At 45.1% G+C, this 53961-nt stretch carries 70 protein-coding genes and 1 other RNA gene (2 of these 71 running past the window's edge); 25 read left to right on the top strand and 46 right to left on the bottom strand.

The genetic code is table 11. The annotated features are described in order from the left end of the window. From D3D03_RS16760 to D3D03_RS03215, 8 genes are all read right to left on the bottom strand, one after another. Window positions 1-61, bottom strand: the beginning of a protein-coding gene (locus tag D3D03_RS16760) for a hypothetical protein (RefSeq protein WP_199699989.1). It extends 110 nt beyond the left edge of the window; 61 of the gene's 171 nt are visible here — the first part of the coding sequence; its start codon is at window positions 59-61; its stop codon lies off the left edge, out of view. Then, a complete protein-coding gene (locus D3D03_RS03245) occupies window positions 58-744 on the bottom strand; it encodes a hypothetical protein (protein ID WP_119922722.1) in 687 nt (228 codons plus the stop codon). Before D3D03_RS03245 ends, D3D03_RS16760 begins: the two co-directional genes overlap by 4 nt. Window positions 745-770: 26 nt before the next feature. Next, complete coding sequence (locus tag D3D03_RS03240) at window positions 771-1337, bottom strand: hypothetical protein (RefSeq protein WP_119922721.1); 567 nt, start codon at window positions 1335-1337, stop codon at window positions 771-773. A gap of 29 nt (window positions 1338-1366) precedes the next feature. Further along, window positions 1367-1759, bottom strand: coding sequence for a DUF5412 family protein (locus D3D03_RS03235; protein ID WP_119922720.1), 393 nt, complete (start codon window positions 1757-1759; stop codon window positions 1367-1369). Between the two features lie 18 nt (window positions 1760-1777). Next, window positions 1778-2014, bottom strand: a complete 237-nt coding sequence (locus D3D03_RS03230) for a hypothetical protein (RefSeq protein ID WP_119922719.1) — start codon at window positions 2012-2014, stop codon at window positions 1778-1780. A 117-nt stretch (window positions 2015-2131) separates the two neighbouring features. Continuing rightward, on the bottom strand, window positions 2132-2854 hold the full coding sequence (locus D3D03_RS03225) for a DUF2750 domain-containing protein (protein ID WP_119922718.1): 723 nt from the start codon (window positions 2852-2854) through the stop codon (window positions 2132-2134). 172 nt (window positions 2855-3026) lie between these two features. Further along, window positions 3027-3608: a hypothetical protein gene (locus D3D03_RS03220; protein ID WP_119922717.1), complete on the bottom strand. Its 582-nt coding sequence runs from the start codon at window positions 3606-3608 to the stop codon at window positions 3027-3029. Window positions 3609-3667: 59 nt separating this feature from the next. Then, window positions 3668-4237: a suppressor of fused domain protein gene (locus tag D3D03_RS03215; RefSeq protein WP_119922716.1), complete on the bottom strand. Its 570-nt coding sequence runs from the start codon at window positions 4235-4237 to the stop codon at window positions 3668-3670. 203 nt (window positions 4238-4440) lie between these two features. On the opposite strand from D3D03_RS03215, the gene D3D03_RS03210 reads away from it, so the two are divergent. Beyond that, window positions 4441-4968, top strand: a complete 528-nt coding sequence (locus tag D3D03_RS03210) for a hypothetical protein (protein ID WP_119922715.1) — start codon at window positions 4441-4443, stop codon at window positions 4966-4968. Window positions 4969-5028: 60 nt separating this feature from the next. Here D3D03_RS03210 and D3D03_RS03205 read toward each other — a convergent pair whose 3' ends face one another. The 6 genes from D3D03_RS03205 to D3D03_RS03180 all read right to left on the bottom strand — a co-directional run bounded on the left by D3D03_RS03205 (window position 5029) and on the right by D3D03_RS03180 (window position 8563). Continuing rightward, window positions 5029-5616, bottom strand: a complete 588-nt coding sequence (locus tag D3D03_RS03205; protein WP_119922714.1) for a hypothetical protein — start codon at window positions 5614-5616, stop codon at window positions 5029-5031. Between the two features lie 13 nt (window positions 5617-5629). After that, complete coding sequence (locus D3D03_RS03200) at window positions 5630-6499, bottom strand: SMI1/KNR4 family protein (RefSeq protein WP_119922713.1); 870 nt, start codon at window positions 6497-6499, stop codon at window positions 5630-5632. A gap of 26 nt (window positions 6500-6525) precedes the next feature. Beyond that, on the bottom strand, window positions 6526-6801 hold the full coding sequence (locus D3D03_RS03195; protein WP_119922712.1) for a hypothetical protein: 276 nt from the start codon (window positions 6799-6801) through the stop codon (window positions 6526-6528). A gap of 46 nt (window positions 6802-6847) precedes the next feature. Further along, on the bottom strand, window positions 6848-7168 hold the full coding sequence (locus D3D03_RS03190; RefSeq protein WP_119922711.1) for a hypothetical protein: 321 nt from the start codon (window positions 7166-7168) through the stop codon (window positions 6848-6850). 48 nt (window positions 7169-7216) lie between these two features. Then, window positions 7217-7900 carry a hypothetical protein gene (locus tag D3D03_RS03185; protein ID WP_119922710.1) on the bottom strand — a complete coding sequence of 228 codons (684 nt, stop codon included), beginning with the start codon at window positions 7898-7900 and terminating at the stop codon, window positions 7217-7219. Window positions 7901-7966: 66 nt separating this feature from the next. Beyond that, on the bottom strand, window positions 7967-8563 hold the full coding sequence (locus D3D03_RS03180) for a hypothetical protein (protein WP_119922709.1): 597 nt from the start codon (window positions 8561-8563) through the stop codon (window positions 7967-7969). A 231-nt stretch (window positions 8564-8794) separates the two neighbouring features. Between D3D03_RS03180 and D3D03_RS03175 the strand changes: the two genes are divergently transcribed. Then, entirely contained in the window at window positions 8795-9016 is a 222-nt protein-coding gene (locus D3D03_RS03175) for a hypothetical protein (RefSeq protein WP_119922708.1), read from the top strand. 58 nt (window positions 9017-9074) lie between these two features. Here the strand turns inward: D3D03_RS03175 and D3D03_RS03170 are convergent, their stop codons facing one another. Both D3D03_RS03170 and D3D03_RS03165 read right to left on the bottom strand, forming a co-directional pair. Continuing rightward, window positions 9075-9278, bottom strand: a complete 204-nt coding sequence (locus D3D03_RS03170) for a His/Gly/Thr/Pro-type tRNA ligase C-terminal domain-containing protein (protein WP_119922707.1) — start codon at window positions 9276-9278, stop codon at window positions 9075-9077. A 34-nt stretch (window positions 9279-9312) separates the two neighbouring features. After that, window positions 9313-9672: a transposase gene (locus tag D3D03_RS03165; protein WP_119922706.1), complete on the bottom strand. Its 360-nt coding sequence runs from the start codon at window positions 9670-9672 to the stop codon at window positions 9313-9315. 858 nt (window positions 9673-10530) lie between these two features. On the opposite strand from D3D03_RS03165, the gene D3D03_RS03160 reads away from it, so the two are divergent. Both D3D03_RS03160 and D3D03_RS03155 read left to right on the top strand, forming a co-directional pair. Further along, the gene (locus tag D3D03_RS03160; protein ID WP_119922705.1) at window positions 10531-12408 is read left to right on the top strand and encodes a hypothetical protein; all 1878 of its coding nucleotides are present in this window, start codon (window positions 10531-10533) and stop codon (window positions 12406-12408) included. Window positions 12409-12427: 19 nt separating this feature from the next. Further along, on the top strand, window positions 12428-13054 hold the full coding sequence (locus D3D03_RS03155) for an ATP-binding cassette domain-containing protein (RefSeq protein WP_119922704.1): 627 nt from the start codon (window positions 12428-12430) through the stop codon (window positions 13052-13054). A gap of 228 nt (window positions 13055-13282) precedes the next feature. On the opposite strand, the gene D3D03_RS03150 is transcribed toward D3D03_RS03155, so the two are convergent. Next, window positions 13283-13504 (bottom strand): DUF2188 domain-containing protein, encoded by a 222-nt coding sequence (locus tag D3D03_RS03150; protein WP_026833220.1) that lies wholly within the window; start codon window positions 13502-13504, stop codon window positions 13283-13285. Between the two features lie 152 nt (window positions 13505-13656). Here D3D03_RS03150 and D3D03_RS03145 point away from each other — a divergent pair, with 152 nt between their 5' ends. Further along, entirely contained in the window at window positions 13657-14304 is a 648-nt protein-coding gene (locus D3D03_RS03145; RefSeq protein ID WP_119922703.1) for a DUF3885 domain-containing protein, read from the top strand. A gap of 369 nt (window positions 14305-14673) precedes the next feature. On the opposite strand, the gene D3D03_RS03135 is transcribed toward D3D03_RS03145, so the two are convergent. The 4 genes from D3D03_RS03135 to D3D03_RS03120 all read right to left on the bottom strand — a co-directional run bounded on the left by D3D03_RS03135 (window position 14674) and on the right by D3D03_RS03120 (window position 17369). Then, window positions 14674-14940 (bottom strand): hypothetical protein, encoded by a 267-nt coding sequence (locus D3D03_RS03135; RefSeq protein ID WP_119922701.1) that lies wholly within the window; start codon window positions 14938-14940, stop codon window positions 14674-14676. A 21-nt stretch (window positions 14941-14961) separates the two neighbouring features. Beyond that, window positions 14962-15378, bottom strand: coding sequence for a hypothetical protein (locus D3D03_RS03130; RefSeq protein ID WP_119922700.1), 417 nt, complete (start codon window positions 15376-15378; stop codon window positions 14962-14964). Between the two features lie 74 nt (window positions 15379-15452). Continuing rightward, complete coding sequence (locus tag D3D03_RS03125; protein WP_119922699.1) at window positions 15453-16409, bottom strand: SMI1/KNR4 family protein; 957 nt, start codon at window positions 16407-16409, stop codon at window positions 15453-15455. Between the two features lie 15 nt (window positions 16410-16424). After that, complete coding sequence (locus D3D03_RS03120) at window positions 16425-17369, bottom strand: SMI1/KNR4 family protein (protein ID WP_119922698.1); 945 nt, start codon at window positions 17367-17369, stop codon at window positions 16425-16427. Between the two features lie 171 nt (window positions 17370-17540). Here D3D03_RS03120 and D3D03_RS03115 point away from each other — a divergent pair, with 171 nt between their 5' ends. Then, window positions 17541-18446, top strand: a complete 906-nt coding sequence (locus tag D3D03_RS03115) for an EamA family transporter (protein WP_119922697.1) — start codon at window positions 17541-17543, stop codon at window positions 18444-18446. 14 nt (window positions 18447-18460) lie between these two features. Continuing rightward, window positions 18461-18925 (top strand): hypothetical protein, encoded by a 465-nt coding sequence (locus tag D3D03_RS03110; protein WP_119922696.1) that lies wholly within the window; start codon window positions 18461-18463, stop codon window positions 18923-18925. Between the two features lie 82 nt (window positions 18926-19007). Here the strand turns inward: D3D03_RS03110 and D3D03_RS03105 are convergent, their stop codons facing one another. The 3 genes from D3D03_RS03105 to D3D03_RS03095 form a co-directional block, all read right to left on the bottom strand. Then, window positions 19008-19484 carry a glutathione peroxidase gene (locus D3D03_RS03105; RefSeq protein WP_119922695.1) on the bottom strand — a complete coding sequence of 159 codons (477 nt, stop codon included), beginning with the start codon at window positions 19482-19484 and terminating at the stop codon, window positions 19008-19010. A gap of 74 nt (window positions 19485-19558) precedes the next feature. Next, window positions 19559-19777 (bottom strand): hypothetical protein, encoded by a 219-nt coding sequence (locus tag D3D03_RS03100; RefSeq protein WP_028106500.1) that lies wholly within the window; start codon window positions 19775-19777, stop codon window positions 19559-19561. A 91-nt stretch (window positions 19778-19868) separates the two neighbouring features. Continuing rightward, on the bottom strand, window positions 19869-20168 hold the full coding sequence (locus tag D3D03_RS03095; RefSeq protein ID WP_119922694.1) for a hypothetical protein: 300 nt from the start codon (window positions 20166-20168) through the stop codon (window positions 19869-19871). Between the two features lie 243 nt (window positions 20169-20411). On the opposite strand from D3D03_RS03095, the gene D3D03_RS03090 reads away from it, so the two are divergent. Continuing rightward, complete coding sequence (locus tag D3D03_RS03090; RefSeq protein WP_119922693.1) at window positions 20412-21380, top strand: DUF2268 domain-containing putative Zn-dependent protease; 969 nt, start codon at window positions 20412-20414, stop codon at window positions 21378-21380. 158 nt (window positions 21381-21538) lie between these two features. After that, window positions 21539-21727, top strand: coding sequence for a hypothetical protein (locus D3D03_RS03085; RefSeq protein ID WP_119922692.1), 189 nt, complete (start codon window positions 21539-21541; stop codon window positions 21725-21727). 261 nt (window positions 21728-21988) lie between these two features. On the opposite strand, the gene D3D03_RS03080 is transcribed toward D3D03_RS03085, so the two are convergent. Beyond that, window positions 21989-22273, bottom strand: a complete 285-nt coding sequence (locus D3D03_RS03080; protein WP_035414168.1) for a hypothetical protein — start codon at window positions 22271-22273, stop codon at window positions 21989-21991. Next, a complete protein-coding gene (locus D3D03_RS03075) occupies window positions 22273-22572 on the bottom strand; it encodes a DUF2089 family protein (RefSeq protein WP_026833232.1) in 300 nt (99 codons plus the stop codon). Before D3D03_RS03075 ends, D3D03_RS03080 begins: the two co-directional genes overlap by 1 nt. A 187-nt stretch (window positions 22573-22759) precedes the next feature. On the opposite strand from D3D03_RS03075, the gene D3D03_RS03070 reads away from it, so the two are divergent. The 5 genes from D3D03_RS03070 (at window position 22760) to D3D03_RS03050 (ending at window position 26076) form a co-directional block, all read left to right on the top strand. After that, window positions 22760-23173, top strand: a complete 414-nt coding sequence (locus D3D03_RS03070) for a DUF4064 domain-containing protein (RefSeq protein WP_158583673.1) — start codon at window positions 22760-22762, stop codon at window positions 23171-23173. A 27-nt stretch (window positions 23174-23200) separates the two neighbouring features. Beyond that, window positions 23201-23890 carry an ABC transporter permease gene (locus D3D03_RS03065; protein WP_119922690.1) on the top strand — a complete coding sequence of 230 codons (690 nt, stop codon included), beginning with the start codon at window positions 23201-23203 and terminating at the stop codon, window positions 23888-23890. After that, window positions 23890-24819 (top strand): ABC transporter ATP-binding protein, encoded by a 930-nt coding sequence (locus tag D3D03_RS03060; RefSeq protein ID WP_119922689.1) that lies wholly within the window; start codon window positions 23890-23892, stop codon window positions 24817-24819. The genes D3D03_RS03065 and D3D03_RS03060 overlap by 1 nt, the downstream gene beginning before the upstream one ends. A gap of 84 nt (window positions 24820-24903) precedes the next feature. Beyond that, window positions 24904-25143, top strand: coding sequence for a hypothetical protein (locus D3D03_RS03055; RefSeq protein ID WP_119922688.1), 240 nt, complete (start codon window positions 24904-24906; stop codon window positions 25141-25143). 15 nt (window positions 25144-25158) lie between these two features. Further along, window positions 25159-26076, top strand: coding sequence for a DMT family transporter (locus D3D03_RS03050; RefSeq protein WP_119922687.1), 918 nt, complete (start codon window positions 25159-25161; stop codon window positions 26074-26076). 171 nt (window positions 26077-26247) lie between these two features. On the opposite strand, the gene D3D03_RS03045 is transcribed toward D3D03_RS03050, so the two are convergent. Genes D3D03_RS03045 through D3D03_RS03035 form a run of 3 tightly spaced genes read right to left on the bottom strand, consistent with a single transcriptional unit; the run spans window position 26248 to window position 27443 of the window. After that, complete coding sequence (locus D3D03_RS03045; RefSeq protein ID WP_119922686.1) at window positions 26248-26646, bottom strand: cytidine deaminase; 399 nt, start codon at window positions 26644-26646, stop codon at window positions 26248-26250. Continuing rightward, window positions 26643-27116: a GNAT family N-acetyltransferase gene (locus D3D03_RS03040; RefSeq protein WP_119922685.1), complete on the bottom strand. Its 474-nt coding sequence runs from the start codon at window positions 27114-27116 to the stop codon at window positions 26643-26645. The genes D3D03_RS03045 and D3D03_RS03040 overlap by 4 nt, the downstream gene beginning before the upstream one ends. A gap of 45 nt (window positions 27117-27161) precedes the next feature. After that, window positions 27162-27443: a hypothetical protein gene (locus D3D03_RS03035; RefSeq protein ID WP_119922684.1), complete on the bottom strand. Its 282-nt coding sequence runs from the start codon at window positions 27441-27443 to the stop codon at window positions 27162-27164. Between the two features lie 327 nt (window positions 27444-27770). On the opposite strand from D3D03_RS03035, the gene D3D03_RS03030 reads away from it, so the two are divergent. Continuing rightward, complete coding sequence (locus D3D03_RS03030) at window positions 27771-28007, top strand: hypothetical protein (RefSeq protein WP_119922683.1); 237 nt, start codon at window positions 27771-27773, stop codon at window positions 28005-28007. A 61-nt stretch (window positions 28008-28068) separates the two neighbouring features. Here D3D03_RS03030 and D3D03_RS03025 read toward each other — a convergent pair whose 3' ends face one another. Beyond that, entirely contained in the window at window positions 28069-28353 is a 285-nt protein-coding gene (locus tag D3D03_RS03025; RefSeq protein WP_119922682.1) for a hypothetical protein, read from the bottom strand. A 365-nt stretch (window positions 28354-28718) separates the two neighbouring features. On the opposite strand from D3D03_RS03025, the gene D3D03_RS03020 reads away from it, so the two are divergent. Beyond that, window positions 28719-28964: a hypothetical protein gene (locus tag D3D03_RS03020; protein WP_014970583.1), complete on the top strand. Its 246-nt coding sequence runs from the start codon at window positions 28719-28721 to the stop codon at window positions 28962-28964. Between the two features lie 225 nt (window positions 28965-29189). On the opposite strand, the gene D3D03_RS03015 is transcribed toward D3D03_RS03020, so the two are convergent. The 3 genes from D3D03_RS03015 to rnpB all read right to left on the bottom strand — a co-directional run bounded on the left by D3D03_RS03015 (window position 29190) and on the right by rnpB (window position 31951). Further along, a complete protein-coding gene (locus D3D03_RS03015; protein WP_119922681.1) occupies window positions 29190-29930 on the bottom strand; it encodes a hypothetical protein in 741 nt (246 codons plus the stop codon). A gap of 391 nt (window positions 29931-30321) precedes the next feature. Further along, on the bottom strand, window positions 30322-31467 hold the full coding sequence (locus D3D03_RS03010; RefSeq protein WP_026833246.1) for a THUMP domain-containing class I SAM-dependent RNA methyltransferase: 1146 nt from the start codon (window positions 31465-31467) through the stop codon (window positions 30322-30324). Window positions 31468-31577: 110 nt separating this feature from the next. Beyond that, an RNA gene (rnpB, locus tag D3D03_RS03005) (RNase P RNA component class B) lies at window positions 31578-31951 on the bottom strand. A gap of 134 nt (window positions 31952-32085) precedes the next feature. Between rnpB and D3D03_RS03000 the strand changes: the two genes are divergently transcribed. Then, the gene (locus D3D03_RS03000; RefSeq protein WP_233550624.1) at window positions 32086-32529 is read left to right on the top strand and encodes a hypothetical protein; all 444 of its coding nucleotides are present in this window, start codon (window positions 32086-32088) and stop codon (window positions 32527-32529) included. Window positions 32530-32582: 53 nt separating this feature from the next. On the opposite strand, the gene D3D03_RS02995 is transcribed toward D3D03_RS03000, so the two are convergent. From D3D03_RS02995 to D3D03_RS02980, 4 genes are all read right to left on the bottom strand, one after another. Beyond that, window positions 32583-33926, bottom strand: coding sequence for a S8 family peptidase (locus tag D3D03_RS02995; protein ID WP_119922680.1), 1344 nt, complete (start codon window positions 33924-33926; stop codon window positions 32583-32585). A 60-nt stretch (window positions 33927-33986) separates the two neighbouring features. Beyond that, window positions 33987-34403 (bottom strand): hypothetical protein, encoded by a 417-nt coding sequence (locus D3D03_RS02990; RefSeq protein ID WP_026833248.1) that lies wholly within the window; start codon window positions 34401-34403, stop codon window positions 33987-33989. Window positions 34404-34462: 59 nt separating this feature from the next. Continuing rightward, complete coding sequence (locus D3D03_RS02985) at window positions 34463-35155, bottom strand: hypothetical protein (RefSeq protein ID WP_110418093.1); 693 nt, start codon at window positions 35153-35155, stop codon at window positions 34463-34465. A 68-nt stretch (window positions 35156-35223) separates the two neighbouring features. After that, entirely contained in the window at window positions 35224-36219 is a 996-nt protein-coding gene (locus tag D3D03_RS02980) for an ion channel (protein ID WP_233550623.1), read from the bottom strand. Between the two features lie 68 nt (window positions 36220-36287). Here D3D03_RS02980 and D3D03_RS02975 point away from each other — a divergent pair, with 68 nt between their 5' ends. From D3D03_RS02975 to D3D03_RS02965, 3 genes are all read left to right on the top strand, one after another. Further along, window positions 36288-36515 carry a DUF1659 domain-containing protein gene (locus tag D3D03_RS02975; RefSeq protein WP_026833250.1) on the top strand — a complete coding sequence of 76 codons (228 nt, stop codon included), beginning with the start codon at window positions 36288-36290 and terminating at the stop codon, window positions 36513-36515. Window positions 36516-36550: 35 nt separating this feature from the next. Continuing rightward, complete coding sequence (locus tag D3D03_RS02970; protein ID WP_119922678.1) at window positions 36551-36757, top strand: DUF2922 family protein; 207 nt, start codon at window positions 36551-36553, stop codon at window positions 36755-36757. Between the two features lie 98 nt (window positions 36758-36855). Then, window positions 36856-37755 carry a hypothetical protein gene (locus D3D03_RS02965; protein WP_028106518.1) on the top strand — a complete coding sequence of 300 codons (900 nt, stop codon included), beginning with the start codon at window positions 36856-36858 and terminating at the stop codon, window positions 37753-37755. Window positions 37756-37904: 149 nt separating this feature from the next. Here the strand turns inward: D3D03_RS02965 and D3D03_RS02960 are convergent, their stop codons facing one another. After that, window positions 37905-38327 carry a hypothetical protein gene (locus tag D3D03_RS02960; protein ID WP_014970193.1) on the bottom strand — a complete coding sequence of 141 codons (423 nt, stop codon included), beginning with the start codon at window positions 38325-38327 and terminating at the stop codon, window positions 37905-37907. A gap of 355 nt (window positions 38328-38682) precedes the next feature. Between D3D03_RS02960 and D3D03_RS02955 the strand changes: the two genes are divergently transcribed. From D3D03_RS02955 to D3D03_RS02945, 3 genes are all read left to right on the top strand, one after another. Continuing rightward, window positions 38683-39366, top strand: a complete 684-nt coding sequence (locus D3D03_RS02955) for a lytic transglycosylase domain-containing protein (protein ID WP_026833253.1) — start codon at window positions 38683-38685, stop codon at window positions 39364-39366. A gap of 15 nt (window positions 39367-39381) precedes the next feature. Next, window positions 39382-39963, top strand: a complete 582-nt coding sequence (locus tag D3D03_RS02950; RefSeq protein WP_014970191.1) for a DUF1643 domain-containing protein — start codon at window positions 39382-39384, stop codon at window positions 39961-39963. Window positions 39964-40087: 124 nt separating this feature from the next. Beyond that, window positions 40088-40885, top strand: a complete 798-nt coding sequence (locus D3D03_RS02945) for an SMI1/KNR4 family protein (protein WP_119922677.1) — start codon at window positions 40088-40090, stop codon at window positions 40883-40885. 273 nt (window positions 40886-41158) lie between these two features. Here D3D03_RS02945 and D3D03_RS02940 read toward each other — a convergent pair whose 3' ends face one another. From D3D03_RS02940 to D3D03_RS02910, 7 genes are all read right to left on the bottom strand, one after another. After that, a complete protein-coding gene (locus D3D03_RS02940) occupies window positions 41159-43534 on the bottom strand; it encodes a glycoside hydrolase family 31 protein (protein WP_119922676.1) in 2376 nt (791 codons plus the stop codon). Window positions 43535-43691: 157 nt separating this feature from the next. Next, the gene (locus tag D3D03_RS02935) at window positions 43692-45215 is read right to left on the bottom strand and encodes a cardiolipin synthase (protein ID WP_026833255.1); all 1524 of its coding nucleotides are present in this window, start codon (window positions 45213-45215) and stop codon (window positions 43692-43694) included. Between the two features lie 91 nt (window positions 45216-45306). Further along, a complete protein-coding gene (locus D3D03_RS02930) occupies window positions 45307-46443 on the bottom strand; it encodes a GTP-binding protein (RefSeq protein ID WP_119922675.1) in 1137 nt (378 codons plus the stop codon). Between the two features lie 164 nt (window positions 46444-46607). Further along, entirely contained in the window at window positions 46608-47477 is an 870-nt protein-coding gene (locus D3D03_RS02925; protein WP_119922674.1) for an alpha/beta fold hydrolase, read from the bottom strand. Between the two features lie 12 nt (window positions 47478-47489). Further along, window positions 47490-47936, bottom strand: a complete 447-nt coding sequence (locus tag D3D03_RS02920) for a DinB family protein (protein WP_119922673.1) — start codon at window positions 47934-47936, stop codon at window positions 47490-47492. Then, entirely contained in the window at window positions 47929-48444 is a 516-nt protein-coding gene (locus tag D3D03_RS02915; protein WP_119922672.1) for a GrpB family protein, read from the bottom strand. The genes D3D03_RS02920 and D3D03_RS02915 overlap by 8 nt, the downstream gene beginning before the upstream one ends. 83 nt (window positions 48445-48527) lie before the next feature. Further along, window positions 48528-51245, bottom strand: coding sequence for a bifunctional 2',3'-cyclic-nucleotide 2'-phosphodiesterase/3'-nucleotidase (locus D3D03_RS02910; RefSeq protein WP_119922671.1), 2718 nt, complete (start codon window positions 51243-51245; stop codon window positions 48528-48530). 300 nt (window positions 51246-51545) lie between these two features. Between D3D03_RS02910 and D3D03_RS02905 the strand changes: the two genes are divergently transcribed. Then, window positions 51546-51971: a hypothetical protein gene (locus tag D3D03_RS02905; RefSeq protein ID WP_119922670.1), complete on the top strand. Its 426-nt coding sequence runs from the start codon at window positions 51546-51548 to the stop codon at window positions 51969-51971. Between the two features lie 81 nt (window positions 51972-52052). Here the strand turns inward: D3D03_RS02905 and D3D03_RS02900 are convergent, their stop codons facing one another. Beyond that, window positions 52053-53450 carry a hypothetical protein gene (locus D3D03_RS02900; protein ID WP_119922669.1) on the bottom strand — a complete coding sequence of 466 codons (1398 nt, stop codon included), beginning with the start codon at window positions 53448-53450 and terminating at the stop codon, window positions 52053-52055. A 163-nt stretch (window positions 53451-53613) separates the two neighbouring features. Between D3D03_RS02900 and D3D03_RS02895 the strand changes: the two genes are divergently transcribed. Then, window positions 53614-53961, top strand: partial view of a phosphotransferase gene (locus D3D03_RS02895; protein ID WP_158583672.1) — the 5' portion only. The gene runs 693 nt beyond the window's last position; the window shows 348 of its 1041 coding nt (coding positions 1-348); it begins with the start codon at window positions 53614-53616; the stop codon falls past the right edge of the window.

Raw genomic sequence — 53961 nt, 5'->3', positions numbered from 1 at the left:
TCGCTTCCGAAATGACATTCCACAGTTCCGTATTCTTGTATGGATCGTAAGGAGTTTTCATTGCTTATTCTCTCCCTGCTTTTCTTGTCGTTCCCGCCACTCCATGAACCCTTCCGTCTCTTCTTTTAAAAAGCGCAACCAAAGTTCATACGTCCGGGCGTGTTCCTGCCATTCCTCCATGAACTCGGTCTTTTGAACCGAATCATCGAGTTGATCAATCAACAAACGGGTTTCCTTAAGCGTCTCCGCATCGTCTTCCGTCTCACTTAAATACAAATCTTCATTGAGATGATGGAAGGCGTACCACAGCCAATTCAACAGATGACGAATCATCGTCTCGATTGCCAGTTGTTCCTGCCGACCGCCGCGGTCAATCGCCGTCTGAAGATATTCAAGACTGTTGTCTTCTTCAAAAGAGAAGATGCCAAACCACCGATACGGTCGTACGTCTTCCGGCAGATCATTCATCCACTGCTTGAGGACAGGTTTCAATAACCGCTCATTCAAGGGATGAATCAGCAGTTCATGCACATCTTCTTCTCGTTCACATGCGGTCAGCAACCAGTCCGTGAACTGCCGTTGTCGCTGAATGTCCCATACGAGTGCTTCCGCTATGAATTTGTTCATCTGCTGTAAAAACACGTTTCGCAATCCCTGTTGTTTCGCAAGATAAGCGGAACGTAATGATGAGAAGTCTGAACTCTCTTTTTCTTGCAACAACTGCTTTAAAAATGTTGTCGGCATGCCTGACCCTCCCGTTCCTTGTCAGCTTACGTGTTAAAACGTTTTTTGCTTTTATTCATGTAGCCCCACAGTAACACGCCCGTTGCGAGTAACAGACCGGCGTCCAGATATTTTATGTCCGGTGCATGTCTGTAACTGATGTTAATCAGGACATAACTGATAAAGCACATCGTTTTGACCCAAAACGGCAGCATTTTTCCGCTCGTCGACATGATGAGGAAGGGTACTGCTAGGATGACTATCCCGTACGGAGATAAAGTCCAGGGTGTTACAAGCGGAATCAATCCCACTCCGAAAAGTACATACGCAAACCATGTCGCCCTCTTGTGAAACGTCAACTGTTCTTCTTGACTCGGCACCGGATCCGGTGTGATTTCCTGTTGATATCCGTCCGCCTGCTTCTCGGCAATCAGTTCCTTCACGCGACGACGGGCTTGAAAACGAAACGTAAACTGTTCTTCTGTTTTTTCATCAATGTCTTCATCCAGCATCCATGGTTCATTGACTCCAAAAAATGCCTGAACCGTCCGACCGTCGCGATAAATGGTCCAGGAATACATCAAGCTGCCGATGTGCTTTCTAAGTATGATCATCAGGATATTTCCTCTTCCCTTCATGAACTCTATTTTGCTGAATAAATCGGTTGATCCAATCTGAAATCATACACCTCAGTCCAGATGTTCAAACGGGTCTTGTTGATGATGACAACGTCCCGTCGCCATTTCACACTTACCTCTCTACATGGATATTCCCAGTAGACGCGGCGCTGTTCTTTTGTTTTTTGATCTTCCATGATGCCGAGCATCGCAAATCCAGTCGTCGCCCCACCGCTCGAACGGTAAAACCGTAACGTATACCGCTCGTCAGGAGAGGTGACCGTCTTGTATAAATCGCCTTGCGGTACATATTTGATATGTACGGCGAATAATAAAATGTAGATTTGCCAGGCCAAATATCCCGCCAGCAGTATGCCAAGTAGACTCGCGATGATTCTAATTTTTTTCCACACGTTCATTTCCTCTTCTCTTGCTTTTTACCATGATGCACTGACCCAGTACAGCAGAGGAAAGGCTCCGGCAAAGCACAGGTAACCGTACTGTTTAACGGATAAGGAACAAAGGAGAAACATCACGACCGATCCAATGATTGAATCGGTTCCGTTAGCCGCGTCCAAAAAAGGTGTCTCATCCGGGTGTTTGGATCGGACGCATTTCAGACCCAGTGCAAATAAAGCAAGGACGACTCCGATTCCAATCAATGATAGGATCATTTTTTCCCCTCGTTTCGTGAACTAATAGTTTCAAATACGTCTCGTTCCAAAAGTCGGTTTCATTAAAAAAACCACTTTTCCGCTCGTCCGGCCGGAAAAGTGGTGCTCACTCTGTCGTCAGCCTTCGAGTTCCTCGAGAACGTTCTCCGGGTTCAGCTCGAGCCCTTGCAGATTGGCATCCCAGTTTAGTCCACAGTACAAACCGTCCTGAATCATGTTCGGCAACCAGCCATCTGTAAAGACATCAAGATCGAGGCGAATCAGATGATACTTCTCCCATCCGTTTGTCTGGCAGGCACGCGCTCCTTCTTCCGTCGAGAAGAACAATAACACATCCGATTCATCTTGGTTCGACGGACAATAGGCCCAACCCGACTGTTTTAGTTTCGATAATCCGTAGACAGATCCTGTCTCGAGTACGGTTTCAAAGAATTCATCCGCTTGGATGGCACTCTCTAACAGCTGTTGCTCTTGTTCTAAAAAGTCTACGAGCGTCGGGGCGACCGGGAACAACTCCTGTTCTTCGTGATCCCACAGGACGATGGTTTCTGCGTCCGGCAAGAGATAGCCGAGCTCATCCCCGGAACCGTCCGCAGCAATCCGGAAGAACCCGTCCGGATAGTCTTCTGCATCCGTCGAGTTGACACGGACGATGTCTTCCCATGTCCGCTTGATATACTGTTCGTCCTTGATCGGATGGAATTGCCACTCACCGGCTTCAAACTTATTTTCCTTTTTAAAGTAAGTCCGCAACTCGGACGGCAACGAAAATCCGAGTTCTGTCTCGACTTCCTGCAACCGTTCTTCTGTAATGCCTGGTAATCCGATCTGGTGTTCCATTTTTACTACTCCTTTATGTATAATTTTGTTTCTTCTATTGAAGTGAGATTAACTTTTCATTTCCATCTATTCACACGAATTTTCTGCTTCGAATCCTGTATTCGCTTGACTAACCTTTTGAACTTTCGTCGATCACAATAAAATAGTTAACGATCATGCCGCCATTCTGCATCTATCTCTTTCGTACTTGCCGATACAGCGGAATAATCCGTTCCCTCGGTCCGATGACATCCACACCTTCTCCATCCGGTCCGACCGCAACGACGGCGTATGAGACATCGATTCCCGGAAAGTCTTCTGTCGCTGATAATACATCTGTTCCGTCCGTGATCACGGAATAGAGATAATTTTTCTGACCGTGACATCCGCATGCGTGCAGGAATGGAATCATTTCTCGCAACGTGTTTTCCTGATTAACGATGAGCCGTATGTTAGTCTCACGCGAAGCTTCTTCTCCATCAATGAGCTTTGTTACGTCATTGCTTGACGTCTGATACGGTATGTCAAAGGATTCGAGAACCGCAATTGTTTCATTTATCGAAAAATCAAATACATCAAAGACCATGCAGATCGGGAATGCATTCGTTTGCCCGAGCAACCACACCGCATCCTCGCTGGCAACTTCTTCGGTTGATTGGATGATTGCGAATCCCCACTCAAAATAAATATTGAGATGTTCATACTTTTGAAAACGCTCATCCTTCGGTATATCGACTTCTAGATGATGAACCTGTTTGTAGTGATCGACTAACATGTTGCTTCCGCCCTCTCTTCAGCAACGTATGATTGCTTTCCGCTCTATGAATATGATTCTTAAATCAATGGCTGACGTGTTAAGTCAAGCAGTTCATCCTCTGTTGCATCAATGATTTCGTCGAAAGCATCCATGCCCTGTTGCTCGAGATAGTCCGCTTCCGATTCGAAAATCGGAACAAACCAGACAGGCAAAACGTGTTCTGGCTCATCAAAACTGGCATCCCCATGATGGATGAAAAAGCTCTCGTCAAAATAAAACGGTGCTGTCACGTAGACTCCTGCAAAGCCGTATTGTCCGAACACCGTCTCAGGCATGCTGTAAAATTCGCCCAATTCAAATGCCTGTCCAGTTTCCAGAGCATGGGTCGTCAGACGCCATAGCAATTCGATGACATCTTCCTCCGCTTCCGGCTGCTTGACCGACATCATCAGTTCCTGATGATAAAATCGCTCCTCTTCAAACTGAAGCGGTCGCCACAGTAATCCGAGTGTTGTCGCTGTATAGGTATTATCGATGGGTGCGTTCTCAAACTTCAGGAATTGAATGTTTTCTTCCATCATATCTTCTAACTCTAAACTTCCTTTTATCTCACCACAGTGTTTTTCCAAATGCTCAATATAATTCATATGTCCTCCCGTTTACTTTCTTCGCCGGCCAAACAAGGCCTAAAAGAAATTCCATATATACTTTATATTATATAATCAGATAACATTATTGGGAATTTTTATTTTAATTGTTAACACCTATTTTTTCATTTCGATTTAGGTTCATCTTCCAAATAATTGGTATAATCACTGTGATATTAAAAGAACGCGAAAGGAACGTGTCCATGAAAAAATTATTAATGGGTTCACTGATTGCCGCGACCGCATTAGCAGGTTGTGGTGTAGACGCATCAACACAAGTTAAAGATACTTCCTATGATGGAACGTACTTAAAAATCGGTGTGATTGGAGAACAGCCTGATCTGCAAGAGAAAAATGTAAAGTTTTCAACACTCTCATTTGAAGAACTAGAAGACACGAACCAGATTTCTTCACAATTTGATGCGGTGTTCATCACAAAAGATAACCTAAAACAGGCAGATGAAGAAAAGTACGTGAAGGTGTACCGGAAACTTGATGTTCCGACCTTCTTCTTAGAGACAACAAAAGGATTTTTACCATTCGTATCTGAAGACCTGACGTATACCAATGCGAGCGAACTGGAGCATTCCTATGCATCCGGTTATCTGCAAGGGAAAAAAGATCGCTATCGCTACTGGGAATATGGATTAAACAACGATCAAAAGAACGATCAAATTATCAAAGATGTTTATTCACAGATTTTCAAGACGGTTGCAGAAGTGAAAGAATAACAAAAGGAGTGTAACCGGGTCTGTTCCATCGCCCGTTTGCACTCCTTTTAACATATCCGCTCATTCAACATCTTCGATTTCAATCGTCTCGTGTTGATAAGGATGATCTGAAAAATTCGCAACAAAGTCAAATCCATTGCCATCATGATTCACCCATAGGAAGAAACAATTCCGCTCGTCATCCGAAAAGTTCAACCTGAACTTTTTAAAATAAAAGTCATTTTTTGTCTCATCGATTTCAATCGTCTTCTCGCTTGAAAACAATACACTCTCGTTATTGTATGCATCTTGATAAGCTTTAGGGAAGTAATGAAAAAATGCTTCTTCTGAAGTGATGGTCAATCGATGATAAATATTCCCCCGGTCAAATCTTGTGCTGCTGTCAGCGTCGTGCGCAATGTTGATCTTGCCCGAACCACTCATACTGTGAACGTACAGTGGATAATGATTCAACTCCAGTAAAAATTCTCGAATGTTCTTGCTGTAAAGAGCCATCCCGTCCTGCCACGAATCTTGCAACAGCTGTTCCATGTCGACATCTGCGTATTCTTCATCATCCGTATAACAATGAAAACGCACTTTTCCTTTGTCCTCGGACGTAAAGATAAAAGCAGTTCCTTCACCGACCAACATACTATCCAATTCCATTATCCCAACTCCTTCATTCGTCATCTGCGAAGTCAATTCGTACGCCGACGATTTGCCTCGAGACATCATACTGTATGTCAACATCATACAGTCCGTCTCCAAAACCTGACGACGAGACAGCTCCAAATGAGACGATGCCGGCCTGGTCGTCGGACGAAACAATTGTCTCAAATTCCATTGCTTGATTCTGACGATAAGCTGTTCGATCGAAGATACCGGCCAGTGCCGAGTCCGTGCTGATTGGTTGATCCTGACGGCGCCATTTGCCGCTCCACTTTTTATCCCCTTCAAAAACAAGCAGTTGCTTGACCCACTCGTCTTCCGTGTAAATGGTGGCTGCCGTCCAGCTGCCTGACTTCACATTCGACAAAATCAGCTGTAAATCCGTGTCTTCCTCTAGTCCGTAATAAGGATCCGTCACGATTAACTCATTGCTCTCGACCATAAAACGGCCAAGTCGGTAGACCTGATTCATTTTTCGTTTCGGGACATGCCACTCGACGAACTGTTCCAAAGAAGACGACGGATATTTTGCAATTCCCGTCTTTTCGTTCCATCTAAAGACGAGTTCCTGCAGGAAACGTTTTCGAATCCGGTAACACAGCTTGTCACCCGTTAGATTTTCACCGATACAAATCAAGTCATCGGGCAAGCCAGCCGGACGCTTCTCATTGTGACGAACGATATCCTGTAAGACTGCTTGTCTGCTTGCTACAGGATACAGACTCCATTCACCAAACTGTGCACCATTCGTCTGCAAAAAAAGGTCTCTGTATTCATCTGGAAACAAAACACCTAAGGCACGTTCTGCTTTTCTCAGTTCAACGGCTGATACCCCGGGCATTTTTGAATCGGCATGGAGGCGTTTAGTGAGTTTGCTCACGATATCATCGCTCCTGTCCATGTTGTTTAGACGACTTCAGGCAACCAAATAATTAATACAAGTGCCAGCACCGTTTTCGAAAATTGTTTTTTCTCCAGAAACCACGGGAATAACACCAGTCCGATTAGCGTCATGGTAAGCAACACCAGTCCCAGATTAAAGTAATGCGCTCCCGCTGCTAACGGAATATTCATAATCCGAAAATCTGCATTCGGAAAATAACTGAGTCGGGTAAAAAGTATGTTTCCAAATACGCCGCCTCCCATCAACAGAATGGAGATGATCAACATTTTTTTCTTCAATATGAACAGCCCCTTTTTAACATCTATGTATGATTTCTATCATATGTCATCCTAGAATCGTTCCGAACATCACCACGACCAAGGCCAGCGTCAATGACCAGACGATTGTTCTCCTATTGTTCCCTTCAATTCGTACATACCAGAGCGGAAAGATATTCATAACTAAAAAACCAAATGACCGATACAGCTTTTCCTCTGCAGCATCCCACCCAAGCAACGCGGTTATACTCACCAGGACCAACAACAAAACGGTCACGCTGATACTGATTGTCCAGACACGATTACCGGGTTGCAACCGATTAAACAGAAAAGCCGCGACCGTTCCGATACATGTAGCTATACACAGATAATACAAAACGTGCTCCACTCTCATTCCTCCATGTTCAGTTTCAACCTTCTTTTACGTGTACCAGGATCAATCGGTTTCGTCATCCAGTAACCAGTCATCATTGATTTGCGAAATGACGGTCCCTTTCGGAAGCCGGGTCACCAGGTGTTCGATTGGTATATAGCTTTCATCGTTTGACAGCAAATAAAAACCGTTGCCATCGTGGGCAATTTTAAAACAGGTCATGTTCGGGTGCATGGTCAAAACACCAATCGGGCGAATCAGTTTCAATCGCCACCATTTTATCTCACCCAACTTAAATGACAGGTTATCCGAGTACGAGATCGTATAAAATAGATTTTCCGATGCCAGCCAGTAGGTTTTGTTCAGGACAAGACGCAGTTCTTCCGCATTTTGAACGGTAATCGTATAACACGGATGGTATTCCCTATAACGGACATTCACCTCTCCACTTCGAAACTGTGTATCTAAATCCAACACGACATACGAAAGCATATTTTGCTTGAAGAACGCGTCATGTTCTTCATGTAACTCGTACTCATCCACAAAACTGATATAGAGTGGAAACACCTGTTGATGGATTAAGAATTCGAGTAAAAATTCTTTACTTTCATCTGCTCCGTCTTTTTCAATTCGGCTTACATCAATAAAATAAGCTGTCTTCAACTCTCCACCCATTTCAAACGGGTATCCTAAGTTCATTGCATCCTTTTCGATAATCTCTTTTTCCATAATCATGATTTCTGCCATTTTGTTCTCCTTACTGAGACACAGTTTTTTTATTTTTTAAAGTACAAGTGATGTAAAAGACGAAATTTAAATGTCTTTTTCTTGATCCTCTGTATGTAATATCTCATCTTCTATTACTTCATCATTGATTTGCGTAACGACCATCTGATCCGGCAAACTGGCGATCAATCCAGCAAGAGAAGTGTACTGCGTATCCCGGCTGAGGATACAAAATCCTAATCCGTCATAATCAGTGGTGATGTAGGTCTTTGAAGCATTAAAATCAAACACAGCAATGGATTGTCTTCTTTTGACTCCCCGCTCCCAAAAGTCTCCCCATTCGAACGTTAAAGTATCCGCATGACTGATGCAGTAGAATACATTTTCAGATGCGAGCCAGTACGTTTTGTTTAATACAAGCAGTAAGTCAGCAATGTTTTGGATTTTCACCGTAATACAAGAGTAGTAGTTGTAACGTTTGTACCCGTAAGATTTCAAGTTGCCACCACAATCGTCGATCGTATAATCAATCTGATGTTTTTGAAAAAAGGTTGTAAAGTCTTCAGACAGTTCGTACTCATCTACAAAATGCACATACAACGGGAAGACCGCTTGATGTGTTAAGAATGCCATTAAAAAGTCTCGACCTTCTTCGACGTGTCCTTCTCCGCTTAAACGATGCACAACAGGTAAACCTCCGTCAAACCGATAGGGATGCACTAGGTCTTCTATAAAATGTTGAGTGACAGGCTCTTCTATAATCAGGATTTCAGTCATTTTATGCTCCTTACCGGAAAATAATGTTGTACTACCTATAAAGAATAACGGAACCTGTCTAAGGTTTCCATTTTTTCTAATATAAAGTCTATTTTTTGATATACTACATGATAGATTCACCTTGAAAGGATGAGCTTGATGTGGAAAGCGATGTTATTTTTTTCTGTCTGGAACGGTATCACCATTCCAATTCTTCTATCTGTCGTGTTCACTATCTTTAAACCGCTTGTTTTAGCAGATAAGACCGGTATCAGTATGATTGTCATCGCAGCTATCGTTTCAGTATGTAATCTTTATATCGCAACACGTATTTGGAATCGAATCGAAGAGAAAATGTACAACCGAAAGACTTTCATGTAAAAAACGCAAATACTCTTGTTCACGGAAGAACAGAGCATCTGCGTTTTTTTCGTTCTCATCACATAAGAGATCCGACGGGATACTTGACCCATTTCGTTGCCTTCGACGCCATGTCTTTGATTTCAAAGAATCGGTTCTCAATCTCATTTCCGCCGAGGACAATGACCTCCAGCATATTTTCCCGATCAGCCCGCTCCATCGCTTTATTGATCTTCTTCCCGGACAGTTCAACTTCAATCCGACGGTCTGCATCCTTCTGCATATAAGAAGCAAGCCGCCTAAGTTAGCTCTCTATACTATGGGTTCAGGTCCTCTTCTTCGATGTGTGCTAAAAACATTTCTTGTAACAATTCATCTGTTTCCTCAGAATCTAGTAGTAACTTAGGCTCAATGTCACAGTTTGTTAGTGTGGAAGTCCCGTCCATAATACCACATACATGTGACACGTCATCAATTATAGTTTGTTCGATAATCCTCATAAATACACTTTGATCATCTTTACTCAGGCTTCGAAACAATGTAACTGCCTGCCTTGAATAGTCATCCGTATCAGAACTTATCTCCATGTTGTTAAACATGTCTTTATAAGACTGGACACTCTCAGTTACAACCGTTTCGTAAATTGCTTTTGCAAACCGTTCGGTCTTACCGTCCATTTCTCTTCCTCATTTCTAAATATTTTTTTTAATTTAAGCTAATCATTTTTCTAAAAGTTGTATTGTAAATCCCCCTTATAAACTATTCTTAATTCTCTTATATCTTCACAATAGTTCCGTTGATAATTGAAGCATGTCCCATTTGTTTTTATTCTGACAAGGATAATGTCTTCGTTAAGTACTCAAAATTGACTTGAAAAGAACTGTTTTGCTTTGAGAATTCTCTTGAATTTTTTTTACTCATCTCTAAAAAAATATGTACAAAATGAGTTGCATAATATTGGAGTTCGAGAGATTAAAACGAACTATAGACACGATTCCCGCTTCAAAAGCTTTAATTTTCTACTCTTAAGTTTTTAGATAGAATAAGAAAGAAAAAGAATGTGCAAGTGGAACTCATCCATTTTGACCCTTAATCTATTCTGTAATATATGAAAAATCATTCTTGTAAAAAAAGTAAAAAATAGATCTGAAAATGTAAAAAAATGCATTGATCCGATTTACATTCATACTATAGGGTGCTACATTTTTTAAGACGTCGCTACATAAGAACAAAATCAGAAAAAACAGGCACGACTACAGGAAAAGGAGCTCCAGGACAAGTTAAAATTTCAGTTGGGGCGACTAACTCAAATCCATTCGTAGCTAACAGATCCGGATATAACGATTTTTCAGTTGTAAAATAATTAAGATCGTTACTTATTAGAAGCCCTTCTTCGATTCATTAGTAATTTAGCCCCATTAAAGCGTTCAATCGTCGCTTTTTGGGGCTTTACTCTTTAAACTTTAACAATTAAAACCTCTAAATTATTTTCTCAAAACAATTCGATCGTAAAACATTATAAATGGGGAAGTCTTATGAAAAAAATATTCTTAGGAATCGGATTATTAGTTGGTGCATTTTCAGTATTCTTCTTTTTATTAGTTGCTGACAAAGATGTATATTTCAATGATGATACTGTATATGATTTCTCGTTATCAAAAAACATCTCCGGCGAAAAACTTACTCAAATCGCAAGCGAAACGGATATGATGATTCGTTTAGTAAAATTCAACGATATCAGTTTCGGAAGAAATCATTTAGATGTCACGTTGTTGAATCCTACTTCCGATGTTAAATTGGGACGTCAGCCAAGTATTTTTCCGGGAAATCAAATTATTTATTCTTCATACTCGCCAAATGAAAAGAAGAAAATAAAGTACTTCACTATTCAATCAAACGATGAAAATAAAGTTAATCACTTCAAAGAGCAATTGTCGACCGCAGGATACGAAATGGTGAGTAGCACATCTGAACCGACAACTTTTAACGTAAGTATGCTCTTTTCATCACTTAATTTTAAATTCTTCTCGCTATTGACTCTTTTGATTCTATTCAGCATTTCAACTTACTATATTCATCGCATAAAAGAAATCGGAATAAAAAAATTAAATGGATGGAATAATTTTCGTATTTCGTTTTCATTAATTAAAAAACTTGTAATTCATTCATTCGGAGCTGCATTGTTGTTCGTTCTTCCTTTTGCTGTATACATTTCTGTCACTGATCTTAATGCATTAAAATCGTATGCTCTGATGTGTATCTACTTGTATCTCTTTTTAGCCATTATTTTTATCGGATCCAGCATAATTGGTTCACTGTTTATTTCTAGATTAAACCAAGTGAATGCGATCAAAAATAATAAAAATAATAAAAAGTTGTTCTATGTTCTATTATTTTTCAAAGCAATCGTTGTAACTTTGTTAGTCTTATCGCTCGATACGAGCATAAAAGATATGAACAAACTGAATTCTGCGATACATTCCATCAATCAGCTTGAGAAAAATGCGTTTTACACAATCCAAACTGCATCTTCTCCAGAAGAGAAGGTTCATAAAGAGCTAGACCATTACATCGAATCATTAAAAGATGAAGGAATTTTCAACTACTCTCCGTCAGAAGAGACAGTAGATATCAACCAACTGAACCAATTAGAGACTGAAGGCATGTCACAAAATCTCGAAAACATTCCTTTGACTATAGTCTCTCAAAATATTTTAAACGTCGTAAAGATTAAAGATCAGGATGGAAGCCTTTTAAAATCCGATGAAGTTCAGCCTTTTACTTTATTGGTACCGGCTCATTACGAAAAAAAGATCAAAGAGGTATTAAAGTCTTTATCTCTAGGTAAAAAAACTAAAGTACATTATGTTAAAAATGGTCAAACACAAGAAAATCTATTATGGCCAGGCTCATACCTATTTGACACAATTACTTATGTCGCACCTTTACAGAAGAGTTTGTATTTGAACTCAGGAGAAGTACTTTTTGATACATCCAGTGCTACCGCATTAATGAAAGAGATAGAATCAAAAGGTTATGATTCTGGCAGCATAGATGTAAAATCGATGAAAAGTGAATACAATCTTGCCAAAGGGAATCTTTCTATTGCTACTGTAGAATCGTTGTTCCATGTCATAATTACCGGTTTCTCATTCTTGCTCTGTATCCTTTCAATCATTACGATTTTCTTAGAGTTTCGTAAAAAGGAGTTTGCGGTGAATCGACTTTTAGGTAAAAGACCGAAATCGCTAATAATGAGTTTTTTGATTTTTAATGGAGTAATTACGCTATTGATTGCAGCAGTAATTAACTGGATGCTGATCATTCTTTTCTTAATCGAAATGATGCTATTCGTTATATTTATTAATAAATATATGAAAAATAAAGCTATTCTCGTCTTAAAAGGAGAATAAATTAAAGGTAGGAATTAAAATGGCGATAATACAGCTTGAGAATATTACTAAAAAGTTCGAAGGTAAACATATTTTCAATGGTTTTAATCTATCTGTTGAAAAAGGAGAATTTCTTGGTATAACAGGAAAAAGTGGAGCGGGAAAATCAACATTATTGAATATAATAGGACTGCTTGAGAATTGCGAGGGCGATGTGATTTTAAAGGGGAAAACATATAACGATATTCATTCAAAGAGTGCTCGAAAGGTCCTTGAAAAAGAGATCGGTTATTTGTTTCAGAACTTTGCGTTGATAGATGATTTCACGGTTTATGAAAATCTGAACATTGTTTTTAATAAAAAAAGCAAAAAAGAACGCAGAGATGTTATGGATCAAGAATTGAAGAAATTAGGGCTTGAACATGTTCTAGATAAACCAATCTACCAACTGTCTGGTGGGGAACAACAACGGGTCGCACTAGTAAGATTAATCCTTAGTGAAAGTGAAATCATACTAGCAGATGAACCAACAGGGAGCTTGGATAAAGAGAATAGTGATTTAATATTAAATCAGTTAAAAACATTAAATGCTGAAGGAAAAACGATTGTTATGGTGAGTCACGATAAAAATGCCTTTAGTTATTGCAGTAGAATCGTTAATTTATAATAGAACGAGTTGCTCTTTAGAAATAATCGTTCCTATCCACATCATAGATAAAAATACCAATACCATACCTTGATCAGGCTGCCGTCACACCGTATTTGACCGGTGTAACGGCAGTCTGATTCTTCTTGGATACATTCTTTAGATAGTGTATAACCTGCTTACAGACCTCTTATTGAAGGTGTTTTACATGTGTGTCATATCGCTAGGTCAGTCTAGTTTTATACTTTCTTAACCTCTTGGAGGAAACGGATCATTGCCGTACGAATCCTTATCGCGGATCTGCCCTTCCTTATTGTGAATGATCAGCTCAACCTGTTGATCCTTCGCAATTTTCCGTCCTGCTGCGATGGCTTCTTTTTGTGTCGGAAACCGTTCCGTTGCTTTTGAAGCCCCTTCCTCAATGACCTGATAACCGCCATCCGGATGTGGTGTAATATGCTGATTCGCCATGAATTCACTTCCTTTTTAGTGGATCGTTTTATCCTGCTTCTATCCTTGTTACCCTTAACTAAAAGTCTTCATTCGTCTGGAAACAGTCTCTAGCGCATCGAAACCTTGTTCACTTAGCAGTACACAACAACCGCCCGGAGAGGAGCATTCGCATGAAGTTACACGATTATTTACAGACCCATTTTGACAATCCGGACGTGCTAAAAGAATCTTTTTCGGAGCGTCCACTGACACTAAGTCTCGACTTGCAAAAAGAACTATACCAAATACAAGATAATTCCGATGAACTGAATATGGCGTATTTCGAGAAGGTCTATCAAAAATCGCTCACCTTGTTTGAAGATCTTTTTCAGGAAGACGACCGTCTGTACCTCGTTGTACGTGTCCGAAAAGACCGCCATTCTCCTCCGGCGAAAAGTACGGAAATCTTTGAGCATTATCTTAAAAATAACAAGAATCGATACACGCTTGAATTTGAAAAAAAGAATGTCGGCGACGAGGACGTCATTATCCAATACGCCCGCTTGTTACCGAACAGACAGGTCATTTATTATACAAAATTGCTTCAAGCAATCTGTAATCAGGACTTTCCTGAGTTGTATCCCCGCTTCAAATCGAGACAGACGTACTATCCCGAAATCTTTTTTGTGCATGCCGATCAAGATATCATCCTGCATATTTTTGACGACCGAGGCTGTTTTATCTTAACTAACAATGAAACGAGATTTAAGCTTCTAAAAGAAAAATATAAATCTGATCTCTCTGAAGGATATTTACTTTTAAACGAACAGTCCGATTAACAGATGGGAACAGTATGCTTGTTGGAATATAAAACAACCGGTTTTCATAACTGATTATCAACAGAATTATTTAGTATCGCTAAACGAAAAAATCCGGTGTCCTCCTTTTAAAGGAATCACCGGACATAACACAATTCGCTTACATTTGTTTATTTCTTCGCTCATACCCCATAACCCAACCGTGCAATAACATTCCGATGATTCCCCATAAGATCATTACTAATCCGATAAGTATAAAAACTACTTTCAAAAATGGAATCATTTCTGTATTTGACAAAAAACGCATGAATATGATGCCGGCTACCGTTAACATCAATAAAAAATTAAAGTTCTTTACCATTTCGTTTCACTCCATCTCAAGAAATAAGTTTATTCGACCGATTTTTTTGTTTCAAGCAACTCTTGTTTTTGCGCCTGTTGTTTCAAGTCTTCCTTCCACCAGCCATTAATAAAAAACGTACATCCAACAATCAGTGCACCAATCGGGAAATATTTCAGATAATAGTCATCGAGCGACTCACCGGCAAAATTCGGTGACAGCTCGATGTAGGCACTGAACAGTTGAACGATAAAGAACAAGAAAAAGCTGACAATCAAAGCCCATGTGCCGTAACGATAATTTGGATTCTTCAACATGTGTATTCCTCCTGGATTAAGTTATTTTAATCTGATTTCGCCGTCACCGGCTGTACCTTCACCTGTATCATCACGGACGATATAGTCGATGTCATAGACACCTGCCGGAATGACACCGGCTTTGACTTTTCTCTTCAGCGTCACCGTTGTATGCGGTTGAACTTCCTTCGACAACCGTTTCGGCTCCACTTCTTCGTAAGAGTCGTAGACGACTTTTTGCGTATCGTGCTTGCGGACCTTTACATTGAGCAGATGACCGGCCCGGGAGACGACTTTTACCGGATAATCGCCTGTGTTCGTCAGTTTGTATTCAAATACAAATCCTTCTTTGACGCTTCCTGTATAGCCTGTTTCGACCGACTGACTGCTCGGTTTCATGTCGAGGGACATACATCCGGCTAAACTGAATAACAATGGGATAATCAGTAGTTTTTTCATTTCCATTCCTCCTTTTCGCACGCATTTCAAAAGAGTGGATGAAATGAAGGTGCTCCCTGAACGTAATGCTTTGCTTATTCCCAGCCCGGTAACGGACGCGGTAACTGGTCCGCAAAGGCCCGGTAGCCGTCATAACTGAGCCCTTGTTTTTGCGGGCTTTCATTTATAATTAATGAGTCGCCTGTTTCTTCTTCATTTTCCCAAAATCGAGATTCCGTCTGAAAGACATTAATTAATGAATAATGAAATTGTCGATCAGACAACCGGTTACGGACATCCTCAATTAGCTTGTTAAAACGGGATCCGCCTTCATGACGTGACATCAACCGTTCTTTCCCAGACTTCCCTTCGTAGATCGAGACGGTATATTCGTAATCTGAATCAGTTTTTGAGATCGGATATTCGATTTCGACCCTAACGGAATCGACGAATTTGATCGGTAGCAATGGCTTGACGTCTTCTTTCGGAGAATCTTCGTCGACGAAATAATTGTCCTTCTCAATGCTGAAGTCTTTAAATTCCCAAAATACGTCCCCTTGGGCGATGATTGAATACTCAAGGAACGTGCCGAAGTTTTGGCCGATTGGATCGGCGTCCTCAGTTGTTCCCTCATGATACTTCCAGTACATATAAGGTGTGTCTTCTGTTTTAGCATGTTCCGTATGAATTAAGAGATATCCTTCATTGACTTCACCAATCACCCAAAAATAATCAAAATCTTCATCAATAAGACCATCTTCTTTTGCTTCTATTGTCGATTCGATTACTTTATCAAGAGAATACAACACTAGCCCAAGACCGTCGTCAAGAATAAACAGATCCGCTCCGTCATGCAGTTCAAGAAACGTTTGGTATTCACTCGGCAATTTTTGATTGAATTCGGCTTCGAATGCCGCAAGCGACGAAGCGGTCACCGGTTCCGGAAAATTGAATTTTGCCTGACCGATTTCATTGTACTTCCGTTGAATGAAGGTTGATCCGTGATTGATTTTCTGTTGAAGCCCACCGAGTACTGCTGCGATTTGATTCATATCATTCTCTCCCTATCATGCTTTTTCCCAACCCGGTAACGGACGCGGTAAGTCGTTCACAAATGCTTGATACCCGTCATACTGCATGATTTGGGTTTGCGGATGTTCGACGCGTTTCGCGATCAGTTCACCGGATGCATCTTCGTTTTGCCAAATCAGTGCTTCTTTTTGGAACACATTGATTTCTGTAAAATGGAACCGTGGTTCTTCCAGAGTACTCAGCAGGGAGCGATGCACCTGTTTCATCGTATCGTAGTCGGATCTCCACCATAAATCAGGTTTTCCATTTTCATATGTATAAAAAGAAACGATAAACCCTCCCCGGCGGTAAATCGGATACTCAATTTCAATCCGGACTCGTTCCTCGGAAGCAATCGGCACGCCGGCCTGCACATGCTCCGTTTCTTCTTCGACGTAGTAATCATCTTCCCGGACATCAAAAATGTTAAATTCCCAGTACATGTCGCCTTGCGCGATGATCGACCGTTCAAGGAATGTCCCGAAGTTTTGACCGATGGCATCTGTGTCTTCAGTTGATCCTTCATGATACTTCCAGTACATGTAGGGTGTATCTTCTGTTTTCGCATGCTCCGTATGAATCAGTAAGTACCCTTCGTTTACCTCACCGATGATCCAGTAATGATCATAGTCTTCATCAATCAGACCGTCTTCCTTGGCTTCAATCGTCTTTTCGATCACTTCCTCGAGCGGATACAAGACCAGCCCCTCATCGCCTAACATAAACAGTTTCGCTCCGTCATGCAGTTCGAGAAATGTCTGGTATTCGCTCGGTAACGGTTGCTTGAACTCGGTTTGGAACGCTTGAAGTGTTTCCGGTTTAACCGGTTTTGGCAGATGGAACGTGGCTTGACCGATTGAATTGTAACTGCGCTGGATGAACGTCGATCCATGGCTGATTTTCTGTTTGAGTCCATCGAGGACAACTGCGATTTGATTCATAATATCCATCCTTTTGTTTCTCTATGTATGAGCCGTATTGCCTCATCTTCCTTTAGTCTACCATTTTACCAATAATTTGGTCGATTCTTCCTTCCTGTTTCTGTGGTATCCTTTTTCTAATCAAAACAATGTCTTGCGAATCACAACTATGTACGCACTTGGAGGTGAACCATGCAAAAACAATCTTCGATGTTGCTGATTTTACTGGCAGCAATGCTGTGGGGGACGACCGGCACGTCACAAGCCTTTGCGCCGGAAGCCGCTCATCCGATTGCCATCGGCGCCGTTCGTTTAGCGGTCGGCGGATTATTTTTACTCAGTCTCCTCTTATTGACCGGCAAGTTGACGCTGAAAGATTGGCCGCTGCCAACGATTTTTCTTGCTGCGCTCAGCATGGCCGCCTATCAGCCGTTGTTCTTTTCCGCTGTCCTGATGACCGGAGTCGCGGTCGGCACGGTCGTCGCGATCGGCAGTGCGCCGATTTTTTCCGGAGTGATTGAATGGCTTGTCTTAAGAAATCGACCAGGTACCATTTGGTGGCTGTCGACATTGCTTTCGATTGCCGGTTGTTTACTGTTAGTCATGAATCAAGCATCTGTCTCGGTCGATCCATTCGGGATCATACTCGCACTCGGTGCCGGAATGTCCTTTGCCGTCTACACGTTTGTCAGCCGGGACTTAGTGAAAACACACCTTCCGCTATCCGTCGTCGCAGTCGTGTTTACACTCAGCGCTCTCTTATTATCGCCACTGTTATTCCTGTTTGATCTGTCATGGGTCTTCAGTCTGCGCGGCGCCGGCATCAGTCTGCATCTTGGTGTTCTCGCAACAGGTATCGCCTACTTATTGTTTGCACGAGGTCTTGCGCACGTCTCGTCTTCGACAGCCGTCACACTCTCTCTTGGTGAACCGTTGACTGCTGCTTTACTCGGTGTCTTTGTCCTCGGGGAAACACTCAGTCTGTTATCGTGGGTCGGCATTTCGCTTTTATTTTTCGGCATCGGACTACTCGTCTGGTCGTCGCGTTCGACACGACAGCCGGACATCCTCGAACTTGCCAAGGAAAAACACTCTTAAGGAGGGAATCCGTCATGCATATCACATTCGAGAAACTGACGTACCGGGAAGACTATCAAATTGCGCTTGATCACTTTATAATCGATCGGGCCAATGGCAATCGATTAACGTTTTACTTCCGCGGTCATACGGACGAAACCATGATTATCAGCGGTGATTACGCCTGCAATTATTTTGAACTGTTATTTGAAGCAGACAGCGTCCTGCTTCGATCGTCGGATTTGCATGAACTGGATGACGGGGTGGAGTTTAATACGATTCCGCTCGTTCTGTATAAGGACTCGGCACTCCTGACTTTTGCGACGGCCTGGATGGGGCTAAAGCGGGACCCGTCGCGAGACTGGACCCATTACGCCATTCGAGCCTTCGAACAGGACTTTCATATCCTGTCCCCGCGTCCGCCCGTTTTTACGGACCTCGGTCATAAGATGAGTGACTATATCGTTAAACAGACGTTCGATCCGCCAACGAATATTTGATAAAAAAAGCCCTACCTCGCCAAAGGTAGGGTGATGCGACTCGTCTCGCCCGACGGCTTGCGCCGGACGGGACGTGGTTTCATTATACATAGCGCGTCAGGGTTTTTTCAATCGTCTGGATCGAATCAACCGGCGCAAAACGTTTGACGACCCGCCCTTGACGATCGACGAGAAACTTCGTGAAGTTCCACTTAATGTTCGACGACAATAGTCCACCCTGTTGCTGTTTCAAGTACGTATACAAACGATGTTCCGTCGGTCCGTTGACGTCAATCTTCTGAAACATCGGAAACGTCACACCGTAATTCCGCTGACAAAATTGCATCGTTTCTTGCTGGTCCGCGAATTCCTGATTGTTGAACTGGTCACATGGAAATCCAAGGACCTTGACGCCTTGATCCGTATACTTGTCATACAACCGTTGCAGGTCCCCGAACTGACCGACGAGCCCGCATTTGCTGGCTGTATTAACGATGAGAAGCACCTCTCCCGCGTAATCTTGCAATGAAACGGTCTGTCCGGTTGCGTCTTTCACTTCAATCTCATAGAGTGATGGCATCCCGTTGCACCCCCTTTGCCGTCAGTATACGCCGCTGAAAAAACTCCGTCTTTTTTGAACATGCAACCAGTTGCTTACCAGATGTGTTCTTCCCGGTCACTCAGCTTAACGACAAACGGCATAATCAATAGAAAAAACAGGCTGACGTATCCGAGTGATAGATAATGTTGGGTATCTTTTGAAAGATACTGCTTCTTACCACAGTTCGGACATGTCTTGCCGCGCGTCGCAAAAACGACGACCACCACGTCTTTCTTTTTCCACTTGTAGTCACAATTCGTACATCGTACCATCTCATCATCCCCTTTCCTCTTTTTACCTGTTTTTTCAAGCAAAGGTTTCATGATTTGGACGATTTTTATTGAGTGTATCAGCGAAATACGCTCATTTCTTAGCCTTTAGTCTTTTCTCTACTTCCTGAAACGCTTTGATCCAATCCCGAAAATCATCGTCTACATGAAAATACTCGGTCGGGCTATTTTTCAAATCCATCCCATAGACTGTCGTCAGACAATGGAAAACAGCCAACTGATCCTTTGTCAGCGCACGATTTTCTTTTTCTTCCCTCCATTCCATCGCCGTCATCTGTTCATACGCCCAATCTGACACTTCTTCCCGTGTCAGCTGATTTTCTAAAACCATTTCCAACTTTGTGATGATTTCACTGATTTGAACGTTCTCCATTACACCAACTCCTACTGAACATTCTTTCTGGATTGTATCGTGAATTTGTTATTTCCAGTTTCTTTTTTTGTAAAAAAACGGAATATATGAAACCTCATCCGATAGTGAACGTAAAAAATATAACAATGCATCACTATAGAAAAAGGCTTACCGTAGAAATGTTCAATCCTATGTTTATGATGAGAATGCGTATTAAAAATATGGTGTACTTTTACATAAAAATAAAAAATGGAGGTCATCCCATTGAAAAAAGTAATCGCTCCTTTGCTTTGCATCCCGTTCCTGCTGCTAGCAGCCTGTACAGACGAAACAGAAAAAACAGTGACGCACTCCGAAAGTAAAGAATTTAAAGCGGAAACTGTGAAAATCAACAAGGATAGTGAATTAAACATCGTCCCGCTTTATACGCCCTATCAAAACTATCTGAAGGCATCCCTTAAAGAAAATGATCCGGAAACGGATAAAAAAAATTATGTGAAATCTGTCCTCGGCTACATAGATGAAATTGGGGAGAAGGAAAACTTTGATACAACCAGTTTAAAAGGCTACTTTTTGTTGCAATCAACTGCTTACGAGCAAGAACTGGTGGATCGGACAAACGAGTTGATGAAACATCATGACGAAATCAAAGATATCATTATAAAAAACTACACCGCTGCAAATAAGATACTTCCTAAAAAGAAAAGTACGATTTTCATCGCACCTACCAACTCGGAGTATTTTTCTATGAGTGAATCCATGAAGGGAGTATTTGCCGGAGCATATAAAGATACGTTCATTCTGTATCTCGATACAAACTTTGATAAAAATATACTTGCCTATTCAATCGCGCATGAATACCATCACTTGGTCCTTCATGATACACCTGAATATCAAATGAATGCGATTCTTGATTCCATCATCACCGAAGGCAAGGCGGATGCCTTTGCCGATCGTGTCGTCAAGGGTGTTTCAACGCCGTGGAACGTACCGATGGATGACAAAATCAAGAAACATGTAGCAAGTCTGATTGAGAGCGGTGAAGCTACTTATGAAGAAGTTGCAGGCGGTAACCAACAAAAGGAAATTCCCCAATGGAGTAACTATATCTTAGGACGGGATATCATGGATCACTACTTTAAAACGAATCCTGACCGTTCTATATCGGAATGGACATTTGCCGATCAACAAGATATTTTAAAGGGCTACAAGTACCAAGATCTTCTTGAATGATGACATCTTGCATTGTTCCGAAATCTGATGATAATCAAGCTGTTTCGAACGGATTCACCATTGAGTTAAAGCTCGAAAAGGATATCCTTTGTAAAATCCCTATTCTAACGATATACTCTTACTTTCGAAAGCAATCCATTAATTTAAGGAGGCATATCATGGGGTCACTAAAGGAAACGTACGTTAAGCTAGACGGACACATCGTTGTCAAAAAAGACGGCGGGCATGTTCCCCACAAAGAATTTCTCCACGAATTTACACGTTGGTTGGAATCAAACGGATACGGTTGGACCGGATCTTCTGTCCAAGTCGACCAAGATGGAAACAGCATTGACGATATCGGTTAATTACATAATTATGATACAAAAGCGGGCAGAGAATTCATTTCTCTACCCGCTTTTTGTATATGCTCATCGGACGACGAACCGAAAAAATACTATGGCTATTTGACCAGATGAACTGAGCTTTCATTGCATGACTGGAAGCTATGTAACTTTTTTAACGTTCGAACGAAAGTTATCGGCCTCACATTCAACCAAACAGATTAATCAATTGAACGTTATTGAAGAATCTCCACCACTAAAACAGACTCTCTAGATATCGTTGCTTTAATTGATATCATATGTTCTTATTTTTTCTAATTCTTTTTCCTGATTCTTTTTCATTGCCTTGCGCCCGCGTGACCATTCCTCGAAAAGAACGATCAGTCCGAATCCTAAAATTAGAGCGTATGCAAGAAAACTGTTATACCCACCCTCAAGATAACGCCATGTCATTCCTGTCACGAAAAGGACTGGAATGATGACTCCGAGATATGGATTATTTTTACTCGATAAAAGGTACTGTAATCCCAATCCTGCTGCGATAAACAAAGCTGAAACGAGAACATCCATTAAGTATTGCTCCTTTCTTGTCTATATTTATCAATTATTTTTTTGGCATCATCTATGCTAATGCGGTCCTCAATAGCCATTTGCTTGATATAAGCGATAAAGGGTTCATTCTCTGCCTTAGAATTTAATTCGATTTTTTGAATGATTCGATCGACCCGAATTCTGACGGTCGGATAAGAAACGTTATAACCTTTAGCTAATTCTTTCAGTGATCCAGAACTCAAAATAAACTTTTTAATGAATTCTATTTCGTCAAGTTCTAGAGATAAAACCCACGCAGGAACTTCGTTTTTATTCATTATCCATCTCCTTCCTGTATACTTAGAATAGCAAAAAAATAAATAAAGTTAAAGTATTTTTTACATAAGTTAAAAAAATAAAGAACATTTTTTTGAATTATATTCAATTTTCACTTGAATACGTTAACTTATTCGTGTTAGTTTGGAGTTGTCAAATCGGAAAAATAAGGAAAAGGAGTTGTTGAATTTGAAAAGAACTGGAGAAATCGTGTTTTCTTTTATCGGTATCATTTTATTTGGGTCGCTTTGTATTGGTAGTTTTATGCTCTATGGAACGATTGGTGAGAGTGCTGGTACAAAAGATTTAGCACAAGAATTTATTACAGACGAAAATATTAAGGACGTAACAGCTGCTCAAATCATCACCTTCTTACAAAATTTCTTTTTATACTTAGGAGCCATTTCACTTTTATGTACAGCAGGAGGATTCCTCTCGATCATACGTATCAGAAAAAATGAATCTGTCGGAAAAGTCTTAATCGCGACCGCCATTCTTGGAGGTGTACTCACCTTATTCGCAGGTTTCTTAGGATCAATCGCTTATTTGATTGCAGGAATCACAAACGTATCGAAAAATAAGAAATTAGCTCGACAAAATTAAATCAACTTATAGAGATGAGGTAAATCAATGTTGGCTATTACACTTCGAGAATTCAAATCACTCTTCCAAAGCATAAGAGCAATCATCATCATTGTTGTTCTGTTCGGAGTGACGGTTGGATCCGCTAAACTGGTCAGTCAGTTTAAACGTGAACTGAGCGGCTTAGGTTTAGGAGACAATGCTTATGTGATTGGATTGATGCTACTTCTCTTCTTGGCTGCACCGTTATTTGTGACAAGCATTTCGCATAGCAGTGTCAATAAAGAGATGGAATCTAAAACCATTCGATTCTTAGCGACGAAAACATCTCGCGAAAACATTATCTTCGGGAAGTTTTTAGGGAATATCTCGTTTTGGGTACTTTGCTTAAGTATCGCGCTCTTGTTGATTTTTCCATTTTCTAAATCATTTTATTTTGTGGATTTGATTCAAAGCATCATTTTCGTTTCTTACTTCATAGGTCTATCGCTGTTCCTTTCGACAGTAGTAAGTAACTCTTCTTTGACCATGTTCGCAGGAATCGTCCTCTCTATCGCTTTACCAGTAATCGGCATGTGGAGTCTTCTTTCAAAGAACGTAGCAATCGATACAATTTCCTATTTAACTCCGTATTTTTACTACACTCATGCAAACACTTCTTACACGTATTTCGTTTTAATACATACAGTAGTTTTTGTCATGCTAAGTTTAATCATCTTTAAAAGGAGAGATCTCTGATGATAGCCCTTCGCGCAACGAATTTAACTAAGAAGTATGGAAACAAAACGGTCGTGAACAATTTAAATTTAGAAATAACAAGTGGCTCTATTTTTGGTTTTTTAGGTCAAAACGGCGCTGGTAAATCAACATTCATCAATATGATTACAGGACTTGTACGGCCCACCTCAGGTACTTTTGAAATATTGGGAGCAGCAGGTGATTCTTTAAATGGTGTTCGAACACGGATAGGCGTCTTACCCGATTACTCAACTTTTTACGAAAATTTTACAGCACTTGATCACTTGAAGTATTTCAGTAAGGTGCTCGGCCTCAAATTGACCACGGAAGAATTAAAAAAAGTCTTAAGAGATGTTCAGTTAGAAGAGGCAATGAATACAAAAACAAAAAACTACTCATTTGGAATGAAAAAAAAGCTGGGGATTGCCCAAGCTTTGATCAATAAACCAGACATTTTATTTTTGGATGAACCGACTTCAGGCGTAGATGCGAACTCTATTCTGGGTATTCACTCTTTAATCAGAAAGGTAGCTGCTGAAGGTACTACTATTTTCCTGACTTCTCACAACCTGGACGAGGTCGAAAAGCTTTGTACAGAAATTGCAATCATGAACAAAGGTTCGATTCAGACAAAAGGTACCATGAGTGAATTAAGAAGTCAGTATCAAAAAAGTATCACCGTTTATGTGAAACATGAGATGATCGATAACGAAACTCAACAGAAGCTAACAATCGAGCTATCGAAATTAGTAAAAGTCTTAAGCATCTCCGCTACACATTCTGAGTTCATCGTGCAAAATGAAAGTGCTATTCCTGAGCTGAATAAGTACCTGGTTATGCAACAAGTAAATGTCTATCGATTAGAGGTAGAAGAAGCTTCCTTGGAAGAAATTTTCCTAAACTTAGGTGTTGAAGTACGAACGGCTTGAGATACCATTCACTATAAATTCTGGTCATTGTCATTTTTAGTGAAAATGTATAATGAAACATGATTCTAAACTGGAGTTGAGTATATGCAGAAAACCTTGTTTTACCTTTCCATTCTAAACACCATCTACATCGTGACCAACTCATTCACGTATTCCGACAGTTTTTTCAATGCGCCGATTGGCTTAACGACGCTGTTTGCTGTCGTTTTGATGATTTTTAATGACAAAGCGAAGAAAACGGAGAGATCGACTTATACCAAAACAACGGATGTCCTCAGTTTCATCAACATCCTGATTGGATTTTCGCTGATTGTCTTGATCTAGGAGTGGAGAATACCGATGACGATTTTTATGTACATCTTTTGTTTATTGATCTGGGGACTTAATTTCATTGCCGTCAAGATTCAAGGTACGCCGGTCAGCTTAGAGTTATCGTTGACCTATCGCTTATTCCTGACAGCGATTTTGTTTAGTATTCTGGTCTGGATCATGAAGCCAAAAGGAAAACCTTCGAAAGAGGATCTTCCGTATCTCCTGGTGTTTGGTATTTGTAACTTCGCACTCAGCTATCTGTGTCTCTATTACGCGACCATGTTCAGTTCAGCCGCGATTGTCACGTTGATTTTTTCATTGAAAGTCATCTTCACGCCCGTTGCTTTACGAATCTTTTTAAAAGAACATTTACACATCCGCATCCTGATGGGGGGCATATTAGGTGTGCTGGGCGTTTTGATTTTACTCTATCCGACTCTACACGACATACATCCGAATGATGTAAAAGGAATCGTGCTTGCCCTGCTCGGTACTGCCATTACAGCAATCGGCGACGCCAGTTCAGCACGGAACGCGAAGAAACAAGTCGATCCGATTTATGCGAATGCAATCGGATTTATCGCAGGTGGTGTGCTTCTCGGCACAGTCGTCGTATTGCAGGGGCAAGACATCCATCTACCGTTCTCTATTTCTTACTTATCTGCGCTTCTCTACCTCACGCTGCTTGCTTCGTTTGGAGCATGGCTCTTTTACTTGAAGTTGGTCGAGAAAATCGGTGGTGCCAAAAGCGGCTACATGGTGGCGCTGTTTCCAGCAATCGGAGGTATCGCTTCCGTCCTGATCGGTGAGTCGGATCCATCGATGTACTTAATACTCGGTTGCTTGTCGAGCTGTATCGGTGCCGCTGTTGCGTTAGGTGCAGGAACTTATGTCCGAAAGACTTTATCGCCAAAGAAACTTCCAGTTCGTGCTAGATTGAAATAGTCGTTTATACCAACCAAAAAATCAAGATGAGCGTACACATGAAACTCATGTACGCTCATCTTTTTGCAATTAAACACATCGATATTCACTTAATTACGGAAGGACCTTCATCTGGACGGTCATTTCTTCAAATTCTTCTTGTTCAACCTCACCTTCTCGCATGGATGTTTCCTATTGATACGCTTTTAACCAATGGTACGGCTGCAACTCATGGAGTGCTTTAAAAACTAGTGCTTGCTCGGGATTCGTGACGGCAGCTTTGACGTCCGCACCAAAGTAAAACAGACGCTCTTGACAGACACCGCATGGACTCAAAATCTTGAGAGGTGCCTGTTCATCATCCCGCACGACACAAATTGTATGTGTGATCCGACAGTTTAACTTGTGTGCTTCGAGGATGGCACCGGTCTCGATACACAATTCCGTCGACGCGTTCACGACTTCCGGTGCGACACTCGTCAATATCCGTCCGTCATCGGTCGCCATCGCTGCCGCTCCGCCCCATCCGTTCGGATATCTCGTTTCGATTAATTCTTTTGCTGCCTCAAATAACTGCTGTTCGATATTCATTTCATCACTCCTGTGTGCAGACGCATTTTGACGAATTCATAGCTTCCGCCGTTCGTTGCCTGCTGAAACTGCTCGACCGGTTCAAAACCGCTTTTAGTGTACAGCCGGATTGCCCGTTCGTTAAACGTTGCGACGGCTAGTTCAATGTGACGTGGTTGATACTGCTTGATCGCAAAGGCAAGACCGGATTCCAAGAAAGCCGTTCCGTTTCCTCGTCCCGTCAAATCAGGCCGCATCCCTAACGCCAATTCAAGGCTGTCCTGTCCGGGTTCAAACACAAAAAATCCGATCAGTTGCGTACCGTCCATCACCGCATAGTAATGTTCCGTCCGTTTGTCCGGATCCAAAAATTCCGCCAGGTCCTCCTGATCATTCGGCATATCGTAGAACGCAAAGTCACCCTCGTATTGCCAGTCATACGCAATCTGTTCCGCCTGACGTTGTGTCAGTGGTAAATAGGTATAGGTCATTGCAAGCGACCTCCCTTTCAAAAGGAATTTATGCATCAATCAAGATCAGTTTTTTCTGTATTCGAGTAACAGTGGTGTCAGATTCAGTCCAATCGACACGATCGTTAAGAACCACCAGGCGCGTTCCATTCCGGGAACAACGTCTGCCAAGGCCGCCCAATCCTCGGATTTGACCCAGCTTGCGATCTGACTGTATTCTGCGCACAGCGTGAGCGCCGTAAGCGATAAACCGGCAGCCATTGCCAGCTTATAGTCCTTGCCGATGAAGTACAAAATCAGATTCACCGCCGTCGCGAAGATGGCGAGTATCCCAAACAGTAACAACATGACACGATTCCCCCTCTCCTTGTTGTGTTTCCTATTGTTATTCTTTTCGGCAATTAATTAAGTATGTCCTTTCATTTACAAGTAATGACTGAAATACAAATCTTTAAAAATAAAAATTTTATTTAGTTAATTACATTATATGGTAATATAGATAAGTAAATAGCTTCTTCTAAGTGCAGAGCACGATTTTACTTTATCATCAACAACTGAGGATGGTTTCCGGTTGTAATTGCGGCTTGTGTTGCACCTGAAGAAAGCGTGCGAATATTTTACTTCGCTGTAACCAATATAAAAAGTAACTGATTTACTTTCTTAGGAGGACAATACGTGAAAAAACACCTTGGTTGGATATCCGTTGCACTTATCATTGTCAGTTTTGCTCAACTGTTTTTATTAGATGTTAACGGATTTTGGGGAACCAACATTCTAATTATCGGTTTAACATCAGCACTTGTGACTGCTCTTTTCAGTACAAGAGGAGTAGGTAAATTCATCGCCTTGTTCCTGTTATCAGGATATTTGATTTTCTTTGTCGTAGGTGTGTTTATCATGATTGGATTTTGATGATGAAACTAAAAATTTCTCAAGTCGAGCGGTTTTTTAAGGCACATCTCAGGACAGCTGCTCACTTGAAATCCTGTATTCTCATACGATTCCATTCTTTTTCTTGATTTGTCCGAAATACTTCTCGACCTCGATCCCACTCTGCAATCAAACAAAGCAGACCAAAACCTGTCATGAGCAGGTAGTGCATTGTACTGACGGACTCCACGTTAACGTACCGCCAAGTCATTCCCGCTACAAAAAGCAACGGAACAACTGCCCCTAAATACACATTCTTTTGACTCGATAATACATACTGCACTCCGAGTATGCCGGCATAAAGTAAACCCATCCATAGAAAATCCATTCTTCTTCCTCCCCTAGTCGAGCATATTTTAAAATCTTCAACCGTCAAACGCCTTTTCATACATCCAGGCTGGTTTCTTCAACCATTCGCCAACATCAATAATTTACCATATTAAAACGAAGAATCATTCGATATTTCTGATGATTACAAAAATGTAAGCGGGCACCTAAACAAAGCAAAGCTAAAAACGATTCTTCTCGTGTAAGAGAACAATCATTTTTCGCCTTCAATCTGAAACACTTAATTGGATGCTGTTTTCTATACATACAAGGACGATGATTTGACTAATTTTAATCAAACCAAGCATAATGATAAACAGCAAAGCGTTACACAACTCGCTCTGCAATGAAAGGATGTTGGTTATTATGTCATCAAAAAAAGTATGGTCAGTAGAAGGTTATGAGGAACATGGTGTAGAGAACCATCAAAAAGCAACTATGACGGAAACGTTTACGAATGAGGCCGATGCTCGTAAAGCTGCTAAAAAAATGGCGGATAAGTATGATCAACTTGATGTATACGTCATCTATACGAATACATCAAGCGGTAAAGCAGAAGAACGCTTCTTTAATTCGGATGGATCTTATAGTGAAGAAGGATTTGAATGGTAACATCTCAGCCGTCGATTTGACGGCTTTTTTGTACGATGAATTATACTATTAAGCACAATACCTAATTGAATACACAAAAAGAACCGCTCACCAGAGCGGTTCGTGAGAATAATCCCGAGTTAGTAGTAAAATTATTCATATAAGACTGCACCCCTATTTTTAAAACGCACGTATATACTTGTGAAATATCGTACTTCAATCATTTGTTAAAATGCGGTAGCCTCATTAACTCTTTATTCTTTGTTGCTTAGTCAAAACAGAGGCATCACTCTTTTGATAAATTTTTGTTCGTAATCGATCTCCGACTGTGTTTATTATTATGTCAATCGTGTTGTCATTTTCCCAATACAGTTCATATCCGTACAAACTAATGGGATTTAATTTACTTTTTGAAGGAATACTAACTGATGGTGGCAATTCAAATACACATTTATTGTATATACATTTTCGAGACTTTAAATCAATAATCTCTAAAAACAAACTTAGTTGTCCAGATGTCAATACTCCTTTCAAAACAGCTTTCCTCGTTTTAGTTTTATTATTTTTTACATCTATGTTTTGCGTATATATAAAATTCTTTTCATATACATAGTTTTCAAATTTGTTTATCTCATCGTCAGATAAACATTCTCTAAACTTTGAATGAATCAAACCTTCTTTTAGATTTTTCAAAGTTTCCCTTAAAAAGTCTAAATCTTTTTTAGATTTTAATTCATTAATGTTAGTTTCTTTAAAATAATATTCACGTTTTTCGCCATTTTCAATTCTGATTCTTTTTTTCTCTTCTTCTGTTAAATTCTCGTAAAAAATAATATAAAGGGAACTGTATTTAGGAATTTTTTTTCTCATTTTTTTCAAAAATACTTGAAAAAGATTCAGTAAGGGTTCATTTCTTACATCAAAATAATCAATATCAAGTTCTTTTTTATCATTATTTTTAATATACCAAATTTCTAATTCTAACATAATTCCCCTCTTTCTTGTGTTTAGTCCACCTCTCATGTTTACTTTTACTATCTTTGAAGCATGTACATTGCCGTAGGCTCAATTGAATCTTTTAACCTGCAATTCTGCTTGTTCTAGGTGAACTCACGATATTTCTGTTGATTATTGTAACATGTTCCATTTATTTTTAGTCCGACAAGGAGATGGTCTACGACGTTAGAGACGTACTCTCTGATTGGTGTGCCAGCCGCACCTGATCATCTTTTGTGTTTCATGTTGTGTGAGCACTCTTCACTTTTCTAATAAAATACAAAAAAACCGCTCTATTGAGCGGTTTCCCGAAGAAATCCCGATTGGCACACCAACTGTGCAATGAGTGTGCAATCAGATTTTTTAAAAGTCTAGAAATGGCTTATGCCTGCGGTCTTTTCCGACGGAGACCATAATATTGATAAAACTGAACTTCAATGTTCCCGTTATAAAGCTTACGGCGTTTCGTCGCCGGGCGACCGAATGCTTTTTCGAACTCGACGTATGACGTGATCATGTAGACACTGTAGTACGGGAATTCACGGAACGCATTGCCGATCTTCCGGTACAGCTGATGGACTTCGCGTGCGTCCTCGAGACGCTCTCCGTACGGCGGGTTCCCGATGATGACACCAAAGTCTTCCTTCGGCTTAAAGTCGGCTGCGTCCCGTTGCATGACGTTGATCGCGTCCCGGACGTCAGCGAGCTCGGCGTTTTGTTTTGCGAGCTTGACCATCTCCGGATCCGTATCGTTGGCATAGATTTTGAGCGGCTTGTCCCACTCGGCTTTGTCGTTTGCTTCCTTGATTGCATCGAACCAGGCTTTTTTCGGAATACATGCCCATTCCTGCGACGCAAACTCACGGTTGATGCCGGGTGCGATATTCCGTCCGATCATCGCGGCTTCGATCGCCAGTGTCCCTGAACCCGTAAAGACGTCGTACAGCGGCATATCCGGCTTCCAGTTCGTCAGCATCAGCATTGCCGCGGCCATCGTCTCTTTCAGTGGTGCCGCGGAGTGGAACTCCCGGTAGCCGCGTTTATGGAGCGCATCGCCTGACGTATCGATCGTCAGCGTCGCGATGTCTTTTAAGAGCGCGACTTCGATCGGGAAGCTGGCACCGGTCTTCGGTAACCACTCATCGCCCATGTTGTAGGCTTCCTGCATGTGCGAAACGATCGCTTTTTCAGTGATCTTCTGACAGTCACGGATCGAGAACAATTTCGATTTGACCGAGCGGCCATTGACGACGTAGTTCGCTTCCCACGGCAACAGTTCGCTCCACGGGAGATCTTTGACCTGATCAAATAACTTTTCGAATGATGTCGCTTTAAATTCCGCGACGACGAGTTTGACACGGTCCGCCGTCCGTAACCAGAGGTTGAGACGAGGAATGTCCTCGAGCTCACAATCGATGTAGACTTTTCCGTCCTCGACCGTACATTCGTATCCTAAATCGCGGACTTCCTTGGCGACGAGGGCTTCGATTCCCATTGCCGCCGTCGCGATGACTAAACGTTTTGCCATGATTGTTCACGCTCCTACCTGTTTCTAAAATTTCCAAAAATCATTTCAATAAAAAAAGAGCCCAGTTGGACCTGGACTCTCGTTCAAAGTAAAAATAACAGCCTATGTGGTCCTGTAAGCCATGTTCTGTTCCCTAGTGTTGCAAACGGTTTGACCCTCACACGCGGGCGACAATCATCTATCTCCGTATTTACATACGCTCTCCTTCGCGTTCAGTTCCGCTCCGGAAATTCCCCTACCAAATTTGGGTTTCTCGCTCGTGGGGTTTACCTCGTTCCACCCTTACTGTTTCCAGTAAGGCTCCGTCACTGTGGCACCTTCAAGAAGTTTCGGCCATATCCGAAGACTTAGGCGTTCCTTCTGCCGTCAGCACGACGCTGCCTACACTTATCTTTTCGTGTAGCACGATCACTACAACCATCGCAGGTTGTGCGAGCATGGACTTTCCTCAAAGCACCGGAGTGCCCCGCAATTGTCCGAACCAACATAGTCACTGCTTAACAGTGTAGCGCACACGACCGATTCTAGCAAGAGGTATTTCTCCATCAATGGGCGGAACAGTTGCGTTTTTACGTGATTTTGCGGTATAGTACAATGGTTCAGAAGGGGGCATGTACTATGAAAAAACGACGCTCTGGTACGAACCAGCGTACCGTACGGAAATTGACGTTCTTGATCGAGATCGACGAAATCAAGGCACTTCATCTCCGGAACGGCATTTTTGCCTTTTATCGCAAGGGTGAACTCATCCATGCGTTCGAGCCATTTAATGTAAAACAACCTGATGCGTTATCGAAACGGAGCTACCATTTCGACCAGCATGATATTTTATTGATGAATGAACGATTCCCGCAGCAGATCCCGCTGTACGATGAAGCGATGACGTTACGGTCGTGGGCGAATCAAGTTGAATACGGATTGTATCAACTGATCGACTCCGGACGCCTGTCTTTCATTCATGAAGACGATACCGGCTACAAAATGGAAGCGACGATCCAGTGGACCGGCGAAACGCTTGTCGCGCCGACACCGGTTTATAAAAAAGGAAAAGACCCAAAGTGAATCCTTTGAGTCTTCCTAAGCTGTCTCCCACGTGGTGAGACGGCTTTTTTTATTTATTTGACGGTGATGACACGTTCCGTCACCCGTGTGTGACGCCCGCTCGACGTCGCAAAAACGAGTTTATACGTCCCTTTTTCCTTCAACGCGTAGGAATACTTATGCGTCCCGTTGCGCAAATAATCGTTCGTGAACGTCTTGACGACCTTGCCGTCCTTGTAGAGACGGGTCAGGGTCTTCGCATTCGAATACTCGTCAAAGTAAAACGCAAACGGCTGATTCGGTTTCAAGACCGACGGGACCGACACTTTCGAGACAGGTGCCGGAATCGTCGCGAGCATACCCGCATTCAGACGGCCTGTTCCGTAATGGGATGTCGTATCGCCGTTCTTTTTAGCCGCTGCCGCATAAAGTTTACTGCGCAACGTACTGTTCGAAATGAACGGATTCTTCGACTTCGCAAGTGCGATGACACCGCTGACGATTGGTGTTGCCATCGATGTCCCGTCGAGATAGCCGTACTTGTTGCCGACGATCGTCGAGTAGACCCCTTCGCCCGGCGCCATGATGTTTAATCCCTTCCCGTAATTCGAGAAGGTCGACGCACGACCAAGCGTTCCGACCGATCCGACGGCAATGACGGATTTCATCGAGGCCGGGAAGAGCAGTTTATTGCGTCCGTCATTCCCTGCCGCACCGACGACGGTAATGTTCTTCGCTTCGGCTTTTTTGATCGCGGCTTCCATGTACGGATCGTATTCATATTGTCCAAGCGACAAGTTGATCACGTCCGCGCCTTGTGCGATTGCATACAAGACTCCGTCTCCGATATCGAGCGAACTGGCGAAGTCGCCGTCAAAGACGTCGGCGCCAATCAGTTTGACACCGGATGCGACCCCGACCGTCCCTTTGCCGTCTTCAGCGGCCGCAACGATTCCGGCGACATGTGTCCCGTGATCGTCCGGTTTGCGGATGCCGGAAATCGTCGTTGTTTTATAAATGACGTTTTTGAACTCCGAGTGATTGACGTCAATCGCATCATCGATGATGGCGACTCGGATGTCGGATTTGCCGCGGCTGTATTTCCAGTAAGTAGGAATACGCGATTGATCCAAATATGTTTGCTGCAATTGAGCCGAATCGGTCGCTTTTTCGACGACCGTGACCGGAATCAAATCGGCTTCAACGTCTGCCTCATCGAGGTGCGGCAACGGTTCGACGAGCGAAAAGCCGTCCTGTTTCAGTTCCCGCACTTCCTGCAGACCTTGTTCCGATAACCAGGATTGTTTTTGTTGTTCCGTAAATGTTGGATCGTACTGCACATATTGAGAATTAGCGAACGCAGAGGTAGGTAACCCTACGACGACAGCAAATGTGAGTAGTGCAAGTTTCTTTTTCAATGTGGACCCTGCCCTTCTCTTTTTACACGCCGATTCTATTGATGTGCTGACCCAAACGGACTAAAAAAATGGAACGGTCCCATCGGACTCTTCGCTGACTTCAAATGGAATGATTTTTCCGATCGTGACATAAGAATAATAACGGACAAGCACTGCTCGCCAACGTGCCGCATCAATTCCGGTCAGATCTTCTCCGAGCGGCGATCCGTCAAACGTCTCGAACTGCTGGCAAAAAAAGGCTTCTTCCGCCTCACTCCAGGTTACGGCTTCTCCAATAAATCCGGTGGAAAATCGGACGAAATCGGCAATCGACGGACCAATCACTTCGGATGGCAGACGTTCACTCATCCGACCGACCAGTTCGTAACGATCGCGTTCCGCCTGCTCTGCTTCCTCTAATGAATGGCACAGCAAGACTTCCCGGTTGATCTCCACCAAAACGACATAATCACCTTGCGGCAAATTGACGTGTATCATCACTACACCCCTTGGATTAAATTCGTGTAGTTTCTAGATGTCACTTTCTATGTGTTAACTTATAATGTCCATTTTCGATCAAACATCAATTCTATCGGTTCGTTATCCTTAGACTTTAACATACGAACACGGGTCGTATCAATTTGATCGAGTAAATCACCGTCACTCAGTGAACGAATCGCAGGTGCTTCCGCCTGTTCAATCCGGTCATGAAACGGCACTAACAACTCTTGTTGTTTGCTGGCAAGCGCATACCATGCGAGGCGGGCAAACGGTTCGTCTTTCGCCGTTTCCAGCGCATAACTTTCAAAGATGTCCGGTAAGTAACTGCTGAACTGATCGAGGGCGTCAATCCGCTCCGCTAAATCAAGCACTGTTAACCAACTTGGGAGAGACAATAACGATTCACTTGACCACCAATCGATCAAGTCAACGTGCTCCTTGAACAATTGTTGCGCTTCCGACCGATCGATGAAGTGGTGCATCGTCTGGATCAACTCGTTCCAAGCGATCGTCCAGTATTCTTCCGATGGATTGGCCGAGATGAAGAATTGGCGGTAGACCGTCAACAACTCTGATACTTCCGGTAACGTCTCGACTTCCAGCCGTTGGTTGAGACGGCTGACTGCTTTTGTGAAATAACTTGGCTCTAACGTCAACGCCATATAGAGTAATTTAGGGACATCTTTTAATTCGCCTTGGTCTACCGTTTCAAATAATTCTTGGATCCATTCTGGTTGTGGGTTTGTCATCATACTAACTCCTCTGCATAGTAAATGTATTTACTATACCCGAAAAAGAATTAATTGAATCCTCCCACTTACAAGGCACCGATTTGTTTCGCTGTTTCTTCGCTACAGAGAACAATCAACGTCGTGTTCGGCGGGATCGCTTCATCGAGGCGGCGGTTCAAATCAAGCCGTTTGCCGTCTGATAAAATCGTCACCCCGTCTTCGAGCAAGCTGTAAAACGCATCCCGAAACGTCGTCCACTCCGGTTTTGCAGGAATCGAAAACATCCCGTCTCCGTCTTTCGTCAGCAGATTCGTCACGACTTTCGTCACCCCCGGATGATGGGCGGCGAGAATCGCCATCCGTGCCACGGTCTCGTCCCCGAGCAACACTTCATCGACCTTGACTTGTTCAAAACTGTCGAGGTGTTCCTCAAGCATCATCTCGACGATCGTATAGATGTTCGGATTCGCCTGTTCGATACTTGCCGCGATCAATAAAGTCCGTCCGTCAGCCAGTGCCGGCGGTATCGAATGGTCGGCGAGAACGATCGCCCGGGTCGCCTTTTTGATGTTCGCCCGCTGTAACGTCGATTCCAGTGCCGGATCGCCGCTGATGTAGTGGAAACGCGGATGGCTGAACGGTTCCCGCTCGAGATCATCGACCAAGATGACATCCGTCGTCTCGAGCAATTCATCAATGACGTGTTTCGAGCGTCGGCTGTAGCCGAAGACTAACGTATGCCCGGTTTCTTTCACTTGCAACAACCCTCTTTCCTTTTGATTTCGAATCAATTGCACCCCGTCGACGAGCTTTGAGATTAATCCACCGACAATCCCGATTCCGAAGATGAAGATGAAAATCGTCATGAAGCGCCCAAAGTCCGTGTTCGGGAAAAAGTCCCCGTATCCGACCGTCACGACGGTCGTCATCGTCCAGTAGACGGCACGGAAGTACGAACCGAACGTGTCCGGTTCGACGAGATACATGATCAAGGCGACGCCAAAGACGAACACGAACGAAGCAAACGCCAATGTCCGCATCTTCAAAAAGGACATCTTCCGTAAAAAACGTAACCAGACCATCTTTTTTTCATCCTTTCCGAACAAATCCTGTTTTCGTCCTGTCAATAAGGGCGAAGGAGGTGATACACATGACACAAGCCGAAGAAATCAAAACGAGTTTAGTCGTCGTCTTCGAACGAAATGACAAGGTGACGCCGAACGGAGACGCGGTTCTTGCCCGCCGCCGTTTCAACGGTCTCCGTGCTGACTTGGAACCAGAAGTCGTCGCATCGATTGGTCGCGCCATCGGTCAACTGCTCGCTGGTTCGTACACGCACACGGAGATCAGCCGTGATTTTGCCTTACTTAACGCGTAATCGATTCATCCCACTACGAATAAAGGAGGAATTTGATGGAACACACGATTTTGTTAACATTCGATACGGTCATGAAAAAGCCGTTCCGCCTGCGTCTCGCGGGTGCGAAACCTGCCACGACGGTCGAGGAGATCAAAGCGCTCGTTCAGCTGATGGTCGACCATGATCCGTTCCATACCGGCATCATCAAGTTGAGCCAGGCTGAGCTTCAGAACAGCTCGGAATCCGCCTACGTCATCTAACTTGATGAAAAGTTCATCCGTCACCATCACCGTAGAGGTGGTGGTGACTTTTTTTTGGTATACTAGAATCATCAAGCAATTGGAAAGGAAGTCAATTTATGGCCAAACGCCCTCTTACGCCTCGCGAATGTGAACTCGTCGTCAGCAGTCTTTACGTGATGGAGCTGATTCCGTTCGAAGGAATCATGGAACGCCTCGAGTCGATCACCCTGCGCGACATCATCGGACCGGTCGCATCCGGCGAGATGACCCGGGAGCAGGCAGCAGACGCCCTCGATCAATACATCAAAGTGCGCCGCCGCCGTTTCCGGAATGTCCCACCTGAACACCTTTGGTCGCTTGACGACCGGATGGAGCAAGAAGCGTTACGGATGATCCGTAAACGGGCTCCGTTGACTGCCGGGGAAAAGCTGCAACCTAAAGCGATTCCGTTCGAGATGGGCGACACCGTCGAGATGACCGTGACCGAAATCCAGGAACGGAATGGAAAAGTCAATGTCATCGGTAAAGTCGGACAAGTGACGGCGAAACTGCCTGTCGCCAACCGCCAAGCCATCAAAGGCACCAAAACGATGTCCGCCTGGATCACCGGAATCGAAAAGAAACCGGCTTTGATTCACCTGTCGACATCCGATTACGGTAAACACCAACCGTCCACTGACGTCCAAGCGGCTTACGTGACGGCAATCGCCGCTCTCCGCCGTTATTTCGAATCGGCAGAGTTGCCGTCGACGGAAGAGGTCGACCTTGCCAAGTCCTTGTTCCAACGGATGATCCGCCGTGATCAAAACGATTGGTTCACGGTCTATGTCGCGATGGGTCGCCCTCAGCTCGATCACGTCCGGCGCTGGGTGAAGGTCATCCAGATGCTCGGCAAGTCACTTCGCGGCGACGACGAATCGACACGTCAACTCGCCTCACAGGAAGATCGATTCTTTAAGGATGCCTTACTCCGAGCTTGCCGGGCTGCTGAAAAAAACTTTTCGACGCCTACGTAAGTCTTTCGACTAGGAGCCGGCCTTTTCCTCGTCCCATTTCAAATCATTTTTCAAAAACAGCCCTTCGTCTGCTCGTCAGAACATCAGAAGGGCTGTTTTTTTGCGCCACAAAAAAAGACGGACGGGCATGATCCCGTCCGTCTTACGAATTATGCGATATCGACTGTTGATTCTAATGCGCGGCAGGTCCGGCGTACGGTCGGAAGGAAATCCGTCCGCTTCGCGACGCCGCCTTCGATGACAAAATGTTGGACACCTTTCGTCCGTTGAATCGCCGTCAAGACCGTCACCAGTTCAATGAACCAGTTCGAGATCAATTCGACGACCTGCTCATCAAAAGCTGCTGCTCCATACACATCATACCCATTCTCACAGAGATGGTTCGGGAAACGTTCCTTGAACCGAAAAATCAGTGTAGCCGTCGTCGGAATGTAAAAGTGATCGAAGATGATCCGTTGTTCTTGATCTGTTTCTTTCTCCGTCAGTCCATCCATCATCAACTTCGGTTGACTCCCGATATTTAGAGTCCAACTTGTTTTCTTTCGTTCGCCAGTGGAAGTGATCGTTCGCATGGTTTCGTCCATCTCCTTTGATGTGTAAGCGTTTACCTCTTCATTTTACAAGCCCACCAACAGTTCCTGCAACCGTCAATTTCTTAAAAATGAACGATGACTTCATCTGACGTTTAGTCTAACAAATTTCCGTTGTTTTGACGATGTCAGTAATTAACATCCTCTTTCCCATTCAGCTGTTTCTTCCATCCGCTTTGCTCTTGTTTCAACTGAAAAAGCGGACACGGTCAATCCATCTTTGAAGAAGATGTGACCGCTCTCACCGTTGCCGGGGAACGGACTTCACAAAAAAACTATTAGCGCCTTGCGAAATATGATACCATTCAGTGGAATCACAGAAAGAGGAGAGAACAATATGCGAAAAGTTTTTCGATTAAGCATCTTGTTCGTACTGATCGTCCTCATCGGTAGTAGCATCATCTACTGGCAAAACCGGGAACGTGTCCAAAATGAACTGTACCGCACCTATTACGGACAATCCGGTGTCCCAGCCGAGAACATCGACATCTACGAACAAGCCGGTGACCGGTACGAGGTCGATTGGAAGTTGCTTGCCGCGATTCACCGCGTCGAGACGATCTTCTCGAAATCGTCCGCCATGCAGTCTTCGGTCGGCGCCATCGGTCCGTTCCAATTCATGCCGAAAACATGGGTCGGATGGGGATACGAAGGCGGCACGTCACTTGGCGACATCGAGCACGACGGAATCGACCTGACGGATCCGGACGCCATCAAACAATACGGTGGTCTTGGCGTTGATGCAAACGGAGACGGCAAAGCCGATCCGACGGATTTGACGGACAGCGCCCATACGGCAGCCAAGTACCTCAATCAGCATGACGTCACGAAAAGTTCCGATCGAGCGACGCTTGAATCTGCCCTGTTTGAATACAATCGCAGTGAACAGTATGTCAGCGACGTCCTCGACCAATACGATGCCTATCAACAACAAATCGAGCCGATTGATGCGAACGATCTCGATTTCAAGAAACAGACTTTAGCACAACTCCTTCGCATCAGCTTACGTTTGACCAACTAAAAGGAGGCACCACCCATGACACAACCCGATCGTTCGACATTGACGATTGAGGAATCGTCGATCCGCGTCCAGACGACGTTCGACCAAGACAAGACAAAACGTTATTTACGCAGCTACATCTTCGACGACATCGAGGACGGCACCCATGTCGCGGCCCTGATCTACACGCCGCGGACGACCGATGCGTTTTTATCCGGGACGACGACCCAGCGCGCCTATAACTTGATGAAGAAATACGTCGAAGGTCCGGTCAAGCAGTACGACATCATCAGTCTGATGCCGGATTTGCTCGTCAGCGAGGATTTACCGTTCGCCCAGGCCAGTTTTGATGAACTCAATTACGAGTTCGTCGAACAGACGTTACGTCAGGTCAAGGAAAAGAACGGTGTCGTCTTGTGCGGCTGGGGTTCACCCGGTCGTTTGATGCACCACCTGCCCGCTTATGAGAATCTGTTTGATCAGTATGCCGACATTCTGTATTGTTCCGGCATCACCTCTAAAGGCGAACCGAATCACCTTCGTTTGACCGTCGACGACAGTCCGATGATCACCTATCAGGACATGAAGTTAAAAGCGAAGAAGTTAAAACGCAAATAATTCTGCTCGTCAGGTGTTCTTCCCGTATGATTGTTGCGGAAGAACACCTTTTTTAGACCAACTTTTTCTCACATCTTGCAAAAACGCCGTCCATTAAATACGACATGAAAGAAGGTGAGATCCTTTGACATTTTGGAACGAAGAAGAAAAGCTGACAGCCCCTGCTCTACTTCAAGCGGACATTCATAGGATTCAAACAGAACTTACCGGTCGTTTTCCTGAAAGCTACCTCGAGAAATTATCCGAACAAAACGGAGGGTCTGTCGTTTTTAATGCTGTATCAGTGGATTTTGAAAACACTTGGTCAGACTCCGGCGCTCAACCGTTTTTGCCCTTCACCTTCATCCAACCGTTATCTTACGATGTGTACCAGTCAAACGTTGGTACTTTACCGGAATGGGATGTAACCGGAAAAAAGATGATTTTTGCCCATGGTGATGGCAGTTACTTCTACTATTTCAATTTTGAAGACAATGCGTACCAACCGTCCGTCTGGTGTCTGGATATCTCAGTTATTTCTAATCATGTTGTGGCAAGCTCCTTTGACGAACTACTGACGAAGCTGTCTGTTCAGAAAGATGAGCCGCTTGATGCAGCTGACGCTTCTGTGAGTTTTTTGACGATGGCAGAAATCCTCGAATTCATTGATCACGGCGATGAGGATGACACTTTACTTGCCTACTCCCATTGGATGGTGATTGGTCAAGAACCGGAACGATTGGTTCGTGAATTGATGCAACGGATTGAACAGAGTAATCATGAAGATCAGATTGACAGTTATGCGGGATACCTAGCCGAAACAATGATCAATCATTCAGAAAAACTGCAGAATTCTCTTGAAGACGTCATCGACTTATTGAAGAGCAAACATCTGATTACAGATTTGAGTGATCTTATCGAATGGTTGAATGAAGAACTGTGATGAAAAACGGATTTTGAAGTTTATTGCTGATTGACCAATCGATGTTTGCATATAAAAAGAAGCGATGGATGTGTCCACCGCTTCTTTTTAATTTTCGTGAATCTCACTACTCTTCATCCGACTCCTGCAGGGAAAAGCGCAGGCAAGCCTGCGCTGTCAGAGACAAACAAGACCCGGATTCGCGGTTTTGGAAAACTCGCGAATACTGGCTTGTGTCTCGCCTGAGGAAAGCGGATGAAAAGAGAGTGAGAGCTAGCACTACCTTGCTTTGTTTTAGAACAACATGATTTCAAGCAAGCAGTCGACAAGATCTTTCTCCAGATCCAACGCCTGAAGCTGATGCATCAAGTTGACCGGTTCCAAACGTTGCGACAATAACCGATACAAACGGTCTTTCAGATCATAGCCGATCTCCGCCTGATCAAGGAACGTATACAACCGCTCCATCCGGTTATCGTTCGTCGACATATCGACTTGGAGCGACAGGACTTGCTTCTCCCCGAGTTCGCCGAGTTCGACCGACAACGATTGAGTTTTATGATCATAACGGCTTGGCAGGACTTCTCCGTCCCGGGAAACGTGTCCTTCGTTGACTCCGCGCAGAATCAGTGTCACCTCACGTTTTTCCGGCAACAGTTCCCGTTTGCCGAACGGTGTCGCGATCGTCAAGGTCCGCGCTGACCAGTCAAGCTCAAATGCCGTTTCGACGTTCTCGCCGTCCCGGTGTGCGACACCGACGTTGTCATCCTCGAATAACGTAAAGCGGTTCGACGCCCCCGGGAAGACAAGCAACTCGAGATGATCCGGATTGTGAAGTGCGTTCGAATGCTCGAGATGTTGACCAAGCGGGACGATTGCCCCGGCCTTTGCCAGAACCCCTTGATCTTCGAGTTTACGGAACAACCGCATCTGTTTACCGCCCGTGTACCGATGACCGGTGAAGAAATCAAACCATTCGCCGTCCGGCAACCAAGCAGTCGTCGCTGCGACATGCAAGTTCGGATTCATCGGTTCGACGATCGGCGTCACCATCAATTCCGTCCCGAAGTAATATTGGTTCGGAACCGCATACGCCAGTTCGTCTTCCGGATGCTCATAGTACATCGGCGAGACGAGCGGCAGACCGTCAAAGTGGTTCCGGGCGTTCATCGTATAGATATACGGGACAAGCTGGTGCCGCAGACGCAGGTACTTCTTCATCACCTGCTCCGACTCGACCGAGTACCGCCACGGCTCTTTCCCGTTGAAGATACTCATCGTACTGTGGAGACGCATGATCGGGCTGAAGACACCGTACTGCAACCAACGTGTCGACAGTTCGTCGTCCTTCTCACCACGCTGGTGTCCCCCGATATCATGACTCCACCAGCCGTAGCCGATGTTCGAAGCCGTCGCCGTGAAATACGGTTGGAATTTCAGCGATGCCCACGAAATCAATGTGTCTCCCGAGAAACCGACCGGATAACGGTGACTGCCGGGTCCGGCATACCGCGAGAAGATCAACGGACGATTGCCGTCCCGGGCGATGTCGAGCGCATGGTAATGATTGAGCATCCAAAGAGGATCAAGCCCCTTCATCTTCGAGTTTGCGCCCTGTTGCCAGTCAATCCACCAGAAATCAACGCCGTCCGCTTCATGCGGGTGATGCAGTTTCGTAAAGTAATGTTCGATGAAGTCACGGTCCGAGAAGTCGAACGGAATCCGGTCTTCCGTATCCGGATCGACGCCCATCGCAACGGCCATCGCCTCATACGCTTCCTCGAATCCACGGACGCCGTCCGCTGGGTGCAGGTTGAGTGTCACCATCCGGTCGTCCTCTTTCAGCCATTGCAGGAACCCTTTTGGATCCGGGAACAAATCACGGTTCCATGTGTAGCCCGTCCAACCGCTGCCGTACTTCTCCGGAATGTCCGTCACGTGCCAGTCCATGTCGATGACACTGACCGAAAACGGGACGTCTTCCGCTTTGAAACGGTTCATCAAATCCTTGTATTCTTTTTCGTTATAGCGCCAGTACCGGCTCCACCAGTTCCCGAGCACTTGCCGCGGTAACATCGGCGTCGGACCGGTCAGCCGGTAAAAGTCTTTTAACGCCTGTTTGTAGTCATGACCGTAGCCAAAGTAATAGATGTCTTGTGCGCCTTCTTGACGGGGTTCGACGAAATGATCTTCCGTCAGGACAAATGATGCCGAATCATCAATCGCCGCATAACCTTGGCGGGAGATGATTCCTTCTTCCAGCGGAATCTCACCATCGGCGTGGTCAAGCGTCCGTGCCGTTCCTTTGAGGGTCCGGAGCGGTCCGCCGTACGTGTAGCGGCTGTAATACGTACTGAAGTTCCCAAGGACGTCGATATACAGCGTATTCGACGCAAACGGTCCTTTCGTATAGTGCAAATGGACGTGTTCCGTGATGATTTGCAGCTCGGTTTCGTCCTCGACGATCCGGTACGATGGAACGGGAAAATCACGGTTCCATACGGTTTGCGTCGGTCGATCCTCGAATCGCCCGTCCGCTGCGTACTCGAGTCGGATGAGACGACTTGTTAAGACGGTAAAGCGATACGTGTCGCCTTGAACAATCGCTTCTGGTCGTGCCAATGGTTTCATGTCTCGGGTATAAAAATGGGATTCGTCAATTGTGCGCATACGGGATCAGGACGCGAACGTCCTTGTCACTTCCTTCCAAAAATGAATGTGCAACCGATTACACTATTAGTGTATAAAACTTGTTGTTCCCGTTTCAAGTGACAGCTAATCAAAAAACGCACCGCCCCTGGAAATAAGGGACGATGCGGGACTCGTTTTAAAGCAATGGTGAAATCAGACGCGAAAACGATTCGAAGATCCGGAACCGCATCGGTCGCTTGACGTAATGGGCCGATGACAACTGGATCGAGACATCGAAATCATCGATGAAATCACGTTCGAGTCGGGCGGCACTCTCCGAGTCATACATAAACGCCATCAGTTCATAGTTCAAGACAAAACTCCGGATGTCCATGTTCGCCGTTCCGACGACGGCAATCTTTCCGTCGACGAGAAACAGTTTCGCATGGATGAAATGACGGTTGTACGTATAAATCTTGACACCGTCTTTTAAGAGTGGTCCAAAATAAGAGCGCGTGCCGTAGTAAGATGTGAAACTGTCACCTTTGCCCGGTGTCAGAATCCTTACATCCAGTCCTGCGCGTGCCGCAAGACGGAGTAACGTCATCGTTTCATTATCCGGAATCAAATACGGTGTCGAGATCCAAATCGACCGTTGGGCTGAAATGATTGCAGCGATCAACGCGTTCCGGATCGCCGGATCTTTCGATGTCGGTCCACTTGTCACGACTTGCACCGCGCCGTCCGACTCGACATCATGTTTCGGGAAGTAGTGATGAATCGCTTCGTCACCGGCAAATGTCTCCCACGTGTCACTGCCTTCGAGATGAGCGTATAACCAATCATCCAGGAAGGTCGCCTGCAGTTCCTTGACGGCCCGTCCTTCGAGCCGGAGATGCGTGTCACGCCAAAAGCCGAACTTCTTACTTTTCCCGTCGTATTCGTCCCCGACGTTCAGTCCACCGGTAAAGCCGATCTTCCCGTCGACGACGACAATCTTCCGGTGATTGCGGAAGTTGGCCGTGAAGATGAACAACGGACTCGAAATCGGATCATAAGCGGCAATCTTCGCTCCGGCTTCCCGGAGCGGCTTCAAGAAACCTTCCCCGAGCATGTAGCTGCCGAGTCCGTCAAACATGAACCGGACTTCGACGCCGGCGTTCAACCGCTCGATCAATGCTTCACGGATTGCCTGACCGGTCTCGTCGTTGCGGTAAATGTAGTACTGGATGTGAACATGATGTTCGGCGGAACGGATCGCCCGGAGGATTTCCGGAAACGTCTCGCTGCCGTTCGTCAGGATTTGACTTGCCGTGTGGACATCCACCCCGCCGCCGCCGAAGTTCCGGATTGTGTTGGCAAGCTTCAAATGATTCGGCGGCAACTCACTGACGGCGAGCGACCGGACCGGACGAATCGCCTGTCTCAGCAAGGTCCGCTCGTCATGCGACCGGCGGTTTCGGCGCCGGCGACGCGGATTGCGGCCGAACATCATCCAGATGATGACACCGAGGATCGGTAAGAAGATTAAGACTAAAAACCAGGCAATCGTCGACTCGGCCGTCCGGTTTTCGATGAAGATGATCATGATGACCGCGAGCGGAACGACGGTCGCGGAAATCGTCAGGACATAAAACAGGTAGCCTAATTGATATAGCCCCCAAATGATTCCACCTGCGACTAAAAACACGAGCGCGAACTGTAAAATCCGATTGCGCACTAGACTTCCTCCTCTGCAACGTACTCTATTGTTCTATTTCCCTGTCTCCTTTAAAAATATAGCAAAAAAAGAAACCACGGATGTGATTTCTTTAAAAGTTGACCTCTTTTGAAAAATTCATGTCGTACATCTCGCGTCCCGGAATCGGATCACTCAGGCTGGTCCAATCCGTTTCATCCGCTTGAACGAGGCAGGCATCAAACTTCGCTTCGAGAGCCTGCTGATCAAAACCGATGCCGATCAAGACCAGTTCCGTCCGGCGATCGTTGATGCTTTCAAAACGGCCGGCATATTCCATGTTCGACGCATACCCCGCTTGATGGAACAGCAAAGCGATTTCCGGACGGGTCGCCAGATACAAAAAGCCTTTCGCGCGGACAACTTCTTCCGGCCACGCCTCAATCAAAGCCAGCAACCGCTCCGGATGAAACGGGAGTTCCCGCTTATAGACGAACGAACTGATTCCGTACTCTTCCGTTTCCGGAACATGTTCCTCGGCATTCAGCTCGCGAATCCAACCGGCGCTTGCTGCCGCCTGTTCGAAATCAAACAGATCAACGTCCAGAATTTCGGCCGGATCAACCTGTCCGTGTGTCGTCTCAATCAGTTTGGCAATCGGATTCAAGGCTTTCAAATAGCCGATGACATCGTGCTTTTCCTCCTCCGTCAACCGGTCGATCTTATTCAATAAAATGATATCGGCGAACTCGACCTGGTCAACCAGCAGATCCACGACTTCACGGACGTCCGTGAAGTCGACCGCCTGTTGCCGTTCAATCAGGGATTCGCCGGATTCAAAGTCCTTCAAGAACCGATAGCCGTCGATGACCGTCACCATCGCATTGATTTTCGTCGTTTCCGTCAAATCAATCTGACTGTCTTCATCGAGGTATGTAAAGGTTTGGGCAACCGGAATCGGCTCCGAGATGCCGCTCGATTCGATGACGATACCGTCGATATTGCCTTGATCGACCAGCCGCCGGACCTCCAGCAGTAAATCATCCCGTAACGTACAGCAGATGCAACCGTTCGATAACGTCACAAACGATTCTTCCGTCCGCGAGAAACCGCCTTGCTCGATCAATGCCGCATCGATGTTGACTTCGCTCATATCGTTGACGATGATGGCAAGCTTCCGCCCTTGCCGGTTGTTCAATAAATGGTTCAATACCGTCGTCTTACCGGAACCGAGATAACCGGACAGGACAGTGATGGGAATCGGACTCATAGAAAAAACTCCTTTTTAGTCAAATCGTAATCATTACGTTTTAAATAGTAATCGTTCCGATTTAGCCTGTCAACTGATTTTGTCCCGACAAAAAAAGCTTTCCCCGTTCCGGTCTGTGCTACCGGGTCGGAAAAAGCCTGTCCTTTGATGATGTTTCGTGTCACCTACTCAAAAAAAGAGGTCCGCATCAACCGGACGATCGTTTCCGCCGCCTCCTGCGAAAATCCGGCAATCGTATAATGATTCGTCTTCGGGATCACATGGAACGTCGCATTCGGTAAACTGCTTGCAAACCGTTCGTGAGCGGCATTAATCCGTTTCGTCAGTTCCGGATGCAGCCAGTTTTCCGGCATCCCGCCGGCCCAGTCGGAAGCCGATAAGACGAGCACAGGAGGTGTGACATGGGCGACAACCTGCAAGACATGTTGATTGTTCGCTTCAACTGCCTCCCACTCGTCTAACGTTCCCCGCCAGTGGTTTTTCCGTGCCATGTTCCGCCACATCGGTACCCGGTCGGCTTCCGGCAGACTCGTGAACATCCGTGCGCCGAGATCGTCGGGAATCAACCAAGCGATCGGCCGGACATGACTGAGCCCATACAAAAAGCGGTTCCATTCCTCTTGTGTCCGTTCGTACCAGTTCGGCAGTTCGGCATCGACTTCCGGGTGCGACGGATCCAGCAAGACAATTCCCGCTGTGTCGTCCGGACGGCGGCGTCCGAGTTCAAGCGAAATGTAGGCCCCGAGCGAATGCCCGATGAAGACGAACGGTCCGCGAATCGCCAGCAAGTCAAGGACCCGTTCCAGTTCGTCCGCTTGTTGCGTGAACAACCGTTTTGATTTACCGCGGGTCGATTTGCCGTACCCGAGACGCGAGTATTCAAAGACCCGTCCTTGTTTCAATAATTCACCGCGGAGCCAGCCCCACTGGTGATGACTCGACATCATCCCATGATCAAGGATGAACGTCACATTTCCCGTTCCGGTCAGACGGGTGTCAAACCGTCCGTCCACTGTATCCACAATTCGTTCCATCACGACTTCCCCCTATTCAAATAAAGCCAGATCCATCTCATAACCCAGCAGATTCAGATAATCAAACAACTGTGACCGGTGGTGGTACAAGTGAACGGCTGCTTCTATCAGCCAACCGGGAGCACTGTCCGTAACCCCCCAATAGGTCGGTCGGGTCGAAAAACCGGTCATCAGCTGCTGTTCGTATGCATGAAAGGCTTGCTCCAAGCGGTCCACGATCTGGTCGGCCGGCACCGGGACGGCATAGAAGTCCGCCATCTCAGACGCCGTCGCTCCCGTTGCAATCCGTAAATCGGCTTCGAGCAACACCGCCAGATGGACCGCTACCTCGTACACTGACCGTTTTCCGGGAATCGGTCGTTTGTCCCAGTCTTCCGGTCGAATCAATTGAATCAGACTTCGTGTCGTCCGGACACCAACTCCGATATGCCGCAAGGCGGCTTCCTGCCACTCATCCACGGGACCACCACAGAAGCGCCCGTTGTTCCATCGCTTTGACGAACAGGTCCTTACCGGCAATGTAGGCGCTGATGTCCGTCGGATATTGTGTCGCCAGTTGCTCTTTGATGTCACTATAGGCGCGGACTTCACCCGGATGCTGCCGCAAGTAATCGCGAAAGACGACGTGACGCGCGATTTCCGGATTACCGGTTGCATACAGATGAATGTGATGCGTCCGTTTGTCGCCGCCTTTGCGGTAATACCGGCGACCCGGCATCCCGAACTCGCCTTTGACCTCATAGCCGATGGCTTCCATCGCGGCATCGAACGCTTCGATGCCATCGAGCGTATCGACGACCGGCAGGATGTCGAGAATCGGTTTTGCCGACAGTCCCGGGACCGACGTGCTGCCGATATGGTGCACTGCAAGCAACCGCTCCCCGAAAACCGTTCGGAGCCGCGCCGCTTCCTGCTCAAATGTGTCCGGCCATGATGTCTGATACGGTGTGACGATGACTTGTCTCATGAAATCCTCTCCTCTCGTATGTAGTATGCCAGTTTTACCGGCAAAACAAAAACGACTCCTCAGCTGAGAAGTCGTTTCGTTGCTTATTTTTTCGTAATGAAGTAACGCGATTGATCGAGACGGTCAGATGCCGTATAGATGTTCATCTTGTATGAACCCGTCGCAAGTCCGGTCCGCATCTTCAAGACGTAGTTGCCGTGGTTATCGGCAACGTCCTGCGCAATCAATTGATACCCGTTGCCCGTTTTTTGGAACAGACGAACGATTTGACGTTTTTCCACTTTCCCCGTCAAGGTCTTTTTACCGGTCCATTTTTTAACCGGATACGTGTTTTTGATCGTAAACGACGCTTTTTTCGTGATCTTGTTTGAGATATCCGTCGACTTAACGGTATACGTGCCTGTCATCAAACCGTCTTTGACTGGAATCTTAAAGCCGCTCGCTGTTGTTTTCGCTTTGGCGATCTTCGTTGAGCCTTTGTACAGCGTCACATCCAGACCGTCTGTCGCTTTACCTGTCAGGACCGTTGAACCGTAAACAGCTGACTTTTTATCGATGGCCGGTGTCGCGACGACACCCGTGCCGACCGTGATTGTTTTTTCAGTTTTCATGAAACCGAGTTCTGAAACGACCGTCAGTTTGTCACGGAGTTTAACCGGACGAACCGTGACGGCATACTTGCCGGTTTCATCCGCAGTTGCCGTTCCAAGGACCGATGTACCGCGTTTGACCGTGACTTTTGCACCCGCAACAGCTGTTCCCGTGACGACTTTTGCGCCCGGCTTAACGCTGCTGACACTGACGTTGAAGTTTTTCATCGGAACGTTCATGTTAAACGTCAAGAATGTCCCCGTTTCTCCCGCCCGTTTGACGCCTGTGTTCGTGATGCCTTCGTAACGTTTCGTGTACGGTGCAGCCGCTTCCGCAGAATCGAAGTTGACCGTCAACGGTTTGCTTGCGACGAGTGACCAGTTGTCATCCGCTTGATAGTCGACCGGTTGTTTCGCTTTGATGAAGTCCGAGATGACGTTACGTGTCTCATAAGCGGATTTGTAGACGATTTTTTTGCCTTCTCCAAGACCCGGGAAGGTCGCACTGCCGGCACGGTAGTTGTTGGTTGCGACGAGGAATTCTTGCTCGTCCGTGATTGCCTTGCCTTGGTACTTGATGTTTTGGACACGATTCGCGTCTTCTTTGACGAGAACCCCGTTAAAGTCGTACTTCGCCGGTTTCGTGATGTCGATTTCGTACGTCAAACCGTCGAGGATATCGAAGTTGTAACTCCGGAACTCTTTGTTCAGCAAGTCTGTTTTCGCATCCGTCACTTCGTTGAATTGACCGGCCGACATCTCGAGCCAGTTCTTGACGTCAGCTCCCGTGACTTTAACGACTTCGAGTGTGTTCGGATAGACGTAAAGATCGGCGACGTTTTTCAGTGCGATTGGTCCTTTTTTGATCAATGTATAGTCTGAGGCATTGACTTGGTTCCGGCCGCCTGTCTTAAACGGTGCGCCGGCAGACAGGAGCGGTAAATCTTTATATTGTGCGAGATCCGCGTTTTCTTGTAATTGTTTCTCGACGTACCATTTTTGCGCGTTCGTAACGAACTGGACCGAATCGTCATCCTGAACCAGAGCAAAGAAGCTTTGGATATCGTCGTTGATCGTTCCGACTTGTTGGCGGATATAGGCGAGTGTTCCTTCATGCGCTTTTTCAATCAACTTGACGGCACCGGCATCTGCCGTCGTGTCTTTCGTGACGTCGGCCAGTTTCGCAGCCGATGTATCCACGACCCACTTGTCGCCGTCTTGTTTTAACTGCAGATCAATCACACCGACGTTTTTCCCTTGCGTGTTCGCCATGACGACCGGTTTGCCGTTGATGAGACCGTTCGCTGCATCGACGTTCGGCAATGCGTTAAATGCTGATTTTGCGTCCGGGAACTTCCCGTGCTGGTGACCGGTCATCAAGACATCGATGTCGGCGATTTTCGTCAGTGCATAACCGACGTTCTCGTCGCCGTCTTTTTGATCTGGCGTATCCCCGATTCCCGTGTGTCCGAGTGCGACGACGACGTCTGCACCGGCGTCTTTTAATTTCTTCGCTGTTGCTTTGGCCGTCGGAATGATATCTTCAGCCGTGACTTTCCCGGTCAGGTTGCCGGCATCCCACGCCATGATTTGTGGTGTGACGACTCCGAAGACACCCACCTTGACCGTCTTCATCTGACCGTTCTGGTCTTTGACTTGGCGTTCGATGATTTGATAATCTTTGCCGTCTTCATTGTAATCCGAGACGATCGGCTTTTTCGTGACTGCATCGAGGACGTTCGAGTTTACGAACTTGATTTCGCCTTTAGACGCACTCATCGCGTTTTTCAAGAAGTCGAGTCCGAAGTTGAACTCGTGATTTCCGAGAGTGACGGCGTCATAACCGAGGTATTCCATCAGCTCATACATCGGGTGTTTGCCTTTGTTGCCTTGATCATATTGATTTTTGACGTAATCGCCAAACGGTGTCCCTTGGAGCGTATCCCCGTTATCGAACAGGAAGCTGTTTGATTCCCCGACGACATTCTGCTCTTGTTTGATGACGGTCGCCGCCTTGACGAGACCAATCGTCTCATCCTGCGCATCTTTAAAATAATCATAGTTCATTGAGTTTGTATGTAAATCAGTGGTCTCTAAAAAACGAAGTTTGACGACGCTGTTGTCGGCGGCGAGTGTCTTGACTTGAATGACGGGCGCAAGCATCGGTGCGATCAACGTGCTGGCAATGACGATTTTCGTGACTTTTTTCATCTGATTTCCCCCTAAGTGTAAATGACTGCTCAACTAATTTAACACGCTTTCATTGTAGCTTATAGCATCTTTGAATAGGTCGGACATCCGTCTTATTTAACCTACTTAACTAATACCAAATACTGGCTTTACAAACTTCATTTATACTTAATCTTTTCAAAGGAATCACCTTATTTTTTTGCAGTGAACAGCAGTTCACCTCTCTATTTGAAAAATAAAACAACTTACGCCATAATTCTGTTAGGAAATGGCAACTCACTTTAGTACATATCAAGATTCTTGGCGAAGGAGATTTCAATTATGAAAAATACTCAGCTTCATCCATCCATTCCCCAACTAGAACGGGATATCGAACGTATGGATCAACATATCCTTGATTTGACCGCGCACATAGAGACGCTGGAAAATCTTTTAATGAAGATGATCGAGCAAAAAGCATATACTCCGGATCTACTCACCTCTATTGACTATGTGATGCTCAAACGCAACGCTTCTTCCGCAGCAGTTTTACAACTTCCTTTGTTTTTAATACGGATTCAAAAAGACTATCAATTTTCAGGCATCATTCCCACCTTGGCACATTTCCATTCTGAGTTGCTAACCACTTTATCGATTGATGAAAAGGAACAAGAGAACTATCCGATTGAGATTTCAACACAATTGATTCATGAGAAATTGAAATCAGGAGTATTTGATGTCGGGGAAAAAATTCTGAACAATCAATAGGTCGAAACGAAAAAAGAGCACAGATTCTTTCGACTGTGCCCTTCTCATTACATAGCTATTCTTAAACCGATCATTCTTTATTTATGAAACATTGGGTTTTCGTTTGATGACAAAACCGATTAATCCCGCCAGCAAGGCCATACCGGCTGCATAGAGCGGTGTCAATCCAACAGGTTGTTGCGCAAACTGCAGTAAGGCTTCATTCCGCCAGGCGACGGTAAAGTTTGCCGTCGTCGCCTGAGCGACAAGGAAACTCGTGACGCCGATCAAAACCGCAAAGACGATCGGATCAAGGATCGTCCGGAACGCACGGATACTGACGAGCAGATACAGAACAAACGGAATCAGAATCAAGATCCAGTAGGCACTTTCCGAGTCAATCGGCTCCGGTACGGATCCGGCTGATTCCGCATCGAGTGCCTGAATCGTCTGGCGGGCGATGCCGTAATCAACCGGTTCAAGATTCAGCTGGGTATCCGACAAATCAGGTCGTTCACCGCCGAGAATCGTCAACAGTTGTTCCGTCACCCGATCAGTGTCCACTTCTGCCAGGACATCCTCAATCGATTGATTTAATTTCCCGGTCGATGTCTCCCCGTTCAGCATCGTTACCGGTACGTCGACGTCTGCTCCGAGAACGTTCGCTTTATAGGAAATCTGTCCGCCGTGCAACAAGTCATACATGCCGCCGCTTCCGGCATCGAGACTCGCGACCGTCAAGGCCGTCCGAAGCATCGAATCTCCGTTGTATTTGGTTTCATCCGTCACGACGAGATACAGTTGGAGACAGCTCGCAAATACCAACACGAGCAGGCTGCCCCGGGCTGCCGCTGACAAACCGGATAACCCTTGCGGATAGAGCGCCAGATAACTTAAACCGATCACGATCCCAAGTGCCAGCAAGCCTTGTGTCAACACACCGCCTTGGAACGATAAAAAGGAAATCGATTCACTGCGCTGGACAAGAAAGAACCAACCGATCCAGACCGTCACTAAAAAACTGACGGATCGGACTGTCCATCCGAGCCGGTTTGCTTTGATCCGCATTATTAAAAAGAGAATAAAAACAAATACGATCCCAAACACCGACAGCAACAGTGATCCATAGGTGGCGTCGAACGTCAGCGGGGACAAAACTTGATTCAAATCGATCCCAAAGATCGATAACACATCTCCGGCCGAACTCGCCCCGAGCGCTTGATTGATGATTGCTTCCCGGACCGCACCCGGCATCGTCACGTCCAGTCCGCCGACGAATAACAGCATCAGCGTGACCGTCACGTCGCTGCTTCCCCAGGTGACGCCTGCATCCTGCATTTGCTCGACGAGCGACTGGTAATCACCCGAGGATTCGATTTGTCCGGTCACGAGTGACATCAGACCATATAAGACGGCAAAGAAAATCAGACCAAACCCAATCCCGAACACGAGATCCATAATCGAAAAGCGCCGGTTGCGCCGCTCTTGTCGTTGCTCCATCCTCTAGTCCCTCCTTTTCCTTTGTTTGATTATTCCTGTTCTATGCCGTTCAGAAACGCCGGTCGTCTAATTTCAATGACTTCTGGTCATTTCTGTACGATATACTCTAATTATAACCAAAACTGTATGGAAGAGGGATTTTGATTCCATGAGGAGGAACGATGTGACGACAACAGAACCCAATCAAACGCTTTTTGAGAACATCAGCAGACAGGCAAAACTTGGTCAGCTGCTTACGGAACCGACAGTACTGTCCGGTGGTCTCCTGCATCAGATGAATCGACTGCAGACAACGACCGGGACATATGCGGTGAAGTTGCTGAATCCATCCATCCTTTCTCGTCCGACCGCACGACAAAACTTCATCGATTCGGAACGGATTGTCAACGCTTTAGCAGGCAAAGTGTCCGCTCTGCCTGCCTTGACGATTGATGGATCTGCCTTGCAACAAATCGGTACACACTATTATCTTGTCTTTCCGTGGGTAGACGGGTCGACGTTGCCGATTCAA

It is taken from the genome of Exiguobacterium sp. RIT452 (assembly GCF_003598705.1).
In the GTDB taxonomy this organism is placed as follows: Bacteria; Bacillota; Bacilli; order Exiguobacteriales; family Exiguobacteriaceae; genus Exiguobacterium_A; species Exiguobacterium_A undae.
This window is presented reverse-complemented; position numbering and strand designations above follow the sequence as displayed.

What these genes read in the sequence shown, in the direction of transcription:
- D3D03_RS03245 (WP_119922722.1), bottom strand. Translation starts at nt 744, where the DNA reads ATGCCGACAACATTTTTAAAGCAGTTGTTGCAAGAAAAAGAGAGTTCA.
- D3D03_RS03240 (WP_119922721.1), bottom strand. Translation starts at nt 1,337, where the DNA reads ATGATCATACTTAGAAAGCACATCGGCAGCTTGATGTATTCCTGGACC.
- D3D03_RS03235 (WP_119922720.1), bottom strand. Translation starts at nt 1,759, where the DNA reads ATGAACGTGTGGAAAAAAATTAGAATCATCGCGAGTCTACTTGGCATA.
- D3D03_RS03230 (WP_119922719.1), bottom strand. Translation starts at nt 2,014, where the DNA reads ATGATCCTATCATTGATTGGAATCGGAGTCGTCCTTGCTTTATTTGCA.
- D3D03_RS03225 (WP_119922718.1), bottom strand. Translation starts at nt 2,854, where the DNA reads ATGGAACACCAGATCGGATTACCAGGCATTACAGAAGAACGGTTGCAG.
- D3D03_RS03220 (WP_119922717.1), bottom strand. Translation starts at nt 3,608, where the DNA reads ATGTTAGTCGATCACTACAAACAGGTTCATCATCTAGAAGTCGATATA.
- D3D03_RS03215 (WP_119922716.1), bottom strand. Translation starts at nt 4,237, where the DNA reads ATGAATTATATTGAGCATTTGGAAAAACACTGTGGTGAGATAAAAGGA.
- D3D03_RS03210 (WP_119922715.1), top strand. Translation starts at nt 4,441, where the DNA reads ATGAAAAAATTATTAATGGGTTCACTGATTGCCGCGACCGCATTAGCA.
- D3D03_RS03205 (WP_119922714.1), bottom strand. Translation starts at nt 5,616, where the DNA reads ATGGAATTGGATAGTATGTTGGTCGGTGAAGGAACTGCTTTTATCTTT.
- D3D03_RS03185 (WP_119922710.1), bottom strand. Translation starts at nt 7,900, where the DNA reads ATGGCAGAAATCATGATTATGGAAAAAGAGATTATCGAAAAGGATGCA.
- D3D03_RS03175 (WP_119922708.1), top strand. Translation starts at nt 8,795, where the DNA reads ATGTGGAAAGCGATGTTATTTTTTTCTGTCTGGAACGGTATCACCATT.
- D3D03_RS03170 (WP_119922707.1), bottom strand. Translation starts at nt 9,278, where the DNA reads ATGCAGAAGGATGCAGACCGTCGGATTGAAGTTGAACTGTCCGGGAAG.
- D3D03_RS03165 (WP_119922706.1), bottom strand. Translation starts at nt 9,672, where the DNA reads ATGGACGGTAAGACCGAACGGTTTGCAAAAGCAATTTACGAAACGGTT.
- D3D03_RS03160 (WP_119922705.1), top strand. Translation starts at nt 10,531, where the DNA reads ATGAAAAAAATATTCTTAGGAATCGGATTATTAGTTGGTGCATTTTCA.
- D3D03_RS03155 (WP_119922704.1), top strand. Translation starts at nt 12,428, where the DNA reads ATGGCGATAATACAGCTTGAGAATATTACTAAAAAGTTCGAAGGTAAA.
- D3D03_RS03150 (WP_026833220.1), bottom strand. Translation starts at nt 13,504, where the DNA reads ATGGCGAATCAGCATATTACACCACATCCGGATGGCGGTTATCAGGTC.
- D3D03_RS03145 (WP_119922703.1), top strand. Translation starts at nt 13,657, where the DNA reads ATGAAGTTACACGATTATTTACAGACCCATTTTGACAATCCGGACGTG.
- D3D03_RS03135 (WP_119922701.1), bottom strand. Translation starts at nt 14,940, where the DNA reads ATGTTGAAGAATCCAAATTATCGTTACGGCACATGGGCTTTGATTGTC.
- D3D03_RS03130 (WP_119922700.1), bottom strand. Translation starts at nt 15,378, where the DNA reads ATGAAAAAACTACTGATTATCCCATTGTTATTCAGTTTAGCCGGATGT.
- D3D03_RS03125 (WP_119922699.1), bottom strand. Translation starts at nt 16,409, where the DNA reads ATGAATCAAATCGCAGCAGTACTCGGTGGGCTTCAACAGAAAATCAAT.
- D3D03_RS03120 (WP_119922698.1), bottom strand. Translation starts at nt 17,369, where the DNA reads ATGAATCAAATCGCAGTTGTCCTCGATGGACTCAAACAGAAAATCAGC.
- D3D03_RS03115 (WP_119922697.1), top strand. Translation starts at nt 17,541, where the DNA reads ATGCAAAAACAATCTTCGATGTTGCTGATTTTACTGGCAGCAATGCTG.
- D3D03_RS03110 (WP_119922696.1), top strand. Translation starts at nt 18,461, where the DNA reads ATGCATATCACATTCGAGAAACTGACGTACCGGGAAGACTATCAAATT.
- D3D03_RS03105 (WP_119922695.1), bottom strand. Translation starts at nt 19,484, where the DNA reads ATGCCATCACTCTATGAGATTGAAGTGAAAGACGCAACCGGACAGACC.
- D3D03_RS03100 (WP_028106500.1), bottom strand. Translation starts at nt 19,777, where the DNA reads ATGGTACGATGTACGAATTGTGACTACAAGTGGAAAAAGAAAGACGTG.
- D3D03_RS03095 (WP_119922694.1), bottom strand. Translation starts at nt 20,168, where the DNA reads ATGGAGAACGTTCAAATCAGTGAAATCATCACAAAGTTGGAAATGGTT.
- D3D03_RS03085 (WP_119922692.1), top strand. Translation starts at nt 21,539, where the DNA reads ATGGGGTCACTAAAGGAAACGTACGTTAAGCTAGACGGACACATCGTT.
- D3D03_RS03080 (WP_035414168.1), bottom strand. Translation starts at nt 22,273, where the DNA reads ATGGATGTTCTCGTTTCAGCTTTGTTTATCGCAGCAGGATTGGGATTA.
- D3D03_RS03075 (WP_026833232.1), bottom strand. Translation starts at nt 22,572, where the DNA reads ATGAATAAAAACGAAGTTCCTGCGTGGGTTTTATCTCTAGAACTTGAC.
- D3D03_RS03065 (WP_119922690.1), top strand. Translation starts at nt 23,201, where the DNA reads ATGTTGGCTATTACACTTCGAGAATTCAAATCACTCTTCCAAAGCATA.
- D3D03_RS03060 (WP_119922689.1), top strand. Translation starts at nt 23,890, where the DNA reads ATGATAGCCCTTCGCGCAACGAATTTAACTAAGAAGTATGGAAACAAA.
- D3D03_RS03055 (WP_119922688.1), top strand. Translation starts at nt 24,904, where the DNA reads ATGCAGAAAACCTTGTTTTACCTTTCCATTCTAAACACCATCTACATC.
- D3D03_RS03050 (WP_119922687.1), top strand. Translation starts at nt 25,159, where the DNA reads ATGACGATTTTTATGTACATCTTTTGTTTATTGATCTGGGGACTTAAT.
- D3D03_RS03045 (WP_119922686.1), bottom strand. Translation starts at nt 26,646, where the DNA reads ATGAATATCGAACAGCAGTTATTTGAGGCAGCAAAAGAATTAATCGAA.
- D3D03_RS03040 (WP_119922685.1), bottom strand. Translation starts at nt 27,116, where the DNA reads ATGACCTATACCTATTTACCACTGACACAACGTCAGGCGGAACAGATT.
- D3D03_RS03035 (WP_119922684.1), bottom strand. Translation starts at nt 27,443, where the DNA reads ATGTTGTTACTGTTTGGGATACTCGCCATCTTCGCGACGGCGGTGAAT.
- D3D03_RS03025 (WP_119922682.1), bottom strand. Translation starts at nt 28,353, where the DNA reads ATGGATTTTCTATGGATGGGTTTACTTTATGCCGGCATACTCGGAGTG.
- D3D03_RS03020 (WP_014970583.1), top strand. Translation starts at nt 28,719, where the DNA reads ATGTCATCAAAAAAAGTATGGTCAGTAGAAGGTTATGAGGAACATGGT.
- D3D03_RS03015 (WP_119922681.1), bottom strand. Translation starts at nt 29,930, where the DNA reads ATGTTAGAATTAGAAATTTGGTATATTAAAAATAATGATAAAAAAGAA.
- D3D03_RS03010 (WP_026833246.1), bottom strand. Translation starts at nt 31,467, where the DNA reads ATGGCAAAACGTTTAGTCATCGCGACGGCGGCAATGGGAATCGAAGCC.
- D3D03_RS03000 (WP_233550624.1), top strand. Translation starts at nt 32,086, where the DNA reads ATGAAAAAACGACGCTCTGGTACGAACCAGCGTACCGTACGGAAATTG.
- D3D03_RS02990 (WP_026833248.1), bottom strand. Translation starts at nt 34,403, where the DNA reads ATGATACACGTCAATTTGCCGCAAGGTGATTATGTCGTTTTGGTGGAG.
- D3D03_RS02985 (WP_110418093.1), bottom strand. Translation starts at nt 35,155, where the DNA reads ATGACAAACCCACAACCAGAATGGATCCAAGAATTATTTGAAACGGTA.
- D3D03_RS02980 (WP_233550623.1), bottom strand. Translation starts at nt 36,219, where the DNA reads ATGGTCTGGTTACGTTTTTTACGGAAGATGTCCTTTTTGAAGATGCGG.
- D3D03_RS02975 (WP_026833250.1), top strand. Translation starts at nt 36,288, where the DNA reads ATGACACAAGCCGAAGAAATCAAAACGAGTTTAGTCGTCGTCTTCGAA.
- D3D03_RS02970 (WP_119922678.1), top strand. Translation starts at nt 36,551, where the DNA reads ATGGAACACACGATTTTGTTAACATTCGATACGGTCATGAAAAAGCCG.
- D3D03_RS02965 (WP_028106518.1), top strand. Translation starts at nt 36,856, where the DNA reads ATGGCCAAACGCCCTCTTACGCCTCGCGAATGTGAACTCGTCGTCAGC.
- D3D03_RS02960 (WP_014970193.1), bottom strand. Translation starts at nt 38,327, where the DNA reads ATGCGAACGATCACTTCCACTGGCGAACGAAAGAAAACAAGTTGGACT.
- D3D03_RS02955 (WP_026833253.1), top strand. Translation starts at nt 38,683, where the DNA reads ATGCGAAAAGTTTTTCGATTAAGCATCTTGTTCGTACTGATCGTCCTC.
- D3D03_RS02950 (WP_014970191.1), top strand. Translation starts at nt 39,382, where the DNA reads ATGACACAACCCGATCGTTCGACATTGACGATTGAGGAATCGTCGATC.
- D3D03_RS02940 (WP_119922676.1), bottom strand. Translation starts at nt 43,534, where the DNA reads ATGCGCACAATTGACGAATCCCATTTTTATACCCGAGACATGAAACCA.
- D3D03_RS02930 (WP_119922675.1), bottom strand. Translation starts at nt 46,443, where the DNA reads ATGAGTCCGATTCCCATCACTGTCCTGTCCGGTTATCTCGGTTCCGGT.
- D3D03_RS02925 (WP_119922674.1), bottom strand. Translation starts at nt 47,477, where the DNA reads ATGGAACGAATTGTGGATACAGTGGACGGACGGTTTGACACCCGTCTG.
- D3D03_RS02915 (WP_119922672.1), bottom strand. Translation starts at nt 48,444, where the DNA reads ATGAGACAAGTCATCGTCACACCGTATCAGACATCATGGCCGGACACA.
- D3D03_RS02910 (WP_119922671.1), bottom strand. Translation starts at nt 51,245, where the DNA reads ATGAAAAAAGTCACGAAAATCGTCATTGCCAGCACGTTGATCGCACCG.
- D3D03_RS02905 (WP_119922670.1), top strand. Translation starts at nt 51,546, where the DNA reads ATGAAAAATACTCAGCTTCATCCATCCATTCCCCAACTAGAACGGGAT.
- D3D03_RS02900 (WP_119922669.1), bottom strand. Translation starts at nt 53,450, where the DNA reads ATGGAGCAACGACAAGAGCGGCGCAACCGGCGCTTTTCGATTATGGAT.